The sequence below is a fragment of the Paenarthrobacter aurescens genome, from assembly GCF_025421775.1.
Taxonomy (GTDB): Bacteria; Actinomycetota; Actinomycetes; order Actinomycetales; family Micrococcaceae; genus Arthrobacter; species Arthrobacter aurescens_B.
Map to the genome: position 1 here is coordinate 575,004 of NZ_JAOEFX010000002.1, position 57,671 is coordinate 632,674.

At 64.0% G+C, this 57,671-nt stretch carries 46 protein-coding genes and 1 tRNA gene (2 of these 47 cut by a window edge); 24 read left to right on the forward strand and 23 right to left on the reverse strand.

Going from position 1 to position 57,671, the window contains the following annotated elements; translation table 11 throughout:
* Positions 1 to 365, reverse strand: the 5' portion of a protein-coding gene (locus N7568_RS05960; RefSeq protein ID WP_261609036.1) for a TetR/AcrR family transcriptional regulator. 235 nt of this gene lie to the left of the window's left edge; 365 of the gene's 600 nt are visible here — the first part of the coding sequence; it begins with the start codon at positions 363 to 365; the stop codon falls past the left edge of the window.
* 288 nt (positions 366 to 653) lie between these two features.
* Between N7568_RS05960 and N7568_RS05965 the strand changes: the two genes are divergently transcribed.
* The 11 genes from N7568_RS05965 (at position 654) to sufU (ending at position 15,334) form a co-directional block, all read left to right on the forward strand.
* Positions 654 to 725: transfer RNA gene (locus N7568_RS05965), tRNA-Gln, on the forward strand.
* Positions 726 to 845: 120 nt separating this feature from the next.
* Complete coding sequence (gene glmU, locus N7568_RS05970; RefSeq protein WP_261608965.1) at positions 846 to 2,339, forward strand: bifunctional UDP-N-acetylglucosamine diphosphorylase/glucosamine-1-phosphate N-acetyltransferase GlmU; 1,494 nt, start codon at positions 846 to 848, stop codon at positions 2,337 to 2,339.
* A 2-nt stretch (positions 2,340 to 2,341) separates the two neighbouring features.
* Positions 2,342 to 3,322, forward strand: a complete 981-nt coding sequence (locus N7568_RS05975) for a ribose-phosphate diphosphokinase (protein WP_011774071.1) — start codon at positions 2,342 to 2,344, stop codon at positions 3,320 to 3,322.
* A 316-nt stretch (positions 3,323 to 3,638) separates the two neighbouring features.
* On the forward strand, positions 3,639 to 4,208 hold the full coding sequence (locus N7568_RS05980; RefSeq protein ID WP_261608966.1) for a 50S ribosomal protein L25/general stress protein Ctc: 570 nt from the start codon (positions 3,639 to 3,641) through the stop codon (positions 4,206 to 4,208).
* Positions 4,209 to 4,346: 138 nt separating this feature from the next.
* A complete protein-coding gene (gene pth / locus N7568_RS05985) occupies positions 4,347 to 4,931 on the forward strand; it encodes an aminoacyl-tRNA hydrolase (protein WP_261608967.1) in 585 nt (194 codons plus the stop codon).
* Between the two features lie 142 nt (positions 4,932 to 5,073).
* Positions 5,074 to 7,806, forward strand: coding sequence for a helix-turn-helix transcriptional regulator (locus N7568_RS05990; RefSeq protein ID WP_261608968.1), 2,733 nt, complete (start codon positions 5,074 to 5,076; stop codon positions 7,804 to 7,806).
* Positions 7,807 to 7,838: 32 nt separating this feature from the next.
* Positions 7,839 to 10,499 (forward strand): AAA family ATPase, encoded by a 2,661-nt coding sequence (locus tag N7568_RS05995; RefSeq protein ID WP_261608969.1) that lies wholly within the window; start codon positions 7,839 to 7,841, stop codon positions 10,497 to 10,499.
* Between the two features lie 225 nt (positions 10,500 to 10,724).
* A complete protein-coding gene (locus N7568_RS06000; protein WP_261608970.1) occupies positions 10,725 to 10,865 on the forward strand; it encodes a hypothetical protein in 141 nt (46 codons plus the stop codon).
* 105 nt (positions 10,866 to 10,970) lie between these two features.
* Positions 10,971 to 13,406 carry an ATP-binding protein gene (locus N7568_RS06005; protein WP_261608971.1) on the forward strand — a complete coding sequence of 812 codons (2,436 nt, stop codon included), beginning with the start codon at positions 10,971 to 10,973 and terminating at the stop codon, positions 13,404 to 13,406.
* An 88-nt stretch (positions 13,407 to 13,494) separates the two neighbouring features.
* The gene (locus N7568_RS06010) at positions 13,495 to 14,820 is read left to right on the forward strand and encodes a cysteine desulfurase (RefSeq protein WP_261608972.1); all 1,326 of its coding nucleotides are present in this window, start codon (positions 13,495 to 13,497) and stop codon (positions 14,818 to 14,820) included.
* A 61-nt stretch (positions 14,821 to 14,881) separates the two neighbouring features.
* A complete protein-coding gene (gene sufU, locus N7568_RS06015) occupies positions 14,882 to 15,334 on the forward strand; it encodes a Fe-S cluster assembly sulfur transfer protein SufU (RefSeq protein WP_261608973.1) in 453 nt (150 codons plus the stop codon).
* Between the two features lie 21 nt (positions 15,335 to 15,355).
* Here the strand turns inward: sufU and nhaA are convergent, their stop codons facing one another.
* From nhaA to N7568_RS06035, 4 genes are all read right to left on the reverse strand, one after another.
* Positions 15,356 to 16,705, reverse strand: a complete 1,350-nt coding sequence (gene nhaA, locus N7568_RS06020) for a Na+/H+ antiporter NhaA (protein WP_261608974.1) — start codon at positions 16,703 to 16,705, stop codon at positions 15,356 to 15,358.
* Positions 16,706 to 16,863: 158 nt separating this feature from the next.
* On the reverse strand, positions 16,864 to 17,085 hold the full coding sequence (locus tag N7568_RS06025) for an SCO4848 family membrane protein (protein ID WP_089594213.1): 222 nt from the start codon (positions 17,083 to 17,085) through the stop codon (positions 16,864 to 16,866).
* 1 nt (position 17,086) lies between these two features.
* Positions 17,087 to 17,584, reverse strand: coding sequence for a DUF2505 domain-containing protein (locus N7568_RS06030; protein ID WP_261608975.1), 498 nt, complete (start codon positions 17,582 to 17,584; stop codon positions 17,087 to 17,089).
* A gap of 47 nt (positions 17,585 to 17,631) precedes the next feature.
* Entirely contained in the window at positions 17,632 to 19,173 is a 1,542-nt protein-coding gene (locus tag N7568_RS06035) for an SDR family oxidoreductase (RefSeq protein WP_261608976.1), read from the reverse strand.
* 109 nt (positions 19,174 to 19,282) lie between these two features.
* Here N7568_RS06035 and mfd point away from each other — a divergent pair, with 109 nt between their 5' ends.
* The 7 genes from mfd (at position 19,283) to N7568_RS06070 (ending at position 31,251) form a co-directional block, all read left to right on the forward strand.
* Complete coding sequence (mfd, locus tag N7568_RS06040; protein ID WP_261608977.1) at positions 19,283 to 22,915, forward strand: transcription-repair coupling factor; 3,633 nt, start codon at positions 19,283 to 19,285, stop codon at positions 22,913 to 22,915.
* Between the two features lie 4 nt (positions 22,916 to 22,919).
* A complete protein-coding gene (locus tag N7568_RS06045; protein ID WP_261608978.1) occupies positions 22,920 to 23,729 on the forward strand; it encodes a metal-dependent hydrolase in 810 nt (269 codons plus the stop codon).
* A 230-nt stretch (positions 23,730 to 23,959) separates the two neighbouring features.
* The gene (locus tag N7568_RS06050; RefSeq protein ID WP_261608979.1) at positions 23,960 to 24,757 is read left to right on the forward strand and encodes a glycosyltransferase; all 798 of its coding nucleotides are present in this window, start codon (positions 23,960 to 23,962) and stop codon (positions 24,755 to 24,757) included.
* Positions 24,754 to 26,193: a glycosyltransferase family 4 protein gene (locus N7568_RS06055; protein ID WP_261608980.1), complete on the forward strand. Its 1,440-nt coding sequence runs from the start codon at positions 24,754 to 24,756 to the stop codon at positions 26,191 to 26,193. Before N7568_RS06050 ends, N7568_RS06055 begins: the two co-directional genes overlap by 4 nt.
* A 36-nt stretch (positions 26,194 to 26,229) precedes the next feature.
* On the forward strand, positions 26,230 to 29,301 hold the full coding sequence (locus N7568_RS06060) for a glycosyltransferase family 39 protein (RefSeq protein ID WP_261608981.1): 3,072 nt from the start codon (positions 26,230 to 26,232) through the stop codon (positions 29,299 to 29,301).
* Positions 29,302 to 29,304: 3 nt separating this feature from the next.
* Positions 29,305 to 30,450 (forward strand): glycosyltransferase family 4 protein, encoded by a 1,146-nt coding sequence (locus N7568_RS06065; protein ID WP_261608982.1) that lies wholly within the window; start codon positions 29,305 to 29,307, stop codon positions 30,448 to 30,450.
* Positions 30,451 to 30,462: 12 nt separating this feature from the next.
* Entirely contained in the window at positions 30,463 to 31,251 is a 789-nt protein-coding gene (locus tag N7568_RS06070) for a PIG-L deacetylase family protein (protein ID WP_261608983.1), read from the forward strand.
* A 21-nt stretch (positions 31,252 to 31,272) separates the two neighbouring features.
* Here N7568_RS06070 and N7568_RS06075 read toward each other — a convergent pair whose 3' ends face one another.
* The 3 genes from N7568_RS06075 to deoC form a co-directional block, all read right to left on the reverse strand.
* Positions 31,273 to 32,376, reverse strand: a complete 1,104-nt coding sequence (locus N7568_RS06075; protein WP_261608984.1) for a right-handed parallel beta-helix repeat-containing protein — start codon at positions 32,374 to 32,376, stop codon at positions 31,273 to 31,275.
* An 89-nt stretch (positions 32,377 to 32,465) separates the two neighbouring features.
* Positions 32,466 to 32,693 carry a hypothetical protein gene (locus N7568_RS06080; protein ID WP_090819661.1) on the reverse strand — a complete coding sequence of 76 codons (228 nt, stop codon included), beginning with the start codon at positions 32,691 to 32,693 and terminating at the stop codon, positions 32,466 to 32,468.
* A gap of 53 nt (positions 32,694 to 32,746) precedes the next feature.
* Complete coding sequence (gene deoC, locus N7568_RS06085; protein ID WP_261608985.1) at positions 32,747 to 33,439, reverse strand: deoxyribose-phosphate aldolase; 693 nt, start codon at positions 33,437 to 33,439, stop codon at positions 32,747 to 32,749.
* A gap of 159 nt (positions 33,440 to 33,598) precedes the next feature.
* Here deoC and N7568_RS06090 point away from each other — a divergent pair, with 159 nt between their 5' ends.
* Positions 33,599 to 35,140 (forward strand): HNH endonuclease, encoded by a 1,542-nt coding sequence (locus N7568_RS06090; RefSeq protein WP_261608986.1) that lies wholly within the window; start codon positions 33,599 to 33,601, stop codon positions 35,138 to 35,140.
* A gap of 38 nt (positions 35,141 to 35,178) precedes the next feature.
* Here the strand turns inward: N7568_RS06090 and N7568_RS06095 are convergent, their stop codons facing one another.
* The 9 genes from N7568_RS06095 to N7568_RS06135 all read right to left on the reverse strand — a co-directional run bounded on the left by N7568_RS06095 (position 35,179) and on the right by N7568_RS06135 (position 45,810).
* Positions 35,179 to 36,066 carry an NAD(P)/FAD-dependent oxidoreductase gene (locus tag N7568_RS06095; protein ID WP_261608987.1) on the reverse strand — a complete coding sequence of 296 codons (888 nt, stop codon included), beginning with the start codon at positions 36,064 to 36,066 and terminating at the stop codon, positions 35,179 to 35,181.
* 157 nt (positions 36,067 to 36,223) lie between these two features.
* Complete coding sequence (locus N7568_RS06100; protein ID WP_261608988.1) at positions 36,224 to 37,567, reverse strand: patatin-like phospholipase family protein; 1,344 nt, start codon at positions 37,565 to 37,567, stop codon at positions 36,224 to 36,226.
* 7 nt (positions 37,568 to 37,574) lie between these two features.
* Complete coding sequence (locus tag N7568_RS06105) at positions 37,575 to 38,060, reverse strand: hypothetical protein (RefSeq protein WP_261608989.1); 486 nt, start codon at positions 38,058 to 38,060, stop codon at positions 37,575 to 37,577.
* Positions 38,057 to 38,539, reverse strand: coding sequence for a hypothetical protein (locus N7568_RS06110; RefSeq protein ID WP_261608990.1), 483 nt, complete (start codon positions 38,537 to 38,539; stop codon positions 38,057 to 38,059). Before N7568_RS06110 ends, N7568_RS06105 begins: the two co-directional genes overlap by 4 nt.
* Complete coding sequence (locus tag N7568_RS06115) at positions 38,536 to 39,510, reverse strand: acetoacetate decarboxylase family protein (protein ID WP_261608991.1); 975 nt, start codon at positions 39,508 to 39,510, stop codon at positions 38,536 to 38,538. The genes N7568_RS06110 and N7568_RS06115 overlap by 4 nt, the downstream gene beginning before the upstream one ends.
* Positions 39,507 to 40,562 (reverse strand): alpha/beta hydrolase, encoded by a 1,056-nt coding sequence (locus tag N7568_RS06120; RefSeq protein ID WP_261608992.1) that lies wholly within the window; start codon positions 40,560 to 40,562, stop codon positions 39,507 to 39,509. Before N7568_RS06120 ends, N7568_RS06115 begins: the two co-directional genes overlap by 4 nt.
* On the reverse strand, positions 40,559 to 42,535 hold the full coding sequence (locus tag N7568_RS06125; protein ID WP_261608993.1) for a hypothetical protein: 1,977 nt from the start codon (positions 42,533 to 42,535) through the stop codon (positions 40,559 to 40,561). Before N7568_RS06125 ends, N7568_RS06120 begins: the two co-directional genes overlap by 4 nt.
* A complete protein-coding gene (locus N7568_RS06130) occupies positions 42,532 to 45,174 on the reverse strand; it encodes a GMC oxidoreductase (RefSeq protein ID WP_261608994.1) in 2,643 nt (880 codons plus the stop codon). Before N7568_RS06130 ends, N7568_RS06125 begins: the two co-directional genes overlap by 4 nt.
* Positions 45,175 to 45,372: 198 nt before the next feature.
* Positions 45,373 to 45,810: a hypothetical protein gene (locus N7568_RS06135; protein WP_261608995.1), complete on the reverse strand. Its 438-nt coding sequence runs from the start codon at positions 45,808 to 45,810 to the stop codon at positions 45,373 to 45,375.
* 165 nt (positions 45,811 to 45,975) lie between these two features.
* Between N7568_RS06135 and N7568_RS06140 the strand changes: the two genes are divergently transcribed.
* Positions 45,976 to 46,572: a dihydrofolate reductase family protein gene (locus N7568_RS06140; RefSeq protein WP_261608996.1), complete on the forward strand. Its 597-nt coding sequence runs from the start codon at positions 45,976 to 45,978 to the stop codon at positions 46,570 to 46,572.
* Positions 46,573 to 46,596: 24 nt separating this feature from the next.
* Here the strand turns inward: N7568_RS06140 and N7568_RS06145 are convergent, their stop codons facing one another.
* Positions 46,597 to 47,028, reverse strand: a complete 432-nt coding sequence (locus tag N7568_RS06145) for a hypothetical protein (RefSeq protein ID WP_261608997.1) — start codon at positions 47,026 to 47,028, stop codon at positions 46,597 to 46,599.
* Between the two features lie 257 nt (positions 47,029 to 47,285).
* Between N7568_RS06145 and N7568_RS06150 the strand changes: the two genes are divergently transcribed.
* From N7568_RS06150 to N7568_RS06160, 3 genes are all read left to right on the forward strand, one after another.
* On the forward strand, positions 47,286 to 47,717 hold the full coding sequence (locus N7568_RS06150; RefSeq protein ID WP_011774093.1) for a LexA family protein: 432 nt from the start codon (positions 47,286 to 47,288) through the stop codon (positions 47,715 to 47,717).
* A gap of 128 nt (positions 47,718 to 47,845) precedes the next feature.
* The gene (locus tag N7568_RS06155; protein WP_261608998.1) at positions 47,846 to 48,130 is read left to right on the forward strand and encodes a hypothetical protein; all 285 of its coding nucleotides are present in this window, start codon (positions 47,846 to 47,848) and stop codon (positions 48,128 to 48,130) included.
* A gap of 174 nt (positions 48,131 to 48,304) precedes the next feature.
* Positions 48,305 to 49,603: a Y-family DNA polymerase gene (locus N7568_RS06160; protein ID WP_261608999.1), complete on the forward strand. Its 1,299-nt coding sequence runs from the start codon at positions 48,305 to 48,307 to the stop codon at positions 49,601 to 49,603.
* A gap of 28 nt (positions 49,604 to 49,631) precedes the next feature.
* On the opposite strand, the gene N7568_RS06165 is transcribed toward N7568_RS06160, so the two are convergent.
* Genes N7568_RS06165 through nirB form a run of 3 tightly spaced genes read right to left on the reverse strand, consistent with a single transcriptional unit; the run spans position 49,632 to position 54,476 of the window.
* Positions 49,632 to 50,789, reverse strand: a complete 1,158-nt coding sequence (locus N7568_RS06165; RefSeq protein WP_261609000.1) for a uroporphyrinogen-III synthase — start codon at positions 50,787 to 50,789, stop codon at positions 49,632 to 49,634.
* Positions 50,790 to 50,801: 12 nt separating this feature from the next.
* Positions 50,802 to 51,836: a uroporphyrinogen-III C-methyltransferase gene (gene cobA / locus N7568_RS06170; protein ID WP_261609001.1), complete on the reverse strand. Its 1,035-nt coding sequence runs from the start codon at positions 51,834 to 51,836 to the stop codon at positions 50,802 to 50,804.
* Between the two features lie 9 nt (positions 51,837 to 51,845).
* On the reverse strand, positions 51,846 to 54,476 hold the full coding sequence (nirB, locus tag N7568_RS06175; RefSeq protein ID WP_261609002.1) for a nitrite reductase large subunit NirB: 2,631 nt from the start codon (positions 54,474 to 54,476) through the stop codon (positions 51,846 to 51,848).
* Between the two features lie 281 nt (positions 54,477 to 54,757).
* Here nirB and nirD point away from each other — a divergent pair, with 281 nt between their 5' ends.
* Positions 54,758 to 55,120 carry a nitrite reductase small subunit NirD gene (gene nirD, locus N7568_RS06180; RefSeq protein WP_261609003.1) on the forward strand — a complete coding sequence of 121 codons (363 nt, stop codon included), beginning with the start codon at positions 54,758 to 54,760 and terminating at the stop codon, positions 55,118 to 55,120.
* Positions 55,121 to 55,125: 5 nt separating this feature from the next.
* Here nirD and N7568_RS06185 read toward each other — a convergent pair whose 3' ends face one another.
* Entirely contained in the window at positions 55,126 to 56,871 is a 1,746-nt protein-coding gene (locus N7568_RS06185; protein ID WP_261609004.1) for a phospho-sugar mutase, read from the reverse strand.
* A 102-nt stretch (positions 56,872 to 56,973) separates the two neighbouring features.
* On the reverse strand, positions 56,974 to 57,671 hold the final stretch of the coding sequence (locus N7568_RS06190; RefSeq protein WP_261609005.1) for a glycoside hydrolase family 32 protein. It continues 916 nt past the right edge of the window; only the last 698 of its 1,614 coding nucleotides appear in the window; the start codon falls outside the window, past its right edge; the stop codon is at positions 56,974 to 56,976.

Genomic DNA, 57,671 nt, shown 5'->3' on the forward strand with positions numbered 1-57,671 from the left:
TGGGAGAGCAACGTGGAGAAGGCACCTTCAGGCTGTGAGGGCGGGGCGTCCCGCATCAGGATACGGAAGCCGTCGGTGCGGTCTTCGATGTAGCCAAGGAGGGCCAGTGCAGCGCGTTCCACCAGCACCCGGGGCTTGGCTTCAGTGCTGAGGGCTTGGGTGATGGAGTCCAGCAGGATCCGGAATTCGGTCTCCACGACCTGGCGGTACAGGCCTTCCTTGGAGCCGAAGTGTTCGTAGATGACGGGCTTGGAAACTCCGGCGCTGGCAGCGATTTCTTCAATGGTGGTGCCGTCGAGGCCACGCGCGGCGAAGAGGGCACGGCCGATGCCGATGAGCTGGGATTTGCGCTGTGGTCCGCTCATCCGAACACGCACTGCGGGGACCTTGGCACCATGCTCCAGGGGTTCGGCGGTGTCCGCGGGACGGGGAAGTTCAGTGCGCTTGCTCACGTGACCATCATGCCTTACCGGCCTGTCGCCCCCGGTTGTAACAGGGTCATGGAGGGGTCCTGGAGTGCGCCAGTGAATGGGCGGCGGGGGGTCAAGTCGCGAAGCAAGCAATGGTCATGGCAAACTAGATTCTTGTGTGTGCATCCCGGTGACCCGGGAAACCTTCAGACCCTGCTGTCTGGGGGCCTGAATCACGCACGGTCCGCTCTGGTGTAATGGCAGCACCCCGGCCTTTGGAGCCGTGGAGTATAGGTTCGAATCCTATGGGCGGAACGGTCGGAAAATGCGCTCCTCTCTGTACCTGAAACGGCTCGAACGGTGCCTGGGTCCATTGGGATGGCAGCATTCCGAAGCCGGGTTACCCGGGACATACCGAGCAAGGAGAGCCAGTACGTGAGCCCCGAATCCACCGGTCCCGCAGCGGTCATCGTTTTGGCCGCCGGCGCAGGAACGCGCATGAAGTCCCGGACCCCCAAGATTCTCCACGAAATTGGCGGACGCTCCATGGTGGGCCACGCTCTCCTGGCGGCTCGTTCCATCAATCCGCTGAAGCTGGCACTTGTTGTCCGCCACGAGCGTGACCGCGTGGCTGAGCACGTCACCGCCTTGGACCCGGAAGCCCTCATTGTTGACCAGGACGATGTTCCCGGCACTGGCCGCGCGGTTGAGGTTGCACTCAAGGCCCTCGACGCCGAGGCTGAACTTACCGGCACCGTGGTTGTCACTTACGGCGACGTCCCCCTGCTGACCGGCGAACTGCTCGCCGAACTGGTGACCACCCACGAGGCTGAGGGAAACGCCGTGACGGTCCTCACCGCAGTCCTGGATGACGCCGCAGGGTACGGCCGGATCCTGCGTGCCGAAGACGGCACGGTCATGGGCATCCGCGAGCACAAGGATGCCAGCGACGCTGAGCGCAGCATCCGCGAGGTCAACTCCGGCATCTACGCATTCGACGCCGCTGTGCTGCGGACCGCTCTCGCGAAGGTCACCACCGACAACGCCCAGGGCGAGATGTACCTCACTGACGTTCTCGGATTGGCGCGTGACGCTGGTGGCCGTGTTGCCGCCGTCGTGACTGAAGACCGCTGGCAGGTTGAAGGCGCCAACGACCGCATCCAGCTTTCCACACTTGGCGCCGAGCACAACCGCCGCATCGTCGAATCCTGGATGCGTGCCGGCGTGACCGTGGTGGATCCCACCACCACGTGGATCGACTCCACCGTCATCCTTGACGAAGACGTCCGTCTGCTGCCGAACACTCAACTGCACGGTTCCACCACTGTGGCGCGGGACGCCGTCGTGGGCCCCGACACAACGCTGACCGACGTCAACGTAGGCGAGGGCGCGAAGGTGACCCGCACGCACGGCTCCGGTTCCACGATTGGTGCCAGAGCGAGCGTCGGACCGTTCACGTACCTCCGCCCGGGCACTGTGCTGGGGGAGACCGGCAAGATCGGCGCGTTCTACGAGACCAAGAACGTGACCATTGGCCGCGGTTCCAAGCTGTCCCACCTTGGCTACGCCGGCGACGCCGAAATCGGCGAGGATACCAACATTGGCTGCGGCAACATCACCGCCAACTACGACGGCGAGAAGAAGCACCGTACGGTAATCGGCTCGGGCGTTCGCACGGGTTCCAACACGGTCTTCGTGGCTCCCGTGACCGTAGGCGACGGCGCCTACAGCGGCGCCGGGGCCGTCATCCGCAAGGACGTTCCCGCAGGTGCCCTCGCCCTCAGCCTGGCCGCACAGCGGAACGCCGACGGTTGGGTAGTAGCCAACCGCCCGGGCACGGCCTCCGCGAAGCTGGCTGAAGCCGCCCAGGAATTGGCGTCCGCCTCCACATCCTCACAATCCCCGGCAACCATAGAAGAGGGCAAATAGGCATGAGCGAAATTACCGCACACGGAGAGAAGAAGTTGATTCTCGCCGCCGGAAGGGCACATCCGGAGCTGGCGCAGGAAATCGCGAAGGAGCTGGAAACCGAGCTCCTGCCCATCGACGCCTACGACTTCGCCAATGGGGAAATCTACGTCCGGTCGGCTGAGAGCGTGCGAGGCACCGATGCCTTTGTCATCCAGGCCCACCCCGCTCCGTTGAACAACTGGCTGATGGAGCAGTTGATCATGATCGACTCCCTCAAGCGTGCCTCGGCCAAGAGGATCACCGTTGTTTCGCCGTTCTACCCGTATTCACGCCAGGACAAGAAGGGCCGCGGCCGCGAGCCCATCTCCGCCCGCCTGGTTGCCGACCTGTACAAGACTGCCGGCGCTGACCGCATCATGTCCGTGGACCTGCACACCTCGCAGATCCAGGGCTTCTTCGATGGCCCGGTTGACCACTTGATGGCTATCCCGTTGCTGGCTGACTACATCCGCACCAAGGTGGAGGCCGACAACATCACGGTTGTTTCCCCCGACACCGGACGTGTCCGCGTGGCCGAACAGTGGGCTGAGCGCCTGGGCGGTGCCCCGCTGGCATTCGTGCACAAGAGCCGCGACCTCACGGTTCCCAACCAGGCTGTCTCCAAGACAGTGGTGGGCCAGGTTGAAGGGCGCACTTGTGTGCTGATCGACGACATGATCGACACCGGTGGAACCATCTCCGGCGCCGTCCAGGTCCTGAAGAACGCCGGCGCGAAGGACGTCATCATCGCCTGCACGCACGCGGTGTTCTCCGACCCCGCAGCGCAGCGTCTTGCCGACTCCGGTGCACGTGAAGTCGTGGTCACCAACACGCTGCCCATCCCGGCTGAAAAGCGCTTCCCGTCGTTGACGGTGTTGTCGATCGCACCATTGATTGCGCGCGCCATCCGTGAAGTGTTCGACGACGGTTCGGTCACCAGCCTGTTCGACGGAAAAGCTTAAGACCGTCTGAATCAGAACGGGTCATCCGCAGCCTCCTGGCATGCGGGTGGCCCGTTTTGTTTCCCGTTTTCATTGTGGGCGCCATCCGCTGCTAAACTCTTGGGGATACCTTGGCGAGGGAGAGCACATCCGGTTCGCATTTTGTGAACCAGGGTTGCGGGTCTCCGTTATCGACTGGGTCTGCATCTCCTTCAACACAGGCGGAATGGCTGCTCAGCGGCCAGTCACAGCCGGGCGTAGAAGGTCTCCAGACCTCCGCCCTTGCTGATAGACCAGCCCGGACTTTCCCGGGCGCCACAGTAATCAAGGAGTACACATGTCTGAGCAGAAGCTCACCGCAGAACTGCGCACCGAATTCGGCAAGGGTTTTGCCCGCCGTGCACGCATGGCCGGCCAGATCCCGGCTGTCATCTACGGCCACGGCGCAGAGCCGATCCACATCAACCTGCCGGGCCGCGCCACCACGCTGGCAGTCCGCGTTTCCAACGCCCTCCTCGCGATCGACGTCGACGGCGAGCAGCACCTGACGCTCGTCAAGGACATCCAGCGCGATCCCGTAAAGCAGATCATCGAGCACGTTGACCTCCAGACCGTCAAGGCCGGCGAGAAGGTTACCGTCGACATCGCCATCCACGTTTCCGGTGAAGTTGCTCCGGGTGCTGTTGCCAGCCTCGAAGCCACCACGGTTTCCCTCGAAGCCGAGGCAACCCACGTTCCCACCGCCGTCGAGGTCAGCATCGAAGGCCTCAAGGCCGGCGAGAGCATCCACGCTTCCGACCTCGTCCTGCCGAAGGGTTCCACCCTGCTCACCGAAGGCGACACCCTGGTGGTCCGCATCGCTGAAACAGCCACCGAAGCTGAAGAAGAAGCACCGGCCGCCGAGTAGTCTTCTGACTGCTTGAGGCTTCTGCCTTTGAGTGGCCGGGCACCCCTGGGGTTCCCGGCCACTTCTTTTTGCCGTCTGCCCCGGAGGACCTCGACCCCCTTTGGCTGTTCCCACCAACAAATTTCCTAGGATGAGACCATGACTGACACCTGGCTGATCGTCGGCCTCGGCAACCCCGGCAGTGAGTACAGCAACAACCGGCACAACGTAGGCCAGATGGTGCTGGACGAGCTGGCTTCCAGAATGGGTGGGAAATTCAAGGTCCACAAGGCGCGCGCCCAAGTGGTGGAGGGTCGGCTGGGCATCGGTGGCCCCAGGGTTGTGCTGGCCAAGCCCATGACGTACATGAACGTCTCCGGCGGACCTGTGGCAGGACTGTGCAACTTTTTCGATATTGCGCCGGACCATGTCATAGCGGTCCACGACGAGATCGACATCCCTTTTAACACAGTTAAGCTAAAAATTGGCGGGGGTGAAGGCGGGCATAACGGCCTGCGGGATATCTCCAAAGCACTTGCCACCAAGGACTACCTCCGCGTTCGCGTGGGGGTAGGGCGCCCTCCTGGGCGAATGGAAACCGCCGATTATGTGCTGCGCGATTTCGGCACGGCTGAAAAGAAAGAACTTCCGTTCCTGCTGGACGAGGCGGCCGACGCTGTGGAACTGCTCATGGACCAAGGCCTGCTGGCGGCTCAGCAGAAACACCACCCTGCAAAAACTTGAGCAAATCTTGAGGAAAGCCTGATGAAAGCCTGACAGTCCGGAGGACCCTAAGGCCTACAAAGTGTCGGCGCCCGAAGGTAGTGTGCATGGTACGCAGGAAAGCGGTGGGGGACTGTCGCGGATGTTGTAGCTAAGGATGCGGATGTCGGCGGAGTTGCTAAACAAGGGCGGGGGAGGCGCAGCGAGGGCTGCGGCTCCCGATCTTGTGGGCGGAGCAACAGACAGGCAGACGTGGTCGTTGCTGGCCCGGAGCCATGATTTGTCCAAGGCGGGCAAATATCTTGAGTCACCGGATTCCTGCGGAGTGGTCCTCACCGGCCAAAGGGGAATCGGCAAATCGGGCCTGGCGCGCGCTGTCGTCTCATCCCTTGGCCCCAAGGTCCACAGCCTTCAATTGCGTAACACCGTAGCCAACGGCCAGACCCCTTACGGATGCCTGGGATTCCTCCTGGCACGCCTGCCGTCCGAAGCCGTTGCTTCTCCCACGGGCATCCTGCACGCGGTGACCAACCTGATCAGGAAAGAAGCGGCAGGCCGGGACACTGTGTTCATCGTGGACAACGCCGGCGGCATGGATCCCATGAGCACGGGCGTGCTGTTGAACCTCATGGCAACAGGGACCGCCAAAGTAGTTGCCACCGTCCAGCGCGCCAGCGACCTCCCCGCCGATTTCCACCGTCTGGTCCTTGAAGGGGAGCTGGGCGAGGTCCACCTCAACACCCTCAGCGAGGAACAGACCAAGCAAGTGCTCGGATCCGTCCTGGGCCACTATGTTTCTTCAACGCTGGTCGGTTCACTGCACTCGGCAGTTGGCGGGAACCCCATGCTCCTGCACGCCCTTCTTGAAGAGCAGCGGCACACGGGAAACCTGGTCCTGAACGACTCCGTGTGGACGCTCCGGGACCGGATCAAACTTGACGGCGCAACGGTGGTGGAGGACTTCGTCCGTTCCAGGCTGGCGCGCGAAACGCAGGCAAGCCGAACCGTCGTCGAAATCCTTGCTTGTGCACAGCGCGCAACCCTGATGGATCTGGCAACTATCTTTGGCACCGAGGTTTTGGTGGAGATGGAGGAATCCGGGCTGCTCACTGTTGAACGATCCGGTGACCATTGGGTTTCGCTCCGCGACCCGTACGTTGGCGAGGTAGTCCGGGGTTGGCTGAGCACTCGACGCCGGCGTGAACTGCGGCTGATGCTTCACGGCCCGAAGGAGCCTGAGCTGAAGGGCCTGGCCCCGCAGGACCTGCTGAGCTATGCGGCATGGATGCATGCGTGCGAGGACGAGCCCACGCCGTCGCCGGCACATGCACTCGCGGCCGGATGGGCTGCCTTGGACGACTACGATCCCAATTTTGCCATCCAATGCACTTTGTCCCTGGACCCGAAGGACAGCGAGTGGGTGCCCGGACAGCGCCTTAAGGCGGCGGCATACCTCATGCTGGACCTTCCTTTGCACGCGGCGCAGGCGCTGGATGAGGTGTCCGAGGCCCACATCTCCGCCCTCGACCCGGTGGAGTTCGCGGAAATCACGGCAGCGAAATGCCAGGCCATGACGTGGATCGATGGACGCTCGGGCATGGTGCCGGGAGTCATTTCCGAGGCGGTTGAGACGCTCGCAGAAATGGCCTCGGACCATCCGGGAGAAAAGCTGGCCAAGGCACGCAACCGGCTCCACCTGTGCAGCTACGAATACAACACCTACATGGGCGAGTACGCCGCCATCATCGACGCCTTGGAAGAGGAACTGGCCAAAGATCCGGCAGAGGACCGCGAGCACTGGCTCAGGTCCTCCTTCTTCCTGGTGGAGGCCCGCTGCATTCTTGGCCGGGAACTGGAGGCGCAGGAGCTTGCAAGGACCGTCTCACGGCATCTAGGTGACACAGATCGGCCTGCCCAGTTGGAGGAAGCCTTCGCCCGGCACACGTTCCTGGTCCTGCTGTTGTCAGGGCAGTGGCGGCAGTGCATCGAGCTTATGCGCCGCACGCCCTCCAGGTCATCACGCCTGCAGTACCGCGGAGCGCTCACTGAACTGGGCATCGGTCTCGCGTACGCCTATGCAGGCAAGCCCGGCAGCGCCATCGAACCGCTGAGGTCCGCCGTGGCCCAACTTGAGCTCCGCCCTGCCATGAACATGAACAAGGTGGCGTACGCCGCCACCGCTTTTGCCTACGCCCAACTGGGCAATTCCGTTGAAGCCGGCCGGTACCTGGATCTGTACAGAACGTGCAGGGGAGTGGGGACGTACTTCTCGGAATCCGTGGCTGAGTTCTGTTCGGAGATGGCGGGGCGCTGGATGGGTGATCCCGAAGTGAAGCAGCGGCTCATGGTCCGGGTCCGCAACGACATCGAGCAGCAGCGGCTCACCACGGCCGGCATCTGCCTGTTCGGCGCCACAGTGGAGGGCACGGACGAGGAATACCGGCTGCTTGAGGAGATCGCGGGACAGCGCCAGGGGCCACTCGCACAAATCTCCGGCAACCTCGCACGCGGCGCACGCACCAGGAGTTCCAAGTCATTACTGGACGCTGCTGATGCCGCAGCTGCCCTGGACTTGCTGGTGGTTGAAGCCAGGTGCGTGGCCATGGCACTTGACTTCGCCCGGGACGCCGGCGAAACGACAGCGGCCCGGACGGCGCAGTTGAGGCTGGAAAGACTGGAGCATTCGGTGTCGGCGTTGCCCATCCAGCCGCGCAGCGACGCGCCGGTACTGACCGAGAGGGAACGCCAGATTGCTAAACTCGCCGGAAAGGGTGTCAGCAACCGTGAAATCGCGATGGATATTGGGGTGTCTGTGCGAACTGTCGAAGGCCATCTGTACCAGGTGTTCACCAAACTCGGTGTTTCGTCTCGAGGCGAGCTCAATGGGCTCCTGTGAGGTACCGTCCGTAACTGCGGTGCAGGTTGCCCATGCGGGCTGAGCATCTTGTTGGCCGGGACGCCGAGCTGGATCTAGCCACTGGGATATTGCGTCAGGAAGGCGCGGGGGCCGTACTCCTGGTAGCGGATCCCGGTATTGGCAAGACGGCCTTGGCCGCCGAAATCGCGGCCCGCCTGGCAGGGGAAATGGTGGTGATGCGGGTTCACGGCAGCCCGGCTTTGTCCGCTGTGCCCTATGGAGTGCTGGCTCCCTACCTGTTGGACCTGCCCATGGAACAGGCCACCTCGCCGGTGGCTATCCTCAGGGAATTCTGGTCCCAGTTCGAGAAGAGGCGTGGCGGCGAAGGCGCCCGCCTGCTGCTGATCGTGGACGATGCCCACGACCTCGATGAAGGCAGCACCCAGATCCTGGCCGAGCTGGTGACAGCCGGGTGGGCGCGCCTGGTAGCGACCAGCCGGCCGAGGCCAGGCCTGCCCGCCGCCCTCCTGCAGCTTTGGTATGACGGACTCGCGGAGCGGCTGGAGCTCCATCCCCTTGATCGTGAGAGTGTCACCGAGCTGGCGGAGAAGACCCTCGGCGGCACCGTCATGGCCAGTGCCGCCGACGTTCTTCACTCTGTTTCGGAAGGCAACCCACTGCTTCTTCGATGCCTCCTGGATGACTCAAAGGCGGACGGAAACCTGGTACGGCGGAACGGAGTCTGGTTCTTCACCCGCGCACTCTCGGGCAGCGGCGAGGGCTTGGCAGACGTAGTGAGAAACAGGGTGCTCCGGACCAGCGCGGCTGAACGGGAGGCCATGTACGTCATCGCCTTATCCGAACCGGTCCCCGCCGCAGTGCTGGACACACAGATTGGCAGGGACACCCTCAGGGCGTTGCTGGACAACCGGCTGGTGCTGTCCACCAACGGACCGGGGAGTCCCCTCAGGATGTGGCATCCCATGTACAGCGAGGCATTACGCCAGATTGTTTCACCCACCCGCAGCCTTCAGATCCGGCAGAAAATGGTGGAGAGTTTGCAAGCACAGCCTCCCACGGCGGAGGGGCTGCTCCGCTTGGTGAGCTGGGCGCTGGACTGCGGAGCCGACGTCGACGATGAACAGCTGCTGCAAGCAGCCTTCCTGGCCGCCAAACTGTTCCAGAATCCACTGGCTATGGCGGCAGCAAGCAGGGTCCGCTCAGAGGCCCTTCGGCCGCGGGCCCGCGCTGTGATGGCCATGGTCCATTACAACGACGGCGACTTCCACAGCGCCGTACGGTTGTTGGAGCAAGACCTCGGATTCCTGGACGCCGATCCATCAGGGCCCCTGGGTGCAGGGCTGCTGTGGGCCGCTGCCCGCGCGGCCAAGGGGGATTCGTCGGCAGATATTGCGGCAGACGCCCGGACGGCAGCCAGGACCCTTGTTACGGGGCGGCCTGCGTCAGATCATGTGGCAGGGCTGGTGGAACGGCATGCCCGTGCCTTGGAATTGGCGGCGCTGGCCCACGATGGCCATTATGCGGAACTCCAGGAAGGCTTGGAGCAGTTCAGGGATGGGCTCGGGGATGATGACCCGGACCTGGTGATGAACCGGGTCTTCCTGCTTGCCATGGAATGTGAGCTCCTGACGGTCCGGGGCCAAGCTGCCGAAGCAATGGAGGCAGGACGCGCGGCCCTGATGCTGCTGGACGAGCACACGGATGAGCTCCTGTACTTCAGCGACTTCGTCCTGGTCCGCTACACATTGGCGGCCCTGGAGTCCGGCGATTGGGAGGCCGCCGGTTCGGCACTGGACCGATACGCCGCCACTTCGGCCATGGGGCTCATAGTTTTTGGTGGAGACATCCAGACACTCAGGGGTATGTCGTTGCTGCGCCAAGGCCGTCTCGAGCAGGCCACGGAACTGCTGACGCCCGCAGTCGAAGCCCTGCGGGTCAAGGACCCGCAACGGTTGCGGAGCCTGGGTAACGCCCTGGCGTTCTACGCAGCGGCCAAGTCCGGCGACACCAGCCTCGCCCATCGCCTCGCCCAGGAAACTGAAGTGGCGGCAGTCGGTGGAGCCTTTGTTGAGGCCCTCGCAGAGCTCTTCATGCACGCGGGCCGGGAGCTCGTCACCAAGGGTTCAGGGCTGGATAAACTCCGGAGCCTGCCAGAATCGGGGCCCCTGTATCGATCACCCGGTGTCCTGCTGCAAAACCTGGTACTCAGGGCCGAACTCGGCGACCTGCAGGCCATGGAGTCACTCAAGGAGATGGCCTCGTCCATGTCCGGCGCCTGGGCCGCAGGTTGGCAGTCGATGGCCGCAGCCCAGCTGGGCGGCGGGGGCCAGGAGTTCGTCAGTGCCGGCAACCTGTTGGCCGCCTCCGGAATGCCTGGACCAGCCGCGGTGGCCTTCGATAAGGCAGCTTTGTCCTTCGATGCTGAAGGAAAACGCCCGGAGGCGCGGCAGGCAGCGGTGCTCCGGGATGTCAGCGAAGCCAGCCTCGGAGACACCCTGGTCCACGATCCCGGCACCGAGGCGGACCGCTCCGTGCAGTTGACCCGCCGCGAGCAAGACATTGTGGCGCTGGCAGTGTCAGGTCTGACTGACCGCCAGATCGCCGAGAAACTCATGGTCTCGGTGCGAACCGTTGAAGGCCACCTTTACCGCAGCTACGCCAAGCTGGGTATCCGCCGGCGCGAAGATCTGGGTGCTGCCGTACGTCATTGACGGATGGCGCCATAAGTACTCACAAACCCCGCAGTGCACCACTTGCTGCCGCAGCCGCGGGGAATTTAACCAATCAATGGAGTAACGCGCGGGGTTTTCGTGTCCCAACCAAGTAGTGCCCCACTTGAGGACTGAGTACAACAAGGTACCGGGCCCCAAAAAGCTCCAGCGGAATCGAGTACCAACTACTGGTGTACCCGGTTCGCCACCCCGGCAGTATTGATCTTGGAAGAACGGTTCAGCCCCAAGCATCACCGGGATTCCGAAAGTCGCATCATCCGCATCGGTGGTCTCTTTGAGCCGATGCACCGGGCACCGCAAGGTGTTCCGGCCCTGGACGAAGCCGGCGGCGACAGAGTCTTCTGAGACCGAGACTCTCCCCCCAGCCGCCGCCGGCTTCTAGGCCAGGTAGCCCGCACTTCGCGGAAACCACCCCTCCCGGACCATGGGACTGCTGCAATTGGAGTGCGCATGCTGCCGGATCCCTGGCTGGACGAAGACACCGTCACAGTCGGGCTGAGGCCATCACAGTTCCCGGACCGTAAGCGGCTTCTCGATATCATCCTTTCCGCAGTACCGTCCTCCTCCACCAGCGGCATCGTGGTGGTGGGAGACCGAGGATCCGGAAAGAGCCACCTGTTGCTCTCCGTCAAAGCCAGCCTCCCTGAGACCATGGACGTCAGAAGCTTCGCAGGTAAATCAGAACTCAAAAGCACCAGCTACGGCGCCTTGGGAACAGTCCTTGAAACAGACGGCGACGAAACCCCGACGCCGGGACTTCACGTTCTGCGGGCCCTGACCAGCACCCTGGGTGCTGCCGAATATCTCTACACCCCAGCTGTGGGTCGACGCCGGAACAAACGTCAGGCGCAACCGGAGCGTCCTCCGCTGGTGCTGTTGGTGGACGACATCCACTACGTCGATCCTGCCTCACTGGCTGTGCTGCTACAGCTCATCCCCGGCTTCGGAGCAACCCTTGTGGCTACGGCCGACAGCCGCAGGCCCCTGCCGCCGGATCTCTTCCAGCTATGGGAAGACGGCTTCCTGGAGCACTACTTCCTTCCGCCTCTTACCTTCAGCGAGGCCCACGCGCTGTGCGAGGCCGCCCTGGGCGGGCGGGTCCAACGACGGACCAGCAGCCTCCTCGCCGCCATGAGCGGCTTCAATGTGGGACTGCTTGGCCTGGCGATCAACGACGCACGCCGTGCCCGTCTCCTGGTGCAGAAGGACGGCTTCTGGACCATCGATGTGAGGGTGCACTGCGACTGGCCCGGTGTCGTTGCGTATGTGCGGGCCGAAAACGCCGCGCGGCCGCCGGAAGAACGGCAAGCGCTGGAACTCATAGCGCTCGCAGAGCCCGTGGCGCTTGACGTCGTGGAGCACCACTTCGGCCAGAAGGCCGTTGAACATTTGGTGGCGAGCCAACATATCCGGTTGCTGCCCGGACAGCCACCGCTTGTCCGGACAAGTTCCTGGCTGCATGGCGAGGGCACCCGGCTGTCCGTGCCGCTGCGGAGGAGCCTGGCCCTCCGCCTGGGTGTCGAAGAACCGGCCCTCACCAGGGAATCGGCGCCCACGATGCTGCGCTGGGTAACCTGGAGCCTGGACTGTGGCCTGACCCTTTCCGACGAACTCCTGCTGGCCACAGGACCGGCAGCCGACAGGCCGGCAACTGCAGAACTGGCAAGACGTGCGGCCGCAGCAGTGTCCGAGGCCAACCACAGGGACGAGGCCAGGCTGCTCAGGGCACGGGCCCTGATCGGCGAAGGCCTGCTCAGGGAAGCCGCGCCGGAACTTAGGGAACTGGCTGTCGGCGGAGTGTCCGATGACGTCAAGGCCGATGCCAGGCACCGCTTGATGGCGTTGGGACTCCTCGGCGCGGTGCCGGTTGCTGGGGAGCGCAGTGAGCCGGAATTCGCGGGGGAGCCGCAGGCGACGGCGTCAGGGCTGGTGGTGGAGCACGTCCGGGAAGCTGAGCGCCTCCTGCTCTCCGGAGCTCCCCCGGAGGCGTTGCAGAGGTCTGCAGCGGCGATGGCAGCCATCGACGCCGATCCGGCCTTGGAAATGTTCCGGCCAGGAGCGCTGCTACGGCATGTGATGTGCCTGCGGAACAACCTCGCGTGGGACCAAGTGGACTCGCTCCTCGAATGTCCTTCTGCTTTCGTGCTCCCGTCGCACTTGGCGGTATGCCTGGAAGTGGCCCGGGGATACGCCGAACTCAACCAAGGCCTTCCGCGCGCGGCGCGTGCCACCTTGGAGCCGGTACTTGCTGAACTGCCCGACGCCGGCCTGCCGCCGGTCCTGGCCCTGGCGGCGTCCATGCTGGCCTACGCGGAGGCCCTGTGCGGAAACGCAGGGCAGGCGATGGAGCGCGTACGGCAGAGCGCGGCGGCCCTGGTGCATGAGGATCCCGCGGGCCTCTTGCCAATGCTCAGCGCGGCGTATATCGCAGCGGCCCAGGACCAGGCCTCCGGAAAGCCGGACCATTTGATGGCGTTGGCCGAACACCTCCATGCCGAAGGCAGCGCCTTGATGGAAGCCGAGGTGGTCTCGCTCCTGACGCTTACCCCAGGCAGTGCCGCCGTCGACGATCTGGTGATCCAGCGCCGCTTGGCAGGACTCGCGGCCGAACTTCACGGTGCGCGCGGGGCAGCGTTGGGGACGTTTGCTTCGGCCTTGTTGGACAACGACCCCAAGACTCTCGAATCGGCCGGCCGGAGCTTGTCAGCCGACCGGCAGTTTGCCCATGCCGCCATTTGCTACGCACGTGCCGCCAGCGGATACGAAGCAAAGACGCGCAGTGCAGCCAGCCGCCGGGCCTCGGTGCTCGTTGAGCGGTTGCGTGCTGCCTTTGACAGTGACGCGGTCCCGCCGCTGGGCTGGGTGCCTGGCAGGGCCGGCAGCTGACGTGCTGAACGGCACACCTGCTGCACCGCACGTCCGGAGTCTGCGTGGGATAATGGGGAGTCCCTGAAGGATTTCCAAGGAGCGCCCCTTGACTGCCGTATCAACCCCCGCCTCACTGCAACGGTCCGTGCATGCCATGGACAACGCGGAGGTTTTGCGGATCCGGAATGACTTCCCGGTGCTGGATCAGCTGGTCAACGGAAAACCCTTGATCTACCTGGATTCCGGTGCCACGTCGCAGAACCCGCTCAGCGTCATCGAAGCCGAGCAGGAGTACTACGAGCAACGCAACGCTGCTGTTCACCGCGGCGCACACCACCTCGCGGTGGAAGCCACCGAGGTTTTTGAGGACGCCCGCCAGACCGTGGCCGACTTCGTTGGTGCGCAGTACGAGGAAACCGTGTGGACTTCCAACGCCACGGAGGGTCTCAACCTCATCAGCTATGCCCTTTCCAACGCTGCTCTGTGGGCGGCACAAGGCCGTGGTGCTTCCGCACTGAAGGACCTTGTCATTGGCCCGGGCGACGAGATCGTGGTCACCGAGATGGAGCACCACGCCAACCTCATCCCTTGGCAGGAACTGGCGTTCCGGACAGGCGCCACACTCAAGTACATTCCCGTCAGTGACGACGGGACACTGATGCTCGACGCTGCAGCTGACATCGTGGGGGAGCGGACCAAGCTCCTGGCTTTCACCCATGCTTCCAACGTGCTGGGCACCATCAACCCGGTGGCAGAGCTCGTTGCCCTCGCCCGCCGCGTCGGTGCGCTGGTGGTCCTGGACGCTTGCCAGTCCGTGCCGCACATGGCCGTCAACGTCAAAGAGCTGGACGTCGATTTCGCCGTGTTCTCGGGGCACAAGATGCTGGCGCCCACCGGCGTTGGTGTGCTCTACGGCAAGCAGGAGCTCCTGGACGTACTGCCGCCGTTCCTGACCGGCGGTTCCATGATCACCACCGTCACCATGGAGCGGGCGGAATATCTGCCCGCGCCGCAGAGGTTCGAGGCCGGAACCCAGCGCATCTCGCAGGCCGTGGCCTTGGCTACCGCAGTAAACTACCTCAGCGAGACGGGTATCGACCGGATCCACGCATGGGAAACCACGCTGGGGCAGCGCCTTGTTAAGGGGCTTGAAAGCATCGACGGCATTCGTGTCGTCGGCCCCGCTTCGGGATCCGAGCGGATCGGATTGGCCGCCTTCGACGTCGCCGGTGTCCACGCCCACGACGTCGGGCAGTTCCTTGATGATCGGGGCATCGCCGTCCGGGTTGGCCACCACTGCGCCCAACCCCTGCACCGCCGTTTGGGATTGACGGCAACTACCCGCGCCAGCACTTACCTTTACAACACCACGGACGACGTCGATGCCTTCCTCGACGCGGTTTCGGGGGTCCGGGCCTACTTCCAGGCCTGACAACACGGTCCCCTGGGGGCACCGTCCACTCACTACTTCCTCAGAACAGGCACCAAGCACCATGAGTCTTGACCAGCTGTACCAGCAGATCATCCTGGACCACTCCAAGCAGCGGCATGGCAGCGGACTGGCGGATACGGCGGCTCCCGAAGGGGCCGCCACCGGCCAATCGCACCAGCTGAACCCGGTCTGCGGGGACGAAGTAACGCTGCGGCTTGCCGTTGCGGACGGAACCGTCCAGCAGATCAGCTGGGATGGTGCGGGCTGCTCCATTTCCATGGCCTCGGCCTCGGTGCTCAGCGAACTGGGGGAAGGTATGTCCGTGGCGGAATTGCATTCTGTCATTGACAACTTCCGGGAAGTTCTCCGTTCCCGCGGGAAAGTTCAGGCGGACCCGGAGATTCTGGGCGACGCCGCCGCGTTCGAGGGCGTCGCCCGCTACGCAGCCCGCGTGAAATGCGCCATGATCTCCTGGGTTGCCGCGGAAGACGCACTGAACCAGGCCACCTCCTAGCCCTTCCGAAGCACCCGCGCGTCAGGTGCGGGCAAAGACGTCAGGTACGCCGTCGCCGTCGTCGTCCCGTTCTTCCTCCGCCTGCACCTGACGGTAGCGCCGGTTGCGGGCCCTCAGCACGACGGCGGCAAGCAGCGCCGCTATCAGGGAACCTGCCAGGATGGCCACCTTGGCGTGGTCATTGTGTGCCGAACCGGTGCCGAAGCTCAGCTCGCCGATCAGCAGCGAGACGGTGAACCCGATGCCGGCGAGGAGGGCCAGCCCGAAGAGGTCGATCCAGGCAATGCTGGAGTCGAGGCTTGCGCGGGTGGTCTTCGTGACCAGGAACGTGGTGCCGAAGACGCCCACGGCCTTGCCCACCACCAAGGCCGCCACGATGCCCAGGGCCACAGGATCCCGGAGCGCGGCACCCATGCCGTCGAATCCGCCCAAGGCCACGCCGGCGGAGAAGAATGCAAAGACCGGCACCGCGAATCCTGCGGAGAACGGGCGCAGTTTGTGTTCAAGGTGCTCGGCAAGGCCCTCCTCGGGTTCTCCCTTTTTACCGCTGGCCAGGACCGGAACCGCAAAGCCCAACAGCACTCCGGCCACGGTGGCATGGATGCCGGAAGCGTGGACAAAGCCCCACGTGGCAAGTGCGAGGGGCAACAGCAGGTACCAGCTGCGGATCCGCTTTTGCACAAGGAAAGTGAAGAGGGCCAGCGGTACCAACGCCGCCAGGAGCATGAGCGGCTGGAGTCCGGTGGAGTAGAAGAACGCAATGATGCCGATGGCGATGAGGTCGTCCACTACTGCCAGCGTCAGAAGGAAAGTCCGGAGGGCCGCCGGGAGGTGTGTGTTGATCACGGCAAGGACAGCCAGGGCAAAGGCAATGTCCGTGGCCGTGGGAATGGCCCAGCCCTTGAGCGTTTCGGGAGACCCAAGGTTGAACAGGACGAAGATCAGGGCGGGAATCACCACACCGCCAACGGCAGCGGCCACAGGGACAACGGCGCGGGCGGGTTTGCGGAGTTCACCTGCCACGAATTCACGCTTGAGCTCAAGTCCTGCGAGGAAGAAGAAGACCGCCAGCAGGCCATCGGAGGCCCAGTGGCCAAGGCTCAACTCAAGGTGCCAGGGTTCGTAGCCGATCTTAAGGTCGCGAAGTGCAAAGTAGCCGTCTGCCGCGGGCGAGTTGGCCCAGATCAGGGCAACAACGGTGGCTGCCAGGAGGAGTGCTCCGCCTACGGTCTCGGTGCGGAGGATCGACAGGATCCTGCGGTACTCAGGGTAGCTGGAACGGCCGAAGACCTTGCCGGGCTGGGCTGCTTTGCCGGACTGCTTGTGTTTGCCGGACTGCTCAGGGCTCGAAGGGGGAAGTTGCTGGGCCACGGGGGCTCCTCACGGTGGGCGGGCATCACAAATAAACCGCCGACCAGACTTCCCGGCACACCAATGTCCATCTTACCCAACTGGGTAGCAGCAGAGCGCGTTAGGAGAGCTGATAACGCGCTCTGCTGCTACTTGATTGGGTGAAAGTTGGGTGAAACCTAGGCGACGAGGCCCGCAATCCCGATGGCCGCCGTCGCGAGGCCGAGCACCATGGAGATGGTGACCAGCACGACGTGGACCGTGAGGAACTTCGTGGCCTTGCCTGCGGCATCGCGGGCGCGGGGGTCCTTCATGACACGCTTCAGGAACTGCGGCCACACAACCAGGGACCAGACACCGGCAACGATCAGGACGACCGCAAGGATCGCGGGGATCTCCACGCTAGTGGCTTTCGAGCCAGGCCTGGGCCTGCTGTGACTGGATGTTCAAGGCCTTGCCCACCATCGGCTCCGCGGCGTCGGCGATCTTGCCACCGAGGAATGGAACGGAGGAGGACACGTTGCCTTCAAGCTCGATCCGGGTGTTGCTGCCATCGGCCACGAGGCGCTGAACGGCCGTGACGTCGAGGGGAGCCCCGGAGATCTTGAGCGCGATGTTGCTGGCGCGCGAGCCGTCGGCGGCAGGGGCTTCCCACTGCTCGGTCTGGGTGACCTTCAGGGTTTCGCCAACGAACTTGCGGGCAATGTCCGGCAGTCGCGTAGTGGGCAGGGTACGGACGGTTGTGGTGCTGAAAGCACCGGCGGGGTCGCCGTCGATCGTGAACGATTCCAGGGAGCCGCCCACCAATTCGCTCGTGTGACGAAGGAAATCCTCGTCAACAAATACGGCAGCTACGCGGTCAACGCTGTGCGGCAGGGTGGTGGATGCGCTCAGGGCCATGGGTCCTCCGTGGATGGTGGTGGTGAAGCTTTTTAGCTCCCAACATCCTACGGGGTCTCGCTGGCCACCCCTGAACCGGCCTCCTGCCGTGCGCTCTCCTGAAGGGCGATGGCCGCTGCCGAGATGTTGCGGGCCATCGACGGGAAAATGACTCCGTGGAACGGGTAGACGCCCAGCCAGTACAGCCGGCCCGCCAAGCCGCGGGGGAAGAAAATGGCGCGCTGCTTGTACAGGCTGCCATCGCCGTCGGGCTCCACAGCAAGCTCAAGCCAGGCGCCCCCCGGGGCCCTCATTTCGGCGCGCAGCCGCAGCAGGTGGCCGCGGTCGATGGCCTCCACCCGCCACCAATCCACTACCTCGCCCGTGTTCAGCGTCTTGGGATGACGCCGTCCCCGCAGGAGTCCGGCGCCGCCCTGCAGCTTGTCCAACCAGCCACGAATCCGCCATGCCAGCGGCAGCGAGTACCAGCCGTTCTTGCCGCCGATGCCCTCGATGATGGTCCATACATGTTCGGGCCTGGCGTCGCTGTGGAACGTCCGCTCGTCCAGGTAGACCTTGTACCCGGCCCAGTCGGGGTCGCTGGGAAGAGGATCGGCGTCGATGCCGGCGTTCGCCCAGGTGGTTTCCACTTGTCCGTCCCGTTCCTTGCCCAGCGCCAGGGCGACGGCACGCCGGTAAGGGGTCAGGCCGCCGTCGGGTTGGGGAAAGTAATCATCGACGTCGTGCTCCCGCGACACGGCGTCGTGCTGCAGTGACTGCACCAACGGCAGGGACATGGACCACGGAATGGGTGTCACCAGCGCAACCCACAAACCTGCCAGCTTGGGGGCCGGGACGGGAAGCGCGATGACCAACCGCCGGGGGAGCCCACGCTCCACGGCGTACTCGTTCATCATCTCCTTGTACTTCAGGACCTCGCGGGACCCGATGTCGAAGGTGCGGTTGACGTTTCCCGGCAACGCCGCTGCCGCCACGAGGTAGTGCAGGACGTCCCGGACAGCGATGGCCTCGATCCGGTTGTTGACCCAACTGGGCGCCGGCATGACGGGAAGAGTGTCCGCGAGGTGCCGGATCATTTCGAAGGATGCGGATCCCGAGCCAATCACCACACCTGCTTGGAACACGATGGCGTCCACCGGGGATTCGAGGAACACCCGCCCTACGGTCTCACGGGAACGCATGTGCGTGGAAAGCTCGGTATTCTCCGGGTGCAGGCCGCCGAGGTAGACGATCCTTTCCACACCGGCATCGGTTGCTGCGCCTGCCACAAGCCGGGCCATGGCCTCTTCCTTGGCCTCGAACCCACTCCCGGATGCCATGGAGTGGACCAGGTAATACAGGACGTCCACACCGCTCAACGCCTCTGCCAGGCCTTCGGCATCGGCCAGGCTGTTCTCGATGATCTCGACGTCGTCATGCCAGGGTACGTCGGCGATCTTCTGCGGTGTCCGGACCAGGACCTTGACCCGGTGGCCGGCTTCGAGGAGCCGGGGGACCAAGCGGCCGCCGATGTAACCAGTGGCACCGGTCACCAGCACGGTCCTGGTGTCCTGCGGGGTGTTGGAATGCGTAGCTTCCGAAGGCTGCAAAGGAACTCCTGGGGCTGGGGGTAGAGGTAGGCTGGAATGACCCGGCATTCATCTGAATTTCCGGGCATTTGTGTTGCCTGCCCTTGGACCCACCCTAGGAGTTTCTGCCATGAGCCTCAACGGTCTGCGCCGCGCACTGGCGGAGGACAAGACTTTCGCGCGCGTCCGAACGGAAGCTCAGCGGCCCTTCAGCGACCGCAACACCGACTATCAGATCAGTGCGCCCACTGGCATGCGTGCCGTCCTGCTTGCGGAGATGGCAGATGCCCTGGCTTCCGCTGGTGTCGAAGATGACAGTGCTCCCGTGGTTCTCGCCGTCACCGCAACCGGCCGCGAAGCAGAGGACCTCACGGCCGCGCTCGGCTCCTACCTCCCGGCAGACTCCGTGGCCACCTTCCCCAGCTGGGAGACCCTCCCGCACGAGCGGCTGTCGCCGCGCTCGGACACCGTTGGCCGCAGGCTCTCCGTCCTGCGCCGCCTGACCCACCCTGAAACTTCGACGGCGGCTCCGTTGCGTGTGGTGGTGGCCCCGGTCCGCGCTGTGGTCCAGCCGATTGTGGCCGGCCTGGGTGACTTGGTCCCCGTAACACTGCAGGTAGGGCAGGAACGGTCCTTCACGGAAGTCGTCCGGGCCCTGTCCGACGCCGCCTATGCCCGCGTTGACATGGTGACGCACCGTGGCGAATTCGCGGTCCGTGGCGGCATCCTTGACGTCTTTCCGCCCACCGAGGACCACCCCATCCGCGTTGAGTTCTTCGGCGATGAAGTGGACCAGATGCGCTGGTTCGCCGTCGCAGACCAGCGCTCGCTGTCCGCGCCCGGGATCCATCACCCCACGGAACTGCACGCCCCGCCGTGCCGGGAAATCCTGATCACTCCTTCCGTGATGTCCCGTGCTTCGAAGTTGAAGGCCGACATGCCTGCCGCAGCGGACATGCTCGAGAAGATCGCCGGCGGCATCGCTGTTGAGGGCATGGAATCGTTGGCTCCTGTGTTGGTGGATGCCATGGTCCCGTTCGTGGACCAACTGCCGGCCGGGTCACTCTCGGTGGTGATCGAACCGGAGAAGGTACGCACCCGTGCGCACGATCTTGCGGCAACCAACGAAGAGTTCCTGGAAGCGGCTTGGTCAACGGCTTCCGACGGCGGTGCGGCGCCCCTTGACCTGTCGTCGCAGGCCTCCACCGACTTGCACGCCGCCAGTTTCCGTTCACTCACCGACACCCGCTCGGCGGCCCTTGAACACGCCGTGTCCTGGTGGTCCATCACCTCGCTCGCCTCGGACGAGGACCTGGTCCTGGATATCGACGTCATTAACATGCGCGCCCGCGAACCGCGTGGCTACCAGGGCGATGTGGCCGAGATGCTGGAGTTCATCGGATCCCGCGTCCGCGAGCAGTGGCGTGTGGTGGTGGTGACCGATGGTCCCGGGCCTGCCCAACGCCTGGCCGAGCTGTTCCACGATGCCGACATTCCTTGTTCCCGCGTTGAGTCCCTGGATAAGGAACCCCAGGCCGGCATCATCGAGGTGACCACCGCCGCCGTCGGGCGTGGTTTCGTTGTGGACGGCCTCAAACTGGGCCTGTTGACGGAAGCCGATTTGCTGGGGCGCGCCACAGCCAGCTCCACCAAGGATATGCGCCGCATGCCGTCCAAGCGGCGGAACGCCGTGGACCCGTTGCAGTTGCACGCAGGCGACTTCGTGGTGCACGAACAGCACGGCATCGGCCGGTTCGTGGAACTCATCCAGCGAAAAGTGGCCGGCACCTCGTCATCCGACGCCGGGCTGCGCGAATACCTGGTGCTGGAATACGCGCCGTCCAAGCGCGGCGCACCGGGGGACCGTCTCTTCGTCCCCACCGACCAGCTGGACCAGGTGACCCGCTACGTCGGCGGGGACGCGCCCGCACTGAGCAAAATGGGCGGTGCCGACTGGGCCAGCACCAAGTCCAAGGCACGCAAAGCCGTCAAGGAAATCGCCGGGGAACTGATCCGGCTGTATTCCGCCCGCATGGCATCACGCGGCCATGCCTTCGCGCCCGATACCCCGTGGCAGCGCGAACTCGAGGAAGCGTTCCCGTACGTGGAAACGCCCGACCAGTTGACCACCATCAACGAGGTCAAAGCGGACATGGAGCGGGAGATCCCGATGGACCGCCTGGTGTCCGGCGACGTGGGCTATGGCAAGACCGAGATCGCGGTCCGCGCTGCCTTCAAGGCTGTCCAGGACGGCAAGCAAGTGGCTGTCCTGGTGCCCACCACCCTTTTGGCGCAACAACACTACGAAACGTTCACCGAGCGCTTCTCCGGCTTCCCCCTGCGCGTCAAGCCGCTGTCCCGCTTCCAGAGCGGCAAGGAAGCCAAGGAAACAGCAGAGGGCGTCAAGAGCGGCGCCGTGGATGTGGTGATCGGAACGCACCGGCTTCTGTCCAAGGACTTCCAGTTCAAGGACCTGGGCCTGGTGATTGTGGATGAAGAGCAGCGCTTCGGTGTGGAGCACAAGGAAGCGCTCAAGAAGATGCGCACCAACGTGGACGTGTTGGCCATGAGTGCAACGCCCATTCCGCGAACCCTTGAAATGTCCCTCACGGGAATTCGGGAAACGTCCACCCTGGCGACGCCACCGGAAGAGCGCCACCCGGTTCTGACCTATGTGGGTCCATACACCAACAAGCAGACATCGGCCGCCATCCGCCGTGAACTGATGCGCGAAGGGCAGGTCTTCTTCGTCCACAACCGCGTTTCCTCGATTGAGCGCATCGCGGCGCAGATCCGCGAGCTGGTCCCCGAGGCCCGGGTGGAAGTGGCGCATGGGCAGATGTCCGAGAGCCGGCTGGAGAAGATCATCGTGGACTTCTGGGAAAAGCGCTTCGACGTACTTGTCTGCACCACCATCATTGAGACAGGCCTGGACATCTCCAACGCCAACACGTTGATTGTCGATGGGGCGGACAAGTACGGCCTCTCCCAGCTGCACCAGCTTCGTGGACGTGTTGGCCGTGGCCGTGAGCGCGCCTACGCCTACTTCCTCTACCCATCGGAGAAGCCGCTGGGCGAGGTAGCACTGGAACGGCTTAAGGCCGTGGCGGCGCACAACGAGCTCGGCGCCGGCATGCAGCTGGCCATGAAGGACCTGGAAATCCGTGGTGCGGGAAACCTGCTGGGTGGTGAGCAGTCCGGCCATATCCAAGGCGTGGGCTTCGACCTCTACATCCGCCTTGTGGGAGAGGCGGTTGCCGAGTACCGCGGTGAGGCCGAGGAGAAGGCAGCCGAGATGAAAATCGAGCTGCCCGTCAACGCCCACCTGCCGCACGACTATGTACCGGGCGAAAGGCTGCGCCTCGAGGCGTACCGGAAACTGGCCTCCGCCATCACCTACGAAGCCATCGACGAAGTCCTCGCCGAACTCGTGGACCGTTACGGCGAGCCGCCGCTGCCGGCCCAGAACCTCATTGCCGTGGCGCGCTTCAGGGTGGGCGCCCGCGAAGCCGGCCTGTCCGACGTCGCGCTCCAAGGCAACTTCATCCGCTTCTCGCCTGCGCAACTGCCCGAGTCCAAAACCATGCGCCTGAACCGGATGTACCCGGGTTCGCAGGTCAAGCCTGCCCTGGACGCCGTGCTGATTCCGAAGCCCAAGACGGCCCGGATCGGTGGTCGCGACCTTCAGGACGCCGAGATCCTGCAGTGGGCCAACACGGTCATTGAAGCGATCTTCACCGATGTACCCGTGAAGGCAGGCTAAACGAATGATGGGAGGACACCACGCCGCGTCGGGAGCCGCGGCGTGGATTGCTATTGCCTCGACCGGCCCATATGCCTTGGGCTGGTACCCCTTGGATTCAACCGGCATCCTGATCGGAGCCATGGCGACGGCGGGAACTGCCTTGGTCTGTGATTGGGACCACCGGCACAGCACGATCGCGAACTCGCTGCCGCCGCTGTCCAATGCCATCGCGGTGGGGATTGAGAAAGCCAGCGGTGGGCACCGGCAAGGGACGCATTCGCTGTTGGGAGCCTCGGCGTTCGTGGTGCTCGCAGCGATGGCCGCGCAATTCCAGATGGTGACTCCCGTGGGAAAGCTCTCTGTGGGCGCAGGACTGTTGTGCATGTTCATGATCAACCTGGCAGCCAAAGCCCTGAACCTGTTCCCGAAGTCCGGTTGGATCACCAACTGGCTCTTCGCCCTTTTGATGGCCGGCCTGGTGACCTGGTTTGCACCCGATCAGTGGGGCTGGCTTCCGCTGTCCATGCTTACCGGCGTTGCAGTTCATATCGTGGGGGACATGATCACGGTTGGTGGGGTGCCGCTTCTGTGGCCAATTGTCATCAAGCCACCTAAATTTCTCAGAAAATCCTTGATCAGCGGAATTTGGCGGGCAAACGGCGCCTTCTCCATTCCGCTTCTTGGGCGGGCTGGTTCGCGCCGTGAATGGCTGGTCCTTATTCCTGTCAGTGGATATGCCATGGTGGGCATGATTGCTTCGGCCTGGACGCTTGCCCAACAGCACTGGCCCGGAGTTCTGGCCGCTTTGGGCGGTGTTCTTCCCTTGCCTTAGAGGTGCAGCAGGCCTAGTATTACCGCACCTGCCGTGAGGCGTATGTAACATCGGTGGAATATTTGAAATGCCCCTCTACAAGTAGTGGGTAGCTGCTAAAACTGCGTACTCGCCCACCAGACCAAGAGCTACTCCCTGACTTTTCGAGTAGCGACTACTCGTGCCTTAGCTGGGAATTCCCTAATAGTTTGGACCTCGACGTCAAATTGTTTGACTAATTGGAGGTTCAGATGGATCTGCTCCACCCGCACAGTATCCATACAAGCAGCAGGGGTAGTTTTCAGGCACGGCGTGGTACCGACTCCCTGCGCCGTTCACAGGTCGATCTGGAAGTTGTAATTCCGGCCTATAACGAGGCCGCGCGAATTCCCGGCACCCTGATCCAGACACTGGATTTCCTGGCCGGGCAGCCATGGTCTTCCCGCATTGTGGTGGTGGACAACGGCAGCGTTGATGAAACGGGAGCTGTGGTCCGCAGGATATCCCGCGACAAAGGAAGCGATGTGCCTATTTCCGTGGTGGGTTGCTCGCGCCGCGGCAAAGGGGCCGCAGTCAGCCGGGGCTTGCTCAGCGGAACTTCGCGGTATACAGGCTTCTTCGACGCCGATCTGGCAACACCACTTGAAACGTTGATTCCTACGATGGCCCACTTGGAAGAGGGTGCCGCCGCGGTCATCGCCTCCCGTCACGCGCCGGGTTCCACCTTTGTCCAACCGCAACAGCTGGGACGCCGGGTGGGTGGAACAGCCTTCCGTGTCCTCACGAAGTCAAAGGTCAAAGGCATCTTCGATACGCAATGTGGCTTCAAATTCTTCGAACGCGGAGCACTGACAGCGGCCATGGTCCAGTGCCGCACCACGGGTTTCGCTTTCGACGTGGAACTCCTCCTCCGCCTGCAGCACCAAGGTGCCCGGATTATTGAACTGCCCGTGGCATGGACGGACGTAGCAGCATCTACTTTCCGGCCGTTCAAGGACGGAATTTCCAGTTTTGCCTCAGTTCTCCAACTACAAAAGGCGATGCCGTGACCGAGCCCCTGGGCAATGCAAACCTTCCGGCACAGATGGCCGGGAAACGGATACTCGTCCTGAACTGGCGGGACATCAGACATTCACAAGCCGGCGGGGCCGAGCAATATATGCATGAAATCTCGCGTCGCTGGGTGGACTGGGGTGCCGAAGTGACGTGGTTCACTGGCCGCGAAGACCATCAGCCCGCCGGGGACCTTATTGATGGAATTCGAATAGTCCGCTCCGGCGGCCCGTTATCCCTCTACGGAAAAGCCGCCCTCAAGATGTTGAGCGCCCGCAGGCGGTTCGATGCCGTGGTTGATTGCCAAAACGGGATTCCGTTCTTTTCGCCCCTCTTTTTGCCGCGGGAAATGCCGATCGTCCAATTGATCCACCATGTTCACCAGGAACAATTCCGTACCCGCTTTTCGGCTCCGATGGCCGCCGTGGGACGCTTCCTCGAAGGCACTGGCGCGAAGGCAGTCTATGGACGCAGGGCCATTGCAGCAGTGTCTCCTTCCACCCGGCTGGAGTTGCGCAAGTTGGGATTCCCCGGAGCCATCCACGTGGTGCCGAACGGAACCATCGACGTACCGCAAACCGTAGGGCCCCGCGATCCTGAGCCGACCGTCGTCGTCGTGAGTCGATTGGTGCCGCACAAGCGGCTGGATCTCTTGCTGGGCCAGTTTGCCATTGCCGCGAACAGCGTACCCAAACTTCGGCTGGAAATCGTGGGAGATGGTCCCGAGCGTCCGCGGCTGCAACAGCTCGCCATGGACCTGGGCCTCGACGACATCGTGACGTTCCACGGCTATCAACCCAACCATGTCCGCAACAGCTTGCTGAACAGGGCCTGGCTCACTGTCTCAACGTCGGCCTCGGAAGGTTGGGGTTGCTCGGTGATTGAGGCAGCAGCCTGGGGTGTTCCCTGCCTGGCCTTGCGCGTCCCGGGCATCCGCGACTCGGTTGTGGACGGGAGCACAGGGTGGCTTGTGGACGCTGCACGTGAGTTCGGCCCCGCCTTGGTGGCCGCCCTCGAGACCCTGTCCGAACAGCGCGCGGCAGGGGAGATGTCGGCCAGATGCCAGGACTGGGCCCGTTGCTTCACCTGGGACCGCAGCGCCGCGCTTCTCGCAGGAGTACTGCTGGAAGAGGAAGCCTTGCGTCGCGAAGGCATCGAGACAAGTGTTGCGTCTTCGGACATGTCCACTTTGGTGCACTTCGACATGCCGGCCGGTACAACACTGGATGCCATCCTGCGGCCAACCGACGAAGCAGTGGAAAACCAAGGGCGGGTGTCAGTGCTGATGAAGGGCAGGGACGAATTCGAGGCCTTCGCTGTCATGAGGCGCATAGGAGTTGTCTCGGCAGAACTCAGCGCCGTCGGCCGCAGCACGCTCCTGGCCGGTCCTGGAAGCACTTTCACGCACACCGACGCCGTTGAGGGCATGTAGCAGGCACCATTCCGTGGGGGAAATCGAGGGGGAACCATGACTGACACTTTGCGCGCGCCCGACCGGAGGGCGGCCGTCACCGGAACGATCGGTGACCGGCTGGAGTCCTCGCCGCAACCCAGGAACGACGCAGGAGCCAACGTAGCCGAAAACAGCGGCTTCCTGTCCGTCTCCGCCGGAGTGGTGGGTGTTGTCAGCTACGCCTGCACACTGCTCATGGCCAACATGCTGGGGACTGTGGACTACACACAGTTCGCGGCAGGGGCAATGCTCCTGGGCGTCGTGGGGATCGTGGCCTCCGCACTCGTTCCCCTGCCCTTGTCCCACTTTGTGGCTGTCCACCCTGCAGGTTCGGAGGGGCGAAGGGACGGCATGGCATTCTCGGTGTTCGTCTCCTTCATCGCGGGTATTGCGGCTGCGTTGATAACCGGGGCGCTGACTCTGGCTTTTGCGACGCCGGCACTCGCCGCTGCCGTAGCGCTTGGTTCGCTGGCCATCTTCGTGATGGCGGCGCCGTCGGGTTGGCTGCAGGGTGAGCTGCGTTTCAAGTGGTACGCCCTGACAACCATCGGCGAGGTACTCCTCCGGCTTGGCTTCAGTCTCCTGGTTGTTGTGCTTGCCTGGGGTGCCGTGGGTGCGATCCTTGGATTTGCCTTGGGGGCGCTTGCGCTGGTGGTTGTTCCGTGGTCCTTCTACCGCGATCTCACATGGCGCCCCGGCGTCCTCCGGCAGAGATGGCGGTGGGCTGAGACCAGTGACATCGCCTCTGTCCTGTGCGTGGTCTCCGTTCTTGTGGGCGTCGATGTGGTGGTGGTGGCATTCCTGGACGAAGGATCGGCCGCCGCGGGATTCCAGGCCCTTGCCACCATTGCGAAGGGTCCGGTCTATGTAGCTGCGGGCACCGCCTTGGTTGCGTTTCCTTTGCTGCGCAGCCCGGGAATCAACGTTCGCCAGGTCCTCGGTGCAGCGTTCGCTTCGTTCAGTCAACTCGCTGTGGTGGCCTTCGCCATCATTGCCACTGCGCCCCATGCTCTCGCCGGCCTGATCATTCCGGAGAAGTATCACGGATCCCTTGAACTCCTTCCGTGGCTTGCTGCCGCCGGATTGGGCTACGCCGTTCTCACCGTCCTTGCAACCATCCTGCTCGCGTTGCGGGCTTACCGACGCTGCCAGCTTGGCCTTGCCTGCGCCTGCCTCCTGGTGGTGGCCGGGCTCTGGACCGGTTGGCAGCTCGCTGCTGTCAGCGGCCTTGCCATGGGGTCGGCCATCGGTGCGGTCACTGCGGCCGTGGTAATGACACTCATTTCAGGGCCTGTCCTCACGGACATTGGACCGGTGCAGGGCGCCGGACGGTTCGTGGCCGGCGCCGCCGCGCTCCTGCTGGTCCTTGCCGTGTCCGGCCAACTCCAGCCCATCGTGTGGCTGGTCCTCGCGACCATCAGCGGGCTGGCTGTGCTGGCCCATCAGCGCGGTTTGTTGCCGCGAACGCTGGGCATTGGGCCCTTTCGACGGCGGTTCGGGGCGCGTTCCCGGACTGGCCGGCGATCCGCGTCCCAGGAGCCGTTCAGGAGCGTGCTGGCAGCAACCATGGTCCGGGTGGTTTCCAGTCCGGCGGCAATCTTCGCTGCCGTGTCCGCTGCTGCCTTTGGGGTGCGGGCCTTTGGCCTGGAGCGCGGCTTTGAGATGTGGGTGGACGAGTTGCTCTACGTCCGTCTGGGCGAGTCACTGACGACAGGCCAGGTTCCTACCTTGCCGGACGGCCCGTTCTTCCTGCACCCACCGGGCTTCTTCCTACTGGAGGCCGGCGTCATCAAGGTCTTCGGCATCTCGGGTGACATCGTGGAAGTGGTCCTGCAACTTCGCTGGCTCAACGCCGCACTGGGAGCCCTCACCGTGGGCTTGGGATTCCTCTTGGTCAGGAAGCTGGCCAACACCACGGCGGCCTGGCTCACCGCGGTGGTCCTGGCCTTTGAACCCTTCATCCTGCGCAACAACAGCCACGCGTTCCTGGAGACCGCGGCCATGGCCTTCGTGCTTGGGGGATTCCTCGTCCTGACGTGCACGCGCCAACCAACCGGGAAGTTGCCCGCCGTCCTGAGACTGGTCGGGGCTGGACTTCTGCTGGGATACGCCGTCCTGTGCAAGGACTTTTTCATCATCTGCACTGTCGGCCCGGTGGTGGCAGCCGTGATCTGGAAGAGGACCCTTCCGTGGCGGCAGGCCGCCGTCGTGGTTCTTGCAGCGGCCGTGCCGTATGCGACGTACCTGGCCGTTGCGGCGTCGCAGGCGCACCTTCCCGACTGGATCGAGGCGAAGACCAGTGGGTTGCTGCGGGCATCGGGACTGGAAAAGAGTACTGGCTTCACCGCAGAAGGTTCACCGGACATCGTCACCAGGTTGATCGAACAGAGCGGGCACTTTGGCACCAGCTATCTACTGCTGGCCCTGTGCCCCTTGGCCGGTGCGATGCTGTGCTTCAGCCACCGGGCAGACCGGCGACTGATTGGTCTTGCCGGCCTCGCTTTGGGCGCTGCCGGGGCTTACAGTGCCGCGTTTGGCACCTTCGAGGAACAGTACGGCTATGGCGTCATGATCGCAGGGGTACTGTGTTCGGTCCTTGTGGTGGTTGAGCTCCGGGAGCGGTGGGTGCGGGGGCGGACGTTCCTGGCCGTCGCCAGCCTGTGCTTCGTGGCCTTGACCGTGGTACTGGGCGTGCGGACCGCACTGACGGTGGACGACGGCTTTGTCCAGGTCAAGGAGTGGGTGAAAACCAACCTCCCGCAGGAGGCCCGGGTAAGTGTCACCAACAGCACGGGTGAGTTCGCTTTTGCCGACGATCCACGATTTGGAGTGTGGCCCTCTGCGCCCCTGATGCAGGATGCCGGGGCCAGCTACATCCTGACGCAGTCACACCCCACAAGCCAGGGCTACGGCTACGCGAGGCCCGAGATGCTGACATGGCTCAAGGAACACGCAACACCCGTGTTCAGCGCCGAGGGACCCACCAACGGCTCCACCACGCTCTGGTTTGTGGCACCCGCTGAACTGAGCACGGGAGCTGCCAATGGAACGGGCATGCCGTCCAAAACGTACGAGACAGAACGGTAGCCCATGAGAATCCTGCATCTCGGTTTTGAAGATCCCCGTATGCCCGGCGCGGGCGGGGGATCGGTAAGGACCCACCAGACCGACCGCCGCTTGGCGGCCAACGGCTTCCGGATCACGGTGCTCACCACCAGGTATCCAGGCTGGCAGGAGCGGCTTCAGGACGGCGTGCACTATGTTCCCATAGGCGTTGGCCAAGGCAACACCCGCCTGGGCCGACTGCTGGGCTACGTTTTTCGCTTGCCGTTCGAAGTCCGTAAACGCCGGGAGGCCGCCGATCTGGTGGTGGAAGACTTCTTCGCCCCGTTCTCCACCATGGCCGCGCCGCTATGGACCAAAAAACCAACCGTTGGCGTGGTTCAGTGGCTGCACGCCCGTGACAAAGCGCGACAATACAAGCTCCCCCTGCACTGGGTGGAGAGGTTTGGCGTCCGGCATCACCAGCGGGCCATCGCCGTCTCGCAAGGAATTTCGGACCGCCTGACGGCCATGAATCCGGATATGCACGTGGACGTGATCGGAAACGGCGTGGATCCTGCGGCCTGGAAACCGGCGCCGAAGGTTGGCCAGGACATTCTGTGCCTTGGCCGGCTGGAGTTCACGGGCAAGGGCCTGGACCTCCTGCTGGCGGCCTGGGCACAATGCTGCCAGCGAATCGACGGGAACTTGTTGATTGCGGGAACCGGCCCGGACGAAGCGATATTGCGTGCAGCCATCGAAGACGCCGGCCTCTCTGACCGCGTATCGCTCCTCGGCTGGCTGTCCGGGGACGCCAAGTTCCAGGCACTCAGTGATGCGCGGTTGGTGGTGGTTCCCTCCCGGCAGGAAACCTTCGGCCTGGTGGCCATCGAAGCGCTCGCTACCGGTACACCGGTGATCGCCTTCAACATCCCGTGCCTGGGGGAGATCGTTCCGGACGGTGCCGGGTGGTTGGTGGACGCGTTCGACGTCGGAGCCCTCGCCAATGAAATGGAGGTCCGGTACGCCCAACCGGGACTGGAGTCGGTTGGAGCGGAGGGACGGGCTTTCGCGGCCGGCTACAACTGGGACCGCTTGGCGGCGTTGCAGGCTGAGGCATATCGCGCCGCAGTGAGCGGTCCCACTTCGGTTGTCACTGGGGGAGAAACCCTCACTCAGCGCTCGGTTGTTTAGGAAGGTATTGCGTTGTTCCATCAATCCAGAATCGATCGATCCCTGGCCGGCGATGCGCCGTGGCTGTTTCTCTCACCGCACCTCGACGACGCCGTCCTGTCCTGTGGTGCGCTCATGGAGGCCCAGGCCCAGGGCCGCGAGGTGATCGTGGCAACGCTGTTCACGGAAGCTTCGCCCGGGCCGCACACGCGGGCCGCGAAGTCCTTCATGAACCAATGCGCCGTCAAGGATGCCGGGCATTTGTTTGCCGCCCGTCAGGCCGAAGACAAAGCAGTGCTGGAGGACATGGGCATTCAAGCGATCCATATGGGAGCCGTGGACGCTTTGTTTCGCCGCCGTGCACCCAGACTTGGCAGCAGTGCATGGGACAGGCTTCTCCCCGAAATAACGCACCGGTACCCCACCTACAGGTTCGACATAGCGATAGGACGGATCGCGCGGGGAGACCGCAGGCTCATCGGGCAACTCCGCACCGACGTTGCTGCCTTGATGGGACTGACCGGGGCCGAACTGCTTTTCTGCCCCGTGGGAGTAGGCAAGCACGTAGACCACCTCATCACCCGGGAAGCCGGCGTGGCCCATCCGGAGAACCTGGTGCTGTACTCGGATTTCCCCTACGACCTGGAGGCAGAACCGGACGCATCACGGTTGGAGCAGATGGGGTATGTCCCGTGGAACTGGGATCAGGGCCTCGCCGCCAAGCCTCCCAGAATCCGGCAGTATGGCACTCAGGCCGATGCGCTCTTCCCAACAGGCGATATTCCGGTGAAGGCGGAGACCTACTTCGTACCGGCTTCTTGACCAACTGGCAGGTGGCCGCGGTCAGCAGCCCTCGCGGTTATTCGACACGGCGTTGCCCGGAGCATCCGTCAGCTTCATTGCCCCGCTCTGGCAGAAGACGTTGTCCGTCACTGTGATGTTCCTCAGGTCGCCCTGGAAATCCAGCCACAGACCCGGTGTGTCAGTGATGGAGTTGTTCTTCACCACGATGTCGCGCACCGCAGCGTTGCCGTCGTAGTATCCGATCTTGACGCCGTTGGGAGACCCCCAGAACCGGTTGTCCTCCACAGTGATGTTGTAGATCTCATGCTTTCCAACTGCAAGCTGCATCCCGGAACCGTGCGATCCGCCACGTACCTTGTTGTTCTTGTACGTGACGTCGTATACCGACGCTCCAATGGTTTGCGCGACGAGTCCGTCGTCGCCGTCGTCACCCTGGCGCTGGTCGATGGTGTTGCCCTCCACCATTCCGCCGTGTGAGTCGGTGATGTGGATGCCGTCCAATTGATCGTATTTGCCGCTACTGGTCACCAAGGTGTCATTGTTGCGAATACAGAAGTTACTGCTGGCGACTACCGCGATGGAGTAAGTAAAGGGATTCCGTGTGTGGACGTCCTCCACCAAGGCATTGGTGGTGTGGCGCACGTCCACCAGGTATTCGGTCAGGCGCCCTGAGGCGTTGCCGTCCAGCTCGTCACCGCTCTGATCGGCAGTGAGGTGGGAGATGGTGACGTTCTGCGCGCCGTTGGTGGTGATCAGCGGGTGCCCGCCGAAGGGTCCTTTGGTTTCCAGGAACCCGGGCCCCGCTTTCAGCACGGTGGCCGGCCCTGCTCCTTTGACTGAGACGTTGCTTTTGACGATCAACGGACGCCCCAGCGTGAACGTTCCCTCCGGCAGTTCGACGATGCCGCCACCGTCCTTGGAAGCGGCGTCGATGAGTTGCTGGAGGGACTTGGAGGTGTCCTCCGGGTCCAGATAGCGGTTGACTGTGAATTTCTTGACGTGGGTGGCCTGGCTGCCCGGAGCGCTGCAGTACGACGGTTTCGCGTCGACGGCGTCGGGTTTCGCCGCAACGACGGCCACGCCGAGGCCTGCCGCGGCCAATGCCACAACCAGCAACGCAACCTTGGGGACCGCCGATTTCATGGCAACACCCTATCCTGCGCGGGTTTCCAGCGGGTTAAAAGGAAACGGCCCAGGCGGCAGCCTGAACCGTTTCCCGACATGTGAAGGATTTAGCTTTCGCCCGCGGAATCAGAGCGGCCAAGAATGGTCTGCGGGATCCAGAAAGCGAGGGCAAACAGGCCCAGGCAGACGGCCATCGGCCACGGGTTCTCGAGGCTCAGGAAGGACAGCGAGTAGATGGCGCCCAGGAAGAGCACGATCATGACCACGAACAGCACAATGCTTGTGCCCAGGTTGTTCTCACGTTCAATGGGGGCGCTTGTTGCGTTCTTGGACATTCGTTCCTCCTCGGCCCCGCGGGGCTCAAAAATCTCTGGCGGTTGCGGAAGCCTCAGTAGGCAGATGAACCTTGTTCACCCTTGACGATGGCAATTCCGGAACTCGCTCCGATACGTGTTGCACCAGCAGCAATCATAGCCTGTGCATCGGCGAGGGAACGCACTCCACCGGAGGCCTTGACGCCCAAGTCCGGTCCAACGGTCTTGCGCATCAATGCAACGTCTTCTGCTGTGGCGCCGCCGCCGTTGAATCCGGTGGACGTCTTCACGAAGTCCGCCCCTGCTTCCACGGCTGCCTGGCACGCGATGACCTTCTGCTCATCGGTCAACATTGACGTCTCGATGATGACCTTCAGGATGGCCTCGCCGGCGTGGACTGTCTCGGCCACGGCCTTGATGTCGTCCACCAGGGCACCCTTGTCGTTGGCGCGGGCGGAGGCCATGTTGATCACCATGTCGATCTCGTCCGCTCCATCAAGCACAGCTCCGCGTGCTTCGAAGGACTTGACGTCGCTGGGTGTGGCACCCAGGGGGAAGCCGATCACCGAGCACGTCAGCACACCGGAACCTTTGAGGGCCTTGGTGACGGTTTTGACCCAGACCGGGTTCACGCACACTGATTTGAACTGGTATTCGATGGCTTCGGCGCACACTTTGAGGACGTCGGCCTCGCTGGCCTCCGGCTTCAACAGGGTGTGGTCGATGTAGGAGGCGATGTTCGCAGGGGCGACGGCTTGGTTGCTCATGGGATCCTTCCGTGCTGGGCGTGGCCGGCCCGGTGGCCGCAGGGTTGTCACTGCCCGTCAAAGGACCATCTTGCCACATGGGCTGAGGGCTTTTGGGGTTTGTCCACATAGGCAAAGTCAGGCCTGATGATGGCCCCGGATGGCTGGAAGAGTTGGGGCATGGAGCGGATTCGGAGAGTGCAGGCGGCCACAGCGGCCACTACGATCACACCGGCGGTTGGAGCATCGGTGGGGGATGTTTTGGCCGCCCTGCGTTCCGTCCGCCTCGGCACCGCGAGCCGGGAGCTGATCGACCAGATCCGCGGGTTGGAAGACCTGAAGTCAGCCATCGTGGGGTTGCAGGCCCGTGCTGCGGTGGCCTTTGACCTTGCCCAGCGGCAGGAACAAGCCGAGGCCGGCGTCCCCGCGTCCGAGCGGGGCCAGGGTGTTGGGGCGCAGGTCGCGTTGGCCCGGCGGGAGTCCCCGAACCGGGGCTCCCGTCTTCTGGGGTTGGCGAAGGCGCTGGTGGTGGAGATGCCGAGGACCATGGCGGCGCTGGAATCGGGGCAGTTGAATGAATGGCGGGCCACGTTGCTCGTCAAGGAAACAGCATGCCTGTCTGTGGAGGACCGGTGCGCCGTGGACGAGGAACTCGCCGCGGACACCGGCACGTTCGAGGGGAAGGGCGACAGGGCGATCATTGCTGCCGCGAAGGCCGCCGCCTACCGGCGTGATCCGCGTTCCGTTGCCCAACGTGCCAGCCACGCCGCGTCAGAGCGGACCGTGAGCCTGCGGCCCGCGCCTGACACGATGACGTACCTGACAGCGCTACTCCCGGTGGCCCAGGGTGTTGCAGCGTACGCCGCTCTGACCCGGGCTGCTGACTCTGCCCGTTCGGCCGGGGACCCCCGGATCCGAGGCCAGGTCATGGCAGATACCCTCGTCGAGCGCGTCACCGGCAGGCGCGGAGGGATCAGTGGCGTCGACCTCCAGCTCGTCATGACCGACCGGGCCCTCTTCCAAGGCGACAGCGAGCCTGCCCGGCTACGGGGGTACGGGGTTGTGCCTGCGGAATGGGCCAGGGCACTGGTTGGTGCCGGAGGGACTGTCTCGGACGAGCCTCGTGGGACGAGGGAGAATCCTGTGGCTGGCCAATCATCCTCAACACCCGATGGTCCGGCACTAAGGCAAGCCGATGAGATAACCGTGTGGCTGCGCCGGCTCTACACGGCACCGGCCACCGGCGAGCTCCTGACCATGGATTCCAAAGCAAGGCTCTTCCCACCGCGGCTCAGACGATTTATCGAAACCCGTGATGACACCTGCCGCACCCCTTATTGCGACGCGCCCATCCGCCATATCGACCACATCGTGCCCTGGCACTCAGGCGGAACCACCACCGTGAACAACGGCGCGGGACTCTGCGAAGCCTGCAACCACACCAAAGAAAACCCGGGCTGGAGCACCAAAACCGTGCCCGGGGACAACCATGCCATGGAGATCACCACGCCCACGGGACACAACTACCGGTCGAAAGCCCCAGCCTTACCAGGTTGTAGCCAGGGCGCCGGCACTTCCGCGGCGACAACTCCGGGGTTAGTGGCGGAACTGTCGGCGGCTCCGACAGATTCGAGCACTACGGCCCCGGAGAGATCACCGAAATCCCGGCGGGATGGCCGTCGGGTGCGGTACCGGGACAAGTCACCCGCAGTTGTTCGATGAGGAATTCGGTGAGGAAAGAGACTCCAAGCCCGAAAGGATCATGCGGCCAGTGGCGCTTGCTGATCCGCGAAGCCGGGCGCACCCAAGAGCATGCCGGAAGCGCACAGCATCGCCGAAGACTCCGCGGAGAGGAGCAGACCAAGGCGAAGACCGTCGCAGGACGCGGCGTCGCCGATCGCCCAGATCCCCGGAACGGAAGTGGCGAGGTCGCGCCCCACTGCAATGCCGCCGTCGGACGCTACAAGGAGGCCGGCGCTTTCGGCGAGGTCCTTGCGGGCAGTGCGTTCCTCTGCAATGACCACGAGGTCGCCGTTCATGCTGCTGCCGTCCTCGAAGAGGATCCCGGTGGCTGGCATAGCGGCGCCTTGCACGCCGGATCCATCGGTGGAAGGGACGACGGCGGTCGGGCGGAGGGTGGTGCGGACTGGGCGGACCCCGCGTGCCCGCAGCACGGCCTCAGCCTGGCCAGCAGCAGGTCCGTTACCCACCAGGATTCCCAAGGGACGACGGCCGACGATCCGGGTGACGTCCTTGACCGCTTCGCCGATGTTCGCGGCGTCGTCGATAGTGGAGTAGCTCAGGCTGGATTCGGCGCCCGCCACCGGGGGCAGGACCGGGGCCGAACCCGTCGCGATGACCAGCTGGTCGTAAGCGAACTCCATGCCGTCCACAGTGGTGACAATCTTTGCGTCGGCGTCGATGAAGCTGGCCGCCTGGCCGAAGCGGACCGAGACTTGGGGGAGTTCAGCGAGTTCCAGCAATGCTTCCGGGCATTCGTCGCGGTTGCTGAGCACGGTGATCGTTCCGTCGAAAGGGCGTTGCCGGGTTCCGGATGTGCCAGCAAGCCGCCGCACCAAAGCCTGGGCGGCGGGGCCCGCGCCTGCGATGACGATGTGGAGGGAAGATGCGGACGGGGTGGCGGACATGTTTGGCCCTTTCGCTCATGTGACCTGCTGTTGATCACCAGCGTAGGGGGCCGGTTTTTCGCGGGTGTTTCCCCTCTGTTGCCATCTTTGGCGGATCCGTATCGTGGTGTTTACCAGCCGGTAATAACGTGCGTCACATCGGGGTGGCCAGCGGGCGTCAGTACCGGCGGAGAAACTCCCGGAATCCGTTTCCGGCGAAGCCCGCCACCGCTTCCGCCCGGTCCACGAGTCCGTGGGCGCCCACGGGTTCAAGGGAGGCCAGGAGCCGTGCAGCATCGGCCAGGCTCATGCTCAGCTCGGCAGTCATGCCAGCCACGTCGAGCCTGGCACGCCGCGAATCCGCCCAGGCATCCGGACCTGGGTCGTCGCGCAAGGTGCGCGTTACCGCGATGTGCTGCCACCCGCCGTCGAGCCTTATCCGCGCACGGTATGTGACGTAGTCCCCGGTAGTCTCCACCTGCCCGCCTGCCAGGAACGCCCGCCCGAACCGTGGGTGCTCAAGGTATCCGGTAAGCCGAGGCGCTTCATCGCCGGGATCAGACGGAAGAACCACTGTGGCTTTGAACGTCACGGGCGAGCCGTCCAGCTCGCCGTGCAGTGTGTCGTTGAAGCGGACACCCGGCTGTGGCTCGGTCATCGCTGTGCAGGCCGAATCCTTGGGCAGTCCGGAGGCCGTCATCGCGTCGAGGTAGGCGCGGGCGTCCCTGTAGCCCATACCGATCAGGGTGTCGGCATCGATCCTGCCCAGGTAGAACTCCGGGTCCAGCGGAAGCGGGTGCTCGGGACGGATCACGTGCAGCACAAAGTCCCGTCCAACGGCCGCGGCAGCCTCGAAATCAGCTAGCAGGGCACCCATGGCGCTCATTTCGATCATGTGCACGTACTGTTCCAGCGGCCCGTCACCCCAGTACGGTGTGTTTCCGATGCACCAGATCAGCCACACTTCGTCGGCACCACGACGCAGGGCTTCAGCGACGTTGGCGTCCCTCACCCAGACCGCGTCCGTCCAGATTTTGCCGTCCCTGCGCAGTGGGGTCAGGAAAATGGGCAGGGACATGCCAGCGGCCATCAGTTCAGCATCAATGACCGCGGCGTCGATCGCGTGGCAGCGCTTATCGGTGAACTCCACCACGTTGAAGGAACCCTCGACGGCGTCCGGTTCAGCCGCGCGGGCACGGATGGTTGCGTCGTTGATGCCCAAGGTGGGAAACACTTTGCCGAGGATGCCGTCGGCGTCGCCAACGGCGGGAAGGGACCACGGGCCTTTGAGGTAGTTGCCAAGGGGCAAGGCCGAGCCGAAGTCCTTGACATCCACGTCCGACCAGCGGGTGCACATTTCCTCCGGCGATACCCCGGAGAGCAGCATCCCGGCCGTGAGTATCCCGCCGGAGGTCCCGTCCACGTGCTGGAACTTAAGGCCCTCTTCGGCGAGCGCCCTCACCACCCCGGCCTGCCACGCCACGCGCATCCCGCCTCCGGCGAGTACCAGCGAGCGCTTCACCGGCGTTTCACCGGGCCGGTCCGGCGCTGATTGGTGCCGCGCTGATGCGGCGCCAATAGATGAAGAGGAGTATCGCCGTCGCGAGGTCGAAGAAGGCGACCAGAAGGGCAATGGGTGAGAAGATCCCGTTCAAGACCCCGATTCCTACGGCCCCGAACGCTCCGGTTTTCTGCAGTCCGGACCAGAGCACCACTTCGGGGGAGGGGACGACGTTGAGCAGGGTGTGGAGGAGCAGTCCGCCCACGACCACCATGAACATGCCCACGGTGCCGAAGAGTTGGCGGGTTTCGGGGGTCGGGTCTGCGCCGATCAGCTGCAGGACTTGCCCGCCGAAGGGAACCTGGACGGCGCCGGTCAGGACGGTGACGACGGCGATCGCCGCGAGTACCGCACGGAGGGGGTCGGCGAGGGCCCAGGCCACGGTTCCGGGTGGGTGTGTCTTCCGGGATCCGGACGGGTGGTGCCCGGGCTGTGCTGGCTGGTGCGCGGTCACGCGAAGGACTCCAGCAGCCGGCCGCGGTCCACCAGCAGCCAGACCATGGCGGCCCAGGTCAGGGTGGAAACGTAGAAGCGGATGTCGTTGAGCATCATCCAGCGTTTGAGGAGCGACCGGAGTTCGGTATCGTCCGCGAAGTCGCCGCCACGGATACGGACGTTGATGGGGATGATGATGCCTTGGCCTACCCAGGTCAGGACGATGATTCCCAGCAAGCAGATGATGGCGGGGATGACGCGTAGGGTGCCCCATTCGGACCAGACAAGGATGCCGCCGGAGATGAACATGATGGGTACCACGATGGTGAAGAACTTGGTGGCCGCGCGGGTGGGGATGCCGAAATGCATGTCCACGTTGTCACGGGCCAGGGATTCCCATGTTGGGTAGAGGAAGAACTTGAGGACCCACATGGTGCCCACGTACATGGTGGCTCCGAAGAGGAAGTAGAGGGCGTTGAGGAGGAGGAGCCAGTTCATTGGGCACCGCCGGTGGGCTCCGGGCTGGGGCCGGCAGCGCCCGGGACCCGGCTGCGGTCCGGCGGAGCCAGCCATTCCTGTCCTTGGCCCAGGTTCACCACGCTGTCCATCATGTCCCCGCCGCGAAGGGCCACGGCCTCGAGCTGGGTGGGAGCGGTGAGGAACCAGGCTTCGTAGTGGTCGTCCAGCACGCCGTGGGCTTGCGGCAGCCATGCGGTGAACACTGGTTTGCTCTCCACCTGCAGGTTCTTCAGAGGCTCGACGCCGGGCGCGTCACCGAGGATGAGCCGCGCCTTGGCTTGGGCGCCGAGCGCTATGTCCCCGGTGGCCTCGAAGTAGATGTCCGATTTCCAGAGCATGTTCCGGAACACGCAGTAGTTGGAGGCCGCGAGTTTTAGCGGCAAATCCAAGGGTTCGGGCCGCTCGATCTCTATGTAGCAACCCAGCTGGCCGTCCTTGTCGTACTGTGCGGACACGCTCGTGTCGGTGACCACGAAGTCCAGGTTCGCCTGGTGCTTGGGCATGCCCCAGATTCCCTTGCCGCCCTTGACGGAGACTTCGGAGCTGACGGGCAGGTCCACCACGAATTGGCCCAGTTTGAAGGTCTTTTGGAAGAGCAGGGGGAGGATGGGCGGCGTCGGCCTGCTGCCGTGGGTGATGGCGATGGCCAGTGAGTATTCGATGTACTTCCCGATGTCCGTGGATTTGTAGTTGACCACCGTCACCACCAGCAGGCCCTTGCCGCCCAGGCTGAACGGCCGCATCTCGGAACCGGGGAGCGCAGCGGCCGCGGCCTTCTTGTTGATGGGGAAGGCCGCCATCAGTACGGGCGAGTCGTCGGAATTGACGGGCATGACGTACTTGATGCCGTCCGCGAACGCATGATGGCCCCGCAGCCGCTCCTGCCGCCGTGGAACCGGAGACGGGAGGAGCTTGAGTAAGGGTGTGGCCAGTTCGGTGAGGGTTTTCATGGTTTTGGCTCCTGGGTTCCATTGAGCTCGTGGACAATGACGGGGAAGGTGTCCTGCCAGGCATGGTCGCCGAAGAAGACATCCAGATGGCCGTAGCCGGGGATGAGGTGGAGGGAGTCCTTGCCGGGGCGGTGCTTTTGGAAGAACTTGAACGTGCGCTGCTGGCTTTCGGGCAGGAAACACAGGTTGTCCAGGCCGGCGATGAACGCGAACCTGGCGTCGGTCTGTGGCGCTTCGGCCACGAAGTTGTCCGGCAGTTCGGGGTGGTCGCCGGCGGCCACCATGTGCCCGGCCTTGATGCTGCGTCCCATTTCCTCGAAGAACGTCACGGGCACCTCCGCGAACTCGCCGCTGAGCCATTGGTGGGTGGCGTCGTCGAGGTTTTCGTGGGACCAAAGGGCAGGGCGGCCGCTGCCGTAGGTGAAACTGACCATCCTGCACACGGTGTTGTCGCATTCGTGGTGCGTGGCTTTGACCAGGCCGCGGATGGCGCGGGTGAAGTAGCCCTGCGACTTGTAACCCCACGCGGGTGACAGGTAGGGCGTGAAAGCCTTGACTACCGGCGTGAGGTAGTCGATCTTCAGCCGCGAGAAGGCTGGAACAACCGGGTGCAGCGACACTGCGTTGGACACGATGGTGTCCACTTGCGGCAGCAGCCCAGCCACGGCCGACATCGTGAAGGACGTTGATCCCTGGCAGTGGATCACGGCCTTCATGGTCTCCGCACCGGTGGCGTTCAGGATGTGCTCGACGGCGGCGGGATGGTCATACACCGCGGCGTCGGCCAGCGTCCAGGACAGGGGATCGAGATCGATGGATGCCCGCCAGTTCAGCATCCACACGTCCCACCCGTCTTCGAGGAGAACGTCGACGATGGTGGTCCGGATGGGTGGCCTGAACAGTTCTGCGCGCACACCGGAGCCGTGGACCAAGACCACGGGTCCTTTGCTGGCTTCGGCCGCCGAGGTGACATGGACCAGGCTTAGTGGGGTGTTGTCCCGGGCACGGATGGGGATGACCTCGGTCCTGTGCTCGGCACGGGTGATGATCATGGTGTGTTGCCTTTCCGTGCGATGGTGATGGGTTCTTCAAGAAGCCGCACGGCAGGCAAACCGGAAACGGGAACCAGCCGCGCGCCGTCGTCGTTCGTTGCCAACTGCCAATCACGGCAGATGGTGTCCACTTTCAGCGGATAGACGGTGAGCTTGCCGTCGGGTGCAAGGTGGATGCGGAGGAAGCCTTTGTGGTCCTCGATCGCCTGGCCGGACATTTTCCAGGAGGACACCTCACCGCTGGACGTGGCCAGGATGTAGAGGGCGAAAGCTTCGCTGCCCACCGCCCAGCCACCCAGGTGAACCACTGCCAGGGCCAGCAGCAGGATCACGAAGTCCGGCCAGCCATCCGGCCAGGGAAGCAGGATCACGACGGCGACGCTCACCGCGAGCGCGGACAGCTGGTACAGCGCCCCTCGGGCAAAAATGATGATTCCTGCCTTGGCAAGCGCCAGCCAACGCGCGAGCAAGGATGTGACCGCCAGCAGGAGGGGCAGGGCAAGGACCAGAACGAAGACCAGCACCACGGTGTTTCCGCGGGTCAGGCTGCGCAGGCTGTCCACAAACGACTCGCCGCGGAAGGCGCTGAAGACCGTCCACAGAGTCAACGCGGCGACGATGTGCACAATGCCGAGCGATAGGCCGAAGCCGGGGTTGCGGATGGGGAGCCAGAACTGTGAGAAGGGGTTGGCCAGTTGCGGGCCGAGCAGGCGGGAGTCTCCTTGGCCGGGAAACGTGGTGGGCATGAGCGTGAAGCTTCGGGCTGTGCCGGCATGCTCGGCATTGTGGACGCTGGACGATTCACCCGGGGCCGCGGATGGGGCAGGGAGGATGAGGTTCTGGGGGAGTTCGTGGGTGTCCGAGAGGTAGGCGCCGCCCAACCCGCACGTGATCATTTGGGTTCTGCCTGGATCCGGCAAGGTGTGCGGTGCCGGCTTGCCGACGTCTGGGGGAGGTTCCCGCTGCTCGTAACGGGCGTAATGGTGGAGGTCGCCGGTGAGCCACAGCCGGACGCTGGCACCCGTGGCTTCGAACAGGCCGGTTTCCGGGTTGAAGCGGCGGCGCAGGTAGTCCTGTTCGAAGAAGTTTGCCTGGCGGAACCCGCTCAATGCCGGGTCAGCGGCATCAACCCAGAAGGGAGCGGCCACACAGAGGATGATCGCGTCGCCAGGCTGCAGTTGCAGGGTGACGTTCCGGTAGAAGTAGTCCAGTTGCGGCTCGTCGATGTACTGGCCCAGTTGGCTGTCCAGGCCCAACAGCCACCAGCCGGGTGTGCCACTTCGGCCCTGCACGGGAGGGGTACCCGTAAGCCGAACGGCAAAGTAGCTCCGCGTCTGGATGGTCCGCCAACCCCCGATGCTTCGCTGCCGGGTGAAGATCCTGATGAAAGACGTGAGGCCGTCGTACCAGTCATGGTTGCCGGGGAGCGCGAGCATGACAGGCACGGGGTTTCGGTCCGGATGGGTGGGGAACGCAGTCCGGTAGGGACCCGCCATCCGATTCTCGTAAGCCGCCGGGGAAGCCACGGGGTAGACCTCGTCCCCGCCCAAAACCAGCACCCTGCCGCGGGGGAGTTCTTGCCCGTCCACGGTCAGCGTGTCTTCGGCCAGCAGCGACGCCACGGTGTAGGTGGCGTCGAAGCCATCGCCGAGGTCGGCCGCGAAATCGAGCCACATCTCCGTTGCCGCCGGACCGGTAGCACGCTCGTCCTGAACTTCAGCAGGCGACGGAAGGCCCCTGCTGCTGACAGGGGGCTGGGCGGGTTGGCCAGCGACCGGAAGCTTATCCAGGCGCAGCGGATCGGCCGGGAAACTGCCCTCCAGCTCGCGCTTGTCACCAAAATCGGCGAACACCGTGGCAGCGGCAACCTTCAACGCAGTCCTCGCCAGCGACATGGGCGAGAGCCAGCGAACCGCCGTCTGGGGAGTGAAACCCAGAACGGCGTGGTGTTTGGCGAGCTCCCGGCTTTTCATCGCTTCGGCTTGAGCGGGAACGGGACACGATTGAGTCCCCGCCCGTACACCTGCCAGAGCTCACGCCCGAACAACTTTGCGAACGTGACCAACCCGGCAGCCGGTGACGGGCCTTCGGCGCGGAACGTGGTCAGCTGCTTTGCAAAGTCGACGGGCCGGATATAGAGGATGCCCGCGCCAACGACGCCCTCGTGGGCGGCCCCGGCGTCACGTGGTCCGGCGTCCGGCGGTACATGGCCGCGCAGGATGGTCGCGTACAGCGTGGTGGTGTCAGGCCACAGATCGAAACCCGCTTCGTTGTGGATGAGCTTGTGCCCGGTAAAGGTGAAGGGTGTGCCGCCCGGATCCCGCAGCCACAGCCGGTAGAGCATCCGCCTGGCCGGCGCGCCGTCGTCGGACGTGTCCTCGACGAACAAGTTGAACCAGCCCCGCTCTACCGGCATCCGGCCACCAAAGTAGTCCGCCAGCACGTAGCCCTCGGCTTTGGCCTGGTGGTTCGGATCGGTCGCGAACGCATCGATGTCTTCCGCGGTGATGGTCAGCTCAAACATGATCTTCCGGCTGCGGTCCCGGCCCAGGCTCCGCCCCTTTTCCGGATCGGTGATGCCGGGACTGAACCAACCGTGCATCTGTTCGGTGAAGCGCACGGAGGTGGTCTCCTGGTCAGGAGCGCCGGGCATGCCGGGAGTGCCGGGCCTGCCGAGTCCGCGGCTGCGCGCTTGAGGCGCTTCGGACACTGCGCTCGCAGGCTGTTCCTCCGGTGCCGACTTGCCCTTGGTAGCGTCCGGTGCCAACGCGCGCGGAGCGGAGGCACCGACGTCGACGACGGCGCCTGCTGCCTCCCGCTCAACGGCCACCTTTTCACTGGGCCCGCCGGAACCGTCCGCATCTTCCGGACGGATGCCCCGGTGACCCGCCTTGTCCGCGTTCCCGATGATGTGGGCACATGTCCGCTCTGCGAACGCCGCGATGGTCAGGGATGGGTTGGCGCCCACCGGGCCCGGCATCGCGGCTCCATCCACCACGAACAGCCCCGGGTAGCCGAACACCTCGCCATACGAGTCGCAGACAGCTTCGCCTGGATGCCGGCCGGAGGGGGCGCCCCCGATCGGGTGGACCGTAATGACGCGTTTGGCCCACCAGAGGGGGTTGTCAATGAAGTCGCCATCCAGGTCCTTGGAGATGGCCTCCATGGTTTCGCGGACGCGGACGAAGTACTCCTTGGACGTGGCCATGGTCCACGCAATGGCGAGCCTGCCGTCGCGTAGTGTCATGACGCCGTCGGGAATGTCCCTGCCCATCCCCAGCAGTGGCACCGAACTGGACGACAATCGGCCGTCGCCCAATGCTGCGGCGAGGTCGGCGGATACGTTGGAGCGGCCGGCTTCGAACAGCCTGTCCTTGAACAGTTGCCCTGCAACTTTCGCCGTCCGTTTGATGGTGGTGCCCAGCTGGGCTGTTTCGATGAGCCAGTTCATGAAGGCCGGGTAGCCGGCATCCTCCACGTAATAGCCGCGACCATCGCCGTCGTCGTCGTTCGAATCCGGGACCCTGATGGCTGTGGTGATCACCGGGCCGCGACTGCCGGCCAACGTGCGGACGCCCGGCCGTGAGCCGTTGGCCGGGGGAGTTTTGGCACCCATGATGAACGTCAGAAGGTCGCCGTTGCCGCTGAAGCGTGTGCCCAAGGCATCGCTGAGGGCCGGGAGGGAACCACGGTTGCGGAGGAGGAGGAAGTTGGTGCCGAACGTGCCGGCACCCAGGATGAGCCGGCTGCAGTGGATGATGCGCTCTGTGAGGAGTTCGCCTTGGCGATCCGGATGGTGCACCACATACCGGACTTCATAGCCGCTGCCCTGCGTTCCTGGGTCCAGGGGCCGAATGCCACGGACATCGTGGAATGTTCTGACATCGGCACCCTTGAAGGCCGCTGCTGATACGTAGTTGTGGTCCAGGGTGTTCTTGGCGCCCGCGTTGCACCCGATGTCGCATTCACCGCTGAGCGTGCACGTGGTCCGCACAGTGTTCGGACCATGGATGCTGCCGTAGCCAGGCATGGGGAGAGCCTGGTTGGTCCGCGGTTCTTTGCCGGGCCCGGAGGAGAACGTGACAGCGATGGGTGGGCGGCTGATGGAAAGGCCCAGGTTGCCCGCGGATTTTTCCATGGCCACTGTTTTTGCCGTGTCCTTGTACGGGTAGGGCACAGGCTGGAGCATGGCTTCGGCGGCATCGTAGTAGGGATCGAGGTCTGCCCGGGTGAATGGCCAGTTTTCATAGCCGCCACCGGGGATGGGCGACTCGTTGACGAACCATTTTTCGTCCTTGCGCAGGAGGACGTTGGCGTAGATGAGTGAGCCGCCGCCCAACCCGCTGGACACCAGTCCCTCCGTGCCGCGGAACGTCCAGGCATCAAAAAGTCCGTACAGGCCGCGGTCCGGATCCCAGAAGTTCCGGCCCATCTCCGACGGCGAGCGCGCGAAGCTGCCAGGCGGGTATGGCTTGCCACGCTCCATGAGCACCACGGACTGTCCGGCCTCGGCCAGTCGAAGCGCCGCAACGGAACCTCCAAAGCCGGAGCCCACCACCACTGCGTCGACTTTTTCGATGCCACTGCTCCGGTGGCGTGGCGGATCAGACACGGGCTCAGACCCCGCATCCCCGCTGTTCCCGGTCCCCAGACGACCCATGGCCGTTCCTCTCAGAGGAGAGCTGACTACATAGCTGCAGCTGACGGCGCCGGGTGTGGCCGGGCGATGCCTCCGCGGACTATGGGGCTTATGTTCCCACCGGGCAGGGGATCTGTAAATGAGGTGGAGTAACCCGGTTTGGATCGCTGGTTAGTGGGAGTCCGTACGGGTGTACACCATGTCGAAGTCGTGTTCCAGCGGCCCGCCGGGGTATGTACCCCGTTCCAAGCGGGCGTTGATGGTGTTGCCGTCCCCGCTGAAGCGGCCAACAAAGCGCTGGGGCCAGTCCGGGCCGTCCCGGAAGAGAATCCATACGTTGTCCTTGAGCGTCATGTCGTAGATCCTTGCGACGCCGCGGGAATCGAAATAGTGCTGCTGGAAGGCTCCGTCCGAGCCAGTGGCGCCAATGACGCTGACCGCATTGGGGTATTCCGGCTGCTGGACCGTGGATCGTTGGATGAGGAAGCCTCCACCCTCCAGCCATTCGAACGTCGTCCGGCCGGAGACCTCCTGGCCAGGGACTGACGTTTCCCAGTCGCCGACGAGGATGTTCAGTTGCTCCAACGTGGGTTTTGGATCCCGTGCCATGGCTGCCTCTTTTCGCCTCTTCGCGCTGGTGAACAGGTTCAGCGTAGGACTCGTCCGTTCCGCAGTACAGACCTCCGCGGAGACCACCCGAACGCCATGCAGGTGGTGCTGTGATGGCCGGGATGGGGCCTAGGCGCCCGGGTTGGGCAGTGGCAGGATGGGCGCATGAGCCGAGTCACCTGTGATCTGACTGTTTCCCTGGACGGATATGTTGCCGGCCCCAATCAGTCCCTGGACGAACCGCTGGGGGAGCGAGGCGAGAGCCTGCACCGCTGGCAGTTCGAGCAGAGGGAGGCCAGCGCCGCTGAGATCGCGGGCATCCTCGAAGCTGGTGCCTACATCATGGGTCGGAACATGTTCGCTGGCCCCGGAGCGGCTCCATGGGATCAGGAATGGCGCGGCTGGTGGGGTGAGGAACCGCCGTATCACGCACCTGTTTTCGTCCTTACCCATCACCAGCGCGAGCCGCTGGTGATGGAAGGTGGCACGACTTTTCATTTCGTCACTGACGGAGTCGAATCGGCGCTGGCCCAAGCTCGGGAAGCCGCCGGGGACAGGGATGTGGCCATTGCGGGTGGCGCACAAACCGCCCGTCAGTATCTCTCCGCCGGCCTCATGGACGAGCTGCGGCTTCACATCTCGCCCGTGATCCTGGGTGGAGGCGAACGGCTGCTGGACGGTGTGGGGGACGTGACGCTTGAGCCGATCGAAGCGCGCGGGACCGGACTGGTCACCCACGTGCGGTATCGGGTGCAGCGCTGATCCGGCCTTGGCGCCATCGGGGCATTATGGCTGGCGGGTGACCCTTCGCGTCTCACGGAACTCCGCGGGTACCGTGATGGCGCCCTTCGGGACGGCGACGGTGATGCCCTTCTTGGTGACACTCGTGACGTTTTGACCCCACTGCTTCGCGTACTCGACGATGGGTCGCGCCGCAGCCCTGTTGCGGACGATGGCGACGACCACGATCGTGAGGAACCCGAGGGTCAGCAGCCCAGGCACCATGATGGCGACCACCGGGCTGATGAGGCCGTTCAGGAACAGGGCCGGACCGACGAACCACAGCGCAACCGAGGAGAACATCAACACGAGAACCAATTTCCCGGAGCGTGCGTGGACGGCCTGCGCGCGTGCCAGCTCATCCGGGTAGCGTTCCTTGACTATGCGTGTGACATCGGCGCTGAGCGCATCAGCGACGTCCTTACTCCGGGCGGTCATGGCTCTCCAATGCGCGATGTACAGTCCGGCCACAGCGGTATTGAACCCTACAGCCGAAGACGGTGGTTTGCTGAGTTCCTGCCAAGCAGCAGTTCGCTTGACCTTCCCTAAGGCACCTGTCTTGCGCCAAGACGCGTGGACGGCGGCCCTCCATGCCGCCGGTTTCCTGCGCCACAGCAAACTTGGTGGAGTGACCACATTGTCCGTCATCCGCTGTACACTCAAGTATCGAACATATATTCGAATAAAGGTGTGTTGTGGGCGTGATAGTCGGCCCCCGCGTGATAGATGCGGGCTTTTCCCTGATGTCGGTTTTGCTGGCACCAATCCCGGTGGCGGCCGGGTATCCGTCGCCGGCGCAGGACTATTTTGATGGCCGGATCGATCTCAACGAGCACCTCATCAAGGATGTCACCAGCACTTTTGTGGTCAGGGTGACGGGGCAGTCCATGGAAGGTGCCGGGATCAGTGACGGTGATGAACTGATCGTCAACCGTGCGCTGGAGCCCAAGGACGGGTCCGTCGTCGTTGCTGTCCTCGATGGTGAACTGACCATCAAAAGGCTCCGCGTCACGCCTTCGGGGGTGATCCTCCAAGCAGACAATCCCAAGTATCCGGACATCCGCGTGCCGGCACTTTCCGAACTCACCATCTGGGGAGTTGCCACTACGTGCCTCCACCACATCTGAGTCCGGCCCATCCGCAGCGGCCCATTCCCAGCGGGCTTTGGGAGCGAATGGGGGCTGAGTTTGGCCTCCCAAGTTTGGAAGGGGTCCGAAGCCGGCTTGCGCAGATACATGAGGATCCGGAGCCTCTGATGCAGCAACTGGTGCGGGTGTTTTCTGCGGATGGCACCTACTGTCCAGGCTTCCAGTTCCGGGAAGACCTGTCCTTGCACCCCGTGGTGACAGGGCTGTTTGAGCGGGCCATGGCCTTGAGGATTCCACATAACTACTTTGCTGCGTGGATGGTCACCGGATGCCCGGCGTTGCGCGAAGGCAGGCCGGTGGACCTGGTGGACCGGCTGGCGCCCGCCACTCTTCTGGCTGCCTTGGAGCGCTCTTTCGAGCATGGCCCACGAGGTGGGCGCAGTTCAGTGTGATGGGCGTGTCAAGGGTGAGGCCTGCTGGGCCAGTGCGTCAGGTGCACGTCGGAAAAGAGGTCTTCTTGTCGGTGCGTGGCAGTACAGTAAAAGCATTCGAAGATATATTCGAATATGCGGCGTGTCCTGCTCAGGATCGGCCGCGCGCGTGCTATAGCCCAGCGAAGGAGGGGAATGTCCAAGCCAGCACTCATGCATCAGATGCAGGAGATCGCCCACGTGGATATCAACTGCTTCTATGCGTCGGCGGAGCGTGCGTTCAACCCCTCACTGGAGGGCAAGCCGCTGATTGTGCTGTCCAACAACGACGGCTGCGCAGTGACCAGGTCTCCTGAGGCCAAGAAGCTGGGGATCGGGTTGGGGGAGCCATGGTTCAAACTTGCTCCACGGGCCAAGGAATGGGGACTCATTGCCCTCTCAAGCAACTACGAACTTTATGGGGACATCAGCTCGCGTGTGATGGAACTCCTGGCCCGCTACTCGGCGTGGCAGGAGGTTTACTCCATTGACGAGGCGTTTCTCGGAGTGAAAGGTCAACCGGAAGACCTGCTGGAACTGGGACGCACCATCAAAGCTGCATGCCAACGGCACGTGGGCGTTCCGGTCTGCGTTGGAATCGCGCGCACCAAAACACTGGCCAAGCTGGCCAACAAGTGGGCCAAGCACAATCCGGCCTTCAAGGGTGTGTGCCGCTGGGACTCCATCCCGGAAGCCCAGCGCGAAGCACTCATGGCGAGGCTCTCCGTGATTGAGATATGGGGCGTCGCAACCAGGCTCACCAGACGCCTGAATGCGATGGGAATTTTCTCCATCCTTGACCTGGTCCGGGCCGATCCCATAGCCCTTCGGGACAAGTTCTCCATCGTCATGATGCGCACGGTCCTGGAACTGCAGGGCACCCCGTGCATCCCGATGGAAGAGGAAAGGATCGGGAGGGACCAGTTGATCTTCTCCCGCTCCTTTTCCACGCCGATTACGACGGCGGCGCAGCTGCGGCAGGTGCTCAGCGTCTACGGCCAGATGGCAAGTGCCAGGCTGGCCAAACACGACCTCCAGGCAAAGTTGCTGACAGCCTTTGCTGCCACATCGGTCTACAACCCCAACGACAAGTCGTTTCCCTCCGTTAACGTCAAATTGCCCATGCCCACCTCGGATCCCGTCCTGCTGACCAAGGCAGCGCATGCGTTGGTTCCAAAGATCCAGGAAGGCGTGAGGTACGCCAAAGCCGGGATCATGGTTACCGACCTGCGCCCCAGCGGCAACCAGAAACCGTTGGAGATCTTCGAGAACCGGCATGAGGAACGGGGCATCGGTCCCTTGCTGGAGCAAGTCAGCAAACGGTATGGCCGCGGCTCCATCGGGCTGGGGCACGCTGGAATCAAGGGCGGCCCGGACTGGTCCATGAAACGGGACATGCTCAGCCCCCGCTACACCACCAACTGGGACGAACTTCCCCTGGTGAAGGCGGCCTAGCGTGGCAGGGGTCGAGGAAGCTGAGGACCTAGGCCCGGAGCCGGTAACCACGCTTGACGACGGTTTCCACGAGCTTGCCGTCCGGGAGCGAGGAACGCAGCCTGCTGACCGTCATGTCCAACGCGTGCACGGATCCCCGCAGGTCCAACAGGTCCGAGAGCGCTTCCCGGGACAAAACTGCTCCACCCGCGCCCAGCAGCGCCCGCAGCAGCAGGAGGGGAGCCGGGGCAAGATCCACCACCTCACCGTTGATCCGCAAGCAGCGCCCACGCAGCTCGATCGTTGCGCTCTTGGTTTCCAAACGGCGCACGTGGTTCAGGGACAGGTGCTCCGTCACCAAACGGATCAAGGCACCCATCCGGTAGCGGTCAGGGATAAGAGGCGTCAGCCCGGCGTCGACCAGTGGCTGTGCGGTGACCGGCCCAACGGCGGCAACAGTCACCGGCCCCTTGAGCGTTTCGATGAGCTGACGGTACAGGCCCATTTCGTGAGCGGTGCTCCACATGGCATCCACCGCCGGGGCGCTGGTGAACGTCAGTACGTCCAGATTCCCGCCCACCACTGCCTCGATCAGGCGCGGCAGTTTGTCTTCGCCGTCGGGCTTCACCCAGCGGTATGGCGTCACGGTCAGGACGGTGGCGCCGGACATGCGGAGCCGTTCCAGCTGGCGGACGTCCGTATAGCCGTGCAGCTGAACGGCCACGGTTTTGCCGCGCACGCCTTCGGCCAGCAGCATGTCCACCAGCGTGGCGGTGGTTTCGTCACTACTGATTCCGACGTCGGCAAGACCGGCCGCCCGCACGGCGCCACGTGCTTTGGGTCCACGGACGAACATGCGGCAGGCGGACAAGGTTTCCAGCAGCTGCTCGCCGATGCCGAAGGAATCGGCAGCCTCGCACCAGCGGCGCATCCCGTATGCCGTGGTGGCGATGCAGATGTCCGGTTCGGCCGCGATGATGGTGCGGGTGTCCTCGATGAGGACCATGTCCTCCTGAACAGGGGCGATCTTCAAAGCGGGGGCGTGCAACACGCTCGCACCGCGGCGCTCCAGTGCCTCAATGAGGTCACGGGAACGGCGGTGCGAGGTGACGCCGATGCGGAATCCATCCAAGGGCGCTTCTGCGGCTTCGGAAACTTCCGGCGCGGCTGTAGCGTCCTGGACTTCGATGGCACGTGCAACAGTCATGGGTTCTTACCTTCAGGCTTCAAGGAGCGAAGCCGCGAGTCGGCTCAGTTCAGCGGATGCTTCGGCATGATTCCGGTTGGCTTCAGCCACCCGGACCACCTCGCCGATGACCAGCACGGCCGGGTTGCTGCAGCCGGTGGCTGCCGTTTCGATCGTACCGAGGTCAGCGATGGTGGTGCGCTGGCCCGGGCGGTATCCGCGTTCCACCACGGCCATGGGCATTTCCGGTGCCATCCCCGCCCGTCGCAGGCCAGCCGCCAGCTGGGGCAACGTGCCGATGCCCATCAGGACTACGATCGTCCCGCCCAGCCCGGCAAGGTGGGTGTGTTCCTTCTCCGTCAAAGGGGCGTGGCCGGAGACGACTGTGAACATGTGGCTCACCTCGCGGTGCGTCACCGGGATGCCGGCTGCGGCCGGAACGGAGATGGCGCTGGTGACACCGGAGATGACCCTTACCGGGACACCGGCAGCAACACAGGCGGCCACCTCTTCGCCGCCGCGGCCGAACACATAGGGATCGCCTCCCTTGAGCCGGACCACATTCTTGCCCAGCAGCGCAGCCTCCACCATGAGCTTCTCAATATCCCTCTGGGTCACCTTGTGGAGCCCGGGCTGCTTTCCAACGTCCACCAACTCGGCAGAGGTCAGGTCCGCCAGTTCCTGGTAAGGAGCCAGGCAGTCATAAAACACGACGTCGGCATCCCGCAGGGCGTCCACGGCACCGACCGTGAGCAGGTCCAGGGCTCCCGGACCTCCACCCACCAGTGTCACATGGCCTTCGGTGCCCGGTGCGGGCTCGAAAGCCACGGGAATTCCAGCGTCCCGGCAGCGTTCCACCAGCGGCAGCCAGCCGGCCCCGCCGTCGTCCACTACCGCGACCAGAAACGGGCGCTCGGGCAGTTGGCCGTCACCTGGCACACCCTCCGGGGTGCTCAGCCGGTAGACGTTGGCCCCGGCGGTCTGATAGCGCCGCACCGCTTGGCGGGCAGACTTTTCCGATCCCGTGACAAGGATGTCACGGCCGGTGAGATCAATGGTGAGCTGCATGGTGGACCCCTAGTTTTCTGCGCCGACGGTTTGGCTGCGGACCGGGATAGTGGAAGCGATGAGCACGCCGCCCTTTTCCTCGTTGGTGGCCGGACGGATCTGGCCGCGCTCCGGAACGAAGGAAATGGACTCGTCCTTCTGGTCGGGGGCATTGACGAAGGAACGGAAACGGCGGAGACGCTCCGGATCCTTCAAAGTCTCGGCCCACTCGTCCTCGTAGGTGTCGATGTGCTTGGCCATCGCGGCTTCAAGCTCATCGGCGATGCCCAAGGAGTCGTTGACCACCACTTCTTCGACGTGCTTGATGCCGCCGTCGAGCTCTTCCTGCCAGCGAGCGGTGCGCTGGAGGCGGTCCGCGGTGCGGATGTAGTACATGAGGTAGCGGTCGATGTACTTCAGCAGGGTTTCGTCGTCCAGGTCCTTGGCGAGCAACTGGGCGTGGGCAGGAGTGGCACCACCGTTACCTCCCACGTAAAGGTTCCACCCGTCGGCCGTGGCAATCACCCCCACGTCCTTGCCGCGGGCTTCGGCACATTCACGGGCGCAACCGGAGACACCCATCTTCAGCTTGTGGGGGCTGCGGAGGCCGCGGTAGCGCAGTTCCAGGGCGATGGCCATGGCCACCGAATCCTGAACACCGAATCGGCACCAGGTGGAACCAACGCAGGACTTCACCGTGCGAAGGCTCTTGCCGTAGGCCTGTCCGGATTCGAAGCCGGCGTCCACCAGTTCCTTCCAGATGTCCGGCAGTTGCTCCAGGCGGGCGCCGAACATATCGATGCGCTGGCCGCCGGTGATCTTGGTGTACAGGTTGTACTTCTCAGCGACGGCCGCAATGACGCCGAGGCCCTTGGGCGTGATCTCGCCACCCGCGATGCGGGGAACCACCGAGTAGGTGCCGTCCTTCTGCATGTTCGCCAAGGCGCGGTCGTTGGTGTCCTGCAGCGAGCCGCGGCCGGCGTCCAGGACATAGGCGGAGTGCTGGCTCGCCAGAATGGAAGCGATGGTCGGCTTGCAGATGTCGCAGCCCGCGCCGGTGCCGTACTTGGCCATGATGTCTTCGAAGGACGTGAGCTCCAGGACGCGGATGGCGTCGAACAGTTCCTGGCGGGAGAGGCTGATGTGCTCGCACAGCGCCTTGGAGACCTCAATGCCGGACTTCGTCAGTTCGCCCTCGAGGAGCTTCTTCAGCATGGGGACACAAGAACCACACTGCGTGCCGGCGCGGGTGCAGCCCTTGAGCTCGCCGAGTTCCTGGACGGGAGCGTTGCCTTCGCAGGCTCCGCATCCGTTGATGGTGTCGCGGATGGTCCCGGCCGCAACGTTGTTGCAGGAGCACAGGATCGCATCGTCTGGAAGCTCGGTCTCGGGAGCTTCGCCGCCACCCGCAGCGCTCAGGTACGCGCCCGGCTCGGCGGACAGTTCGCGGCCCAGGAGCGGGCGGAGGCTCATGTAGGGGGAAGCGTCGCCCACGAAGATGCCGCCCAGGAGGGTCTTGGCGTCGTCGGTGGTGACAATCTTCTGGTAGACACCGCGTGCGGGGTCGGCGTAGACGATTTCGAGGGAGTGCTCGGTCCGGGCAAACGCGTCGCCGAAGCTGGCAACGTCCACGCCGGACAATTTGAGCTTCGTGGCAGTGTCGAAGCCCGGGAAGGTTGCTTCGCCACCATGCAGGCGGTCGGCGACGATCTCAGCCATGGTGTTGGCGGGAGCTACGAGGCCTAGGCACATGCCTTCAAAGTTGGCCACTTCACCGATGGCCCAGATGCCGTCCACTTCGGTGGCGCAGAAATCGTTGATGACCACACCGCCGCGCTGGCCCAGGCTGAAGAGCTGCTCTTCGCCTTCAGCCGCGCGGAAGAGGTCGTCGCGGGGCCTGACACCGATGGCCACGATCACGAGGTCGGCATCGATGGTGCGTCCGTCAGCCATGAGGACACCGGTGACCTGGCCGTCGTCGTCCGTTACTACCTCTGAAGGGAAGACGCCGCCGTGGACTTCGAAGCCCTTGGCTTCAATCAGCCGACCGAGGGCCTGGCCTGCGCCTTCGTCCAACTGGGTGTTCATGAGCCAGGGCGAGCCGTTGATGACGATCGGGGTAGCGCCCAGCTGCTCGGTGCCGGCCGCGGACTCGAGCCCCAGCAGTCCACCACCGATGGTGACGGCGTTGACCTTGCGTCCCAGCTTCCCAGTCAGCTCGGCGATGGCCTTGTTGATGGCCCAGACGTCTTCGAGCGTCCGGTAAACGTGGGTGTGTTCTGCGCCGGGGATGGGAAGCCGGGCTGCATCCGAACCCGAAGCGACCACCAGATGGTCGTAGTCGTACTTGTTTCCGGCAGCCGTGAGGACGCTCTTGGCAGCGGAGTCGATCTTGACGGCGCGCTCGCCGGTCTTGAGGGTCAGTGCCTCGTGGTCCCACATGGACGCGTCGCCCAGGGTGAGGTCCACGCCGGTTTCCGTGAGGGCCTTGCTCAGCGCCACACGGTCGTAGGGGAGGTGGGCCTCTTCGGTCAGCACCGTAACCTGCCAACCTTCAAGTCCGCGATTGAACATGGCATCGGCGAAACGGTGGGCAGCGGGGCCGCCTCCGACCACCACGATGCGGCGCGGGTTCTCTGTACTTGAAGTGTGTCCGGTCACTGGTGGGCCTTTCGCAGATGTTGCAGACGGATCTCCGCAACTTGTGCTTCCAGCCTAGGGACGGGCAGTTTCGCTTCAGTTTCCCTTATGTTTCGTGATCTTAACTTCTGCATCACAAAGGCATTTCGTGAGGCGTGAGGTCTCTTTTACCCGTTGGACACAAACGCGCACCCCCGATGAAACACCCCCGGCCTAGCGTGGAGGAGTGGCCGCAAGCGTGGCCCGGTCCGGGGGAGCGACGGCGGAAATGCCAGCACCCGGACACAGTGAGAGGGGCTGAAATGACCGTAATTCTGGACCGTGCCGAGGACCTGACCGCCACCGCCACCTGGCACCCTGTTTGCCCGGTGGATGAACTCGAACTGGCCTGGGGTGAAGCTGCGCTGATTGCCGGCCGTCAGGTTGCGCTGTTCCGCACCGCGCCCACCGAGGTCTACGCCGTCGCACAGCAGGACCCGGCGACGCTCGCCAACGTCATGGCGCGTGGCATCATTGGATCCCGCGGAAGCCGGCCGACCATAGCGTCGCCGCTGCACAAAGAGGTCTACGACCTTGAAACCGGTGAATGCTTCACCAATCCGGACCTCAAACTCGAGGCTTTTGCCACGCGCTTGGTGGACGGCTTCATCGAGGTTGAACTCTAGGTTTCCTACAAACCCAGCGCTTCGCGGACATCCCTGAGGACATCGTCCAGGGATGTCCGTGCTGCTTGGCGGGCGTCGGGTAGTTCCGCCGCGGACTCCACGGGCTGGATGACTTCCAGATAGCACTTGAGCTTGGGCTCCGTGCCGCTGGGACGGATGATCACGCGGCTTTGGTCCCGGGTCAGATACAGCAAGCCGTCGGTGGGCGGCAGGGCTTCGCTGCCTTCGGCAAGGTCGGTGAAGACCTCGACGGCGGAGCCTCCGAACGCTTCGGGCGGGTTGACCCGGAGCCGGTTCATCATGGCGTCCAAGAGGCCCAAATCCGCCACCCGGATGCTGAGCTGGTCGCTCGCGTGCAATCCGTGCACCAAGTACAAGTCATCCAAGGTGTCGAAGATCGTCCTGCCCTCTGCTTTTGCGGCTGCCGCCAGTTCCGCGATCAGGACAGCGGCTGAGATGCCATCCTTGTCGCGGACCAGTTCAGGCGCCACACAGTAGCCCAGCGCTTCCTCGTACCCGTACGTCAGGCCTGGTACGCGGGAAATCCATTTGAAGCCCGTGAGGGTTTCCTCATGGGCGTAGCCTGCCGCTGCGGCGATCCGCGAGAGCAGTCGCGAGGACACGATCGAGTTGGCGAAGACGCCTGTCTGCGGCTCGTCCCCGGCAGCGGCGGCCATGCGCGCCACGACGTGAGCGCCCAGCAGCGCCCCCACTTCGTCGCCCCTGAGCATCCGCCAGGCACCCGTGGCGGGATCCAAGGCAGCAACCGCGGCCCGATCGGCGTCGGGATCGTTGGCCAGGACGATGTCCGCACCCGAGTCCGCGGCAGCCGCGAGAGCCAGGTCCAGTGCGCCGGGCTCTTCCGGGTTGGGGAAAGCGACGGTGGGGAAGTCCGGGTCCGGCTGTGCCTGTTCGGCAACCAGAGTTACGTCGCTGAACCCCGCAGCAGTCAGGACAGCGACGGCGGTTTCGCCGCCGACACCGTGCATGGGAGTCAGGACGATCTTGAGGTCCCGCGCGGGAAAGTGTTCCCGATCCACCAGGCCAGCCATGGCGGTTTCATAATCCGAGGCGATGGACGTCGGCAACACCGACCAGCCGGTGTCCGCCAGTTCAATCGAATCCAACGTGCCCACAGCCTCGATCTTTGCCGCGATCCCGGCGTCGTAGGGCGCCACGATCTGCGAACCGCGGCCGCTTTCGGAGACAGCGTGCCGCCCCAAATAGACCTTGTAACCGTTGTCCTGCGGAGGGTTATGGCTCGCTGTGACCATCACGCCGCCGTCGCAATCCAGGTTCCTGACCGCGTAGGCGAGCAACGGCGTCGGAAGTGCCGCCGGCATCAGGAACGTCTCGATGCCCGCGGCGGTGAAGATGGCCGCAGTCTCTTCCGCGAAAATGTCCGAGTTGTAGCGTGCATCAAAGCCGACGACGGCGCGCGGCTGGGTTCCCGGCGCAGCTGAGGCTACCGCCTCGGTGAGGAAGGCCGCCAAGCCTGCCGCAGCCCGGCGGACCACGACGCGGTTCATCCGGTTGGGGCCCGGGCCGAGCGCCGCACGGAGGCCTGCTGTGCCGAACTGAAGCGTGCCGTTGAAGCTGTCGTTCAGTTCCTGGGCCGCTGCCGCGTCACCGCCGCCGGCCAGGTCGGCGAGCTCCACCAGAGCGGCCGCCGTCGCCGGGTCCGGGTCTTGGGAGGCCCAGTGGCGGGCGTCGGTGATCAGCTGTTCAAATGCGGCATCGCTGGATGTCATAGGGACAAAACTATCCTCAAATGGAGGACTCAGAGGCAACGTGGGGTGGGATCCCGACCCTGACAGTGGTCTTAATGGGTGGAATCCCGCCCCTCGACGGCCTTAAAGTGCTCGCGTCCGGACGGTGAAGTCCGTGTCGCCGTCAATGCTGAATGCTGAAGACCCCGTGGCATCCCAGTCCGGGAAGAACGTGTCCGAGATAACGGCCACACCGTCCTGGGCGAACACTTCCACGGAGGAGGAGTCCAGGAGAATCCCGAGACGCACGGTGTTGTCCGAGGCCGGCAGCGTCACCTCGTGGTACGGGCTGAATTTCTCCGAAAAGTTGGTGGTTCCGGCCTTTGAACGGTCTACCTTCACCGTGTGTGTTTCCTTGTCGTAGGAGATGCGCAGGCCGGTGTTGCCGTCGGCGGACTGGCGGAGGTGGACTCCTGCCTCCCGTGCCGAGGTCAGGTCCATGTCCAGCTCGATCATTTGGGCGCGGCCCGTGAAGTCCTGGCCAAGGTCCTGCTGCGAGGAGCCGACGGTGAGGTTCTTGCTCTTCACTTCACCTGGGCGTTCCAGCGTCTCCCGCGCTGCGCCCGCTATGGCCGACCGCAACTCAAGCCGTTTCGCGCCGCGAACCAACGTGAGCTCGCGGGGAATTGCCATGGCGCCCCGCCACGGTGTGGTGGGTACATGCTGGGCGTAGTCCCAGTTGCCCATCCAGCCGAGAAGCACTGGCTTGTCCCCGGGCGCGCCGGAGATGGAGTTCGCCGCGTAGTAGTCGGCGCCATGGTCCAGCCATTGGGATTCGTTGA

Excerpts from the sequence above, each read along its gene's own strand:
- N7568_RS05975 (WP_011774071.1), top strand. The coding sequence starts at position 2,342 with ATGAGCGAAATTACCGCACACGGAGAGAAGAAGTTGATTCTCGCCGCC.
- N7568_RS05980 (WP_261608966.1), top strand. The coding sequence starts at position 3,639 with ATGTCTGAGCAGAAGCTCACCGCAGAACTGCGCACCGAATTCGGCAAG.
- pth (WP_261608967.1), top strand. The coding sequence starts at position 4,347 with ATGACTGACACCTGGCTGATCGTCGGCCTCGGCAACCCCGGCAGTGAG.
- N7568_RS05990 (WP_261608968.1), top strand. The coding sequence starts at position 5,074 with ATGTCGGCGGAGTTGCTAAACAAGGGCGGGGGAGGCGCAGCGAGGGCT.
- N7568_RS05995 (WP_261608969.1), top strand. The coding sequence starts at position 7,839 with ATGCGGGCTGAGCATCTTGTTGGCCGGGACGCCGAGCTGGATCTAGCC.
- N7568_RS06005 (WP_261608971.1), top strand. The coding sequence starts at position 10,971 with ATGCTGCCGGATCCCTGGCTGGACGAAGACACCGTCACAGTCGGGCTG.
- sufU (WP_261608973.1), top strand. The coding sequence starts at position 14,882 with ATGAGTCTTGACCAGCTGTACCAGCAGATCATCCTGGACCACTCCAAG.
- N7568_RS06030 (WP_261608975.1), bottom strand. The coding sequence starts at position 17,584 with ATGGCCCTGAGCGCATCCACCACCCTGCCGCACAGCGTTGACCGCGTA.
- mfd (WP_261608977.1), top strand. The coding sequence starts at position 19,283 with ATGAGCCTCAACGGTCTGCGCCGCGCACTGGCGGAGGACAAGACTTTC.
- N7568_RS06045 (WP_261608978.1), top strand. The coding sequence starts at position 22,920 with ATGATGGGAGGACACCACGCCGCGTCGGGAGCCGCGGCGTGGATTGCT.
- N7568_RS06050 (WP_261608979.1), top strand. The coding sequence starts at position 23,960 with ATGGATCTGCTCCACCCGCACAGTATCCATACAAGCAGCAGGGGTAGT.
- N7568_RS06060 (WP_261608981.1), top strand. The coding sequence starts at position 26,230 with ATGACTGACACTTTGCGCGCGCCCGACCGGAGGGCGGCCGTCACCGGA.
- N7568_RS06065 (WP_261608982.1), top strand. The coding sequence starts at position 29,305 with ATGAGAATCCTGCATCTCGGTTTTGAAGATCCCCGTATGCCCGGCGCG.
- N7568_RS06075 (WP_261608984.1), bottom strand. The coding sequence starts at position 32,376 with ATGAAATCGGCGGTCCCCAAGGTTGCGTTGCTGGTTGTGGCATTGGCC.
- N7568_RS06080 (WP_090819661.1), bottom strand. The coding sequence starts at position 32,693 with ATGTCCAAGAACGCAACAAGCGCCCCCATTGAACGTGAGAACAACCTG.
- deoC (WP_261608985.1), bottom strand. The coding sequence starts at position 33,439 with ATGAGCAACCAAGCCGTCGCCCCTGCGAACATCGCCTCCTACATCGAC.
- N7568_RS06090 (WP_261608986.1), top strand. The coding sequence starts at position 33,599 with ATGGAGCGGATTCGGAGAGTGCAGGCGGCCACAGCGGCCACTACGATC.
- N7568_RS06095 (WP_261608987.1), bottom strand. The coding sequence starts at position 36,066 with ATGTCCGCCACCCCGTCCGCATCTTCCCTCCACATCGTCATCGCAGGC.
- N7568_RS06110 (WP_261608990.1), bottom strand. The coding sequence starts at position 38,539 with ATGAACTGGCTCCTCCTCCTCAACGCCCTCTACTTCCTCTTCGGAGCC.
- N7568_RS06115 (WP_261608991.1), bottom strand. The coding sequence starts at position 39,510 with ATGAAAACCCTCACCGAACTGGCCACACCCTTACTCAAGCTCCTCCCG.
- N7568_RS06120 (WP_261608992.1), bottom strand. The coding sequence starts at position 40,562 with ATGATCATCACCCGTGCCGAGCACAGGACCGAGGTCATCCCCATCCGT.
- N7568_RS06125 (WP_261608993.1), bottom strand. The coding sequence starts at position 42,535 with ATGAAAAGCCGGGAGCTCGCCAAACACCACGCCGTTCTGGGTTTCACT.
- N7568_RS06135 (WP_261608995.1), bottom strand. The coding sequence starts at position 45,810 with ATGGCACGGGATCCAAAACCCACGTTGGAGCAACTGAACATCCTCGTC.
- N7568_RS06140 (WP_261608996.1), top strand. The coding sequence starts at position 45,976 with ATGAGCCGAGTCACCTGTGATCTGACTGTTTCCCTGGACGGATATGTT.
- N7568_RS06145 (WP_261608997.1), bottom strand. The coding sequence starts at position 47,028 with ATGACCGCCCGGAGTAAGGACGTCGCTGATGCGCTCAGCGCCGATGTC.
- N7568_RS06155 (WP_261608998.1), top strand. The coding sequence starts at position 47,846 with ATGCAGCAACTGGTGCGGGTGTTTTCTGCGGATGGCACCTACTGTCCA.
- N7568_RS06160 (WP_261608999.1), top strand. The coding sequence starts at position 48,305 with ATGTCCAAGCCAGCACTCATGCATCAGATGCAGGAGATCGCCCACGTG.
- N7568_RS06165 (WP_261609000.1), bottom strand. The coding sequence starts at position 50,789 with ATGACTGTTGCACGTGCCATCGAAGTCCAGGACGCTACAGCCGCGCCG.
- cobA (WP_261609001.1), bottom strand. The coding sequence starts at position 51,836 with ATGCAGCTCACCATTGATCTCACCGGCCGTGACATCCTTGTCACGGGA.
- nirD (WP_261609003.1), top strand. The coding sequence starts at position 54,758 with ATGACCGTAATTCTGGACCGTGCCGAGGACCTGACCGCCACCGCCACC.
- N7568_RS06185 (WP_261609004.1), bottom strand. The coding sequence starts at position 56,871 with ATGACATCCAGCGATGCCGCATTTGAACAGCTGATCACCGACGCCCGC.